The following is a 56,775-nucleotide window of genomic DNA, read 5'->3' on the forward strand; positions in this document are numbered from 1 at the left end:
GCAGCCTCGTTTCACTCGACAGCTCCTACGACCGCATTACCAGCAGATACCTTCAGTCCGGCCACTCACGCTGGTGGCTTGGGACATGAAACCGACCAGGTCGATCACTTGCTTGCCGTGTGGAGCGTTCTGCGCCAGGGCGCGGAATTTCTCGTCACGGTTACCAAGGATGATCACGTCGGAGTTGTTGATCACGTCGTCGAAATCAGCGTTGAGCAAGGACGAGACGTGAGGGATCTTCGACTCGATGTAATCCTTGTTCGCACCGTGGACACGGGCGTATTCAACGTTGGTGTCGTAGATGCTCAGCTCGTAACCCTTGCCGATCAGCATTTCCGCCAGATCAACCAGCGGGCTTTCGCGCAGGTCGTCAGTACCGGCCTTGAAGCTCAGACCCAGCAGGGCGACTTTGCGTTTGCCGTGGCTGGTGACGATGTCGAAAGCGTTCTGCACCTGGGACTCGTTACTGCGCATCAGCGAGTTCAGCAGCGGTGCTTCCACGTCCAGCGAACCGGCGCGGTAGGTCAGGGCGCGAACGTCTTTCGGCAGGCAGGAACCGCCGAACGCGAAACCAGGGCGCATGTAGTACTGGGACAGGTTCAGCGTCTTGTCCTGGCAGACCACTTCCATCACTTCGCGACCATCGACGCCGACAGCCTTGGCGATGTTGCCGATCTCGTTGGCGAAGGTCACCTTGGTGGCGTGCCACACGTTGCAGGTGTACTTGATCATCTCGGCCACTGCGATGTCCTTGCGGATGATCGGAGCGTCGAGTTCTTCGTACAGCGATTGCAGAACGTCGCCGGAAGCCTTGTCGAACTCGCCGATAACGGTCATTGGCGGCAGGTCGTAGTCGGCGATCGCGGTGCTTTCACGCAGGAACTCAGGGTTCACTGCAACGCCGAAGTCGACGCCGGCTTTCTTGCCGGAGCAGTCTTCGAGGATCGGGATCACTACGTTTGCCACAGTGCCTGGCAGTACGGTGCTGCGAACCACGATGGTGTGACGGGTGGTCTTGTCACGCAGGACAAAACCGATCTCGCGGCACACGGCTTCGATGTAGTTCAGTTCCAGGTCGCCGTTCTTCTTGCTCGGCGTGCCGACGCAGATCATCGACAGGTCGGTGTCGCGAATCGCCTCGGCGAAGTTGGTCGTGCCGCGCAATTTGCCCGTCTCGATACCCTTCTGCAGAAGCTCGCCCAGACCCGGTTCAACGATCGGCGATTTACCGGCGTTGATCATATCGATTTTGTCTTTGGCAACATCGACGCCAACGACGTCATGGCCCCGTGCAGACAGGCAACCGGCACATACTGCGCCGACGTAACCCAAACCAAATATGCTGATGCGCATCGCAATTACCTCTGTGTTTATCAAGCCATTACATGGCCGGAGTTAATGGTGTTCAGCGGTCGTAATGCACTCGGAAGTGCGCCTTAAAGGCGCCACAATGCCGCGTGCAGGCATGTAAGTTCCGAGTGTCTAAATAAGTGCACTCAAAATGTGCGCAACTAGGCTTTTATTGTTATGGGTGCCCTGTTATGCAGCTGATCTTCTAATCAGAAGACATTCGTGCAAAGGTCTTGCGCGCTCAATGCCAGGCCAGAAGCCCGTAAATCAAGCGGTTGGGTGCTCAGGTGAGCACGTTTATAGGGGCGCAGCCTTGGCCTTGTAGGTGATATTTATGATGCTTATCTCCTGTCCTTCATGTGTTGCCCAAATCAGGGATCAGTCAGCAGAAGTTAATATGACAACTTTGCTACGTGAATCTCTTCTCTGCGTAAGTTATCTCGTACAAGCTCAAAGAGAATGGTTACCGGTGGTATGAGCGACGCATTTGGACATAGTTCCTGTCCGCCCATCGCGAATTCTGAAATTTCTTGAAATATTGGAAAAGATGGCACTGCTTTCATATTGATAGCAACGCCTGTTTCGCCCTTGATACATAGGGTTATTATCGGATTAGATAGTTATATGCCACTACCGATAAAAAAATTCAGTGCCACTACTGAAAAAAATCAGCAAAGTCGAGTGAAACTAAAGTTAGAAAGTCGAGTGATTGATTTTTGACGCCAGTAAAATGGCGAATGAGGCGGGGAATTGTTGGACGATTGGACGTGGCGCATGCCCCCTTAATGAGGCGTGCGCCAACCCGGGTGTTTACTCGGGGGCGTGATCGCGCAGGAACACCAGATTGTCCGGTTTAGACTGCTCGGCGCTGTAGCGATAGCCTTGTACGTCGAACTGCTTGAGGGCTGCCGGGTCGTTGATGCGTTCTTCAATGACGAAGCGACTCATCATGCCGCGGGCCTTTTTCGCGTAGAAGCTGATGATCTTGTACTGGCCGTTCTTCAGGTCCTTGAACTCGGTATTGATGATGCGCGCGTTCAAGGCGTTGCGTTTGACCGCCGAGAAGTACTCATTGGAGGCCAGGTTCAGCAGCACGTCATCGCCTTGATCGGCCAGGGCTTCGTTCAGCCATTCGCTGATCCGTGTGCCCCAGAAGGCATACAAGTCCTTGCCACGGGCATTCGCCAGTTTGGTGCCCATCTCCAGTCGATACGGCTGCATCAGGTCCAGCGGGCGCAGCAGGCCGTACAGGCCGGACAACATGCACAAGTGCTGTTGGGCGTAATCGAAATCGGCTTCGCTGAAGGTTTGAGCATTCAACCCGGTGTAGACGTCGCCCTTGAATGCCAGCAGTGCTTGCTTGGCGTTTTTCAGGGTGAACGCGGGCGTCCAGCTGCCGAAACGTGCGGCGTTGAGCCCGCCGATCTTGTCGGATACGTGCATCAACTCGCTGATCTGCGCGGGGCTCAGCTCGCGTAATTGCAGGATCAGCTCCTGGGAATGGTCGAGGTATTGTGGCTGGGTGAAGCGCTGGGTCGCCGGCGGTGTTTCGTAATCGAGGGTCTTGGCGGGGGAAATCACCATCAGCATGAAGTCGTCTCCTTTAATCGTGGGGGCGATTCTAGGGGGTTGTCTGTGTTGACTCCAGCTATGAGCGTCATAGGTGATCGGTGGCGTCATGGAACAAGATCGCAGCCTCGCTTCGCTCGACAGCTCCTACAGTGCGCGTACATCTGTAGGAGCTGTCGAGCGAAGCGAGGCTGCGATCTTTTGATCTTCCCGCGATATAGTGCCGCGCGGGTTTTGTTATGGAGACATCCCATTGCGTATCGTTTTTCTAATCACGGCCTGGCTCTTGAGTTTCGGCGCCATGGCGGCGCCGGGCGATGTGGCGACGCTTGATCGCAGCACCTGGCCCGAACAGCTCAACAGCCCGACCCTGTTTGATGTGGCGTCACGGGCCGAGATCCTCATGTTCGCTCGCGTCCTGTTGGCCAGCGAATCCCTGGACGAAGTGAGCCTGGCCCAGCGCCTGGGGTTGCGCACGGTCAATCTGGAATCGATCAACAACCTGCGTCAGCGCATGTGGCAGCGTCTGCTGGCCAACTACAACTTCGCCCAGCAGAGCTGCGATCAGGATGCCTCCTTCTGTTTTCTGGTGGAGGACATGGACACCCTGCGCCAGCAAGCCGCCAAGTTTCAGGTCAGCGATGAGAGCTACTACATAAAGTGGGCGGAGCCGAGCCGGCTGTTCCACGCCCAGTACCTGGACGAGCAATTGCGCAAGGCGGCGCTGTTTCCGCAAACCAGCAGTGAAGTTGATCGTTTTGGCGACTATGAGCGCAACGGCGATGAGATGCATGACCGGCTGTTTCTGCTGACCTTCGACAGCGCCGCCAATGCCGCGCCGGATAACACCGCGTGGGCCACGGAATACCTGCGCAAGTCGAACATGAGCGGCACATTCTTCGTCCTCGGCAAGGACATTCAGGCCCGTCTGGCCGATCGCTCGGTGGCCAGCCTGCAAGCGACGTACTCAAAGCAGTGCATTGGCGTGCAAGGTTGGGAATTTCGCTCCCACAGCCACTGGCAGGACTGGCAGGATTCGGTGCGACACAGCGCCGAACTGGTCAAAAACAAACTGCCCGAGAACTACGTGCCGTTGTTTCGGCCGCCAGAGGGTCAGCGTCGTTCTGACGCCGAAGGTTTCTTCAATTCCCAGGGTTTGCAAGTGGCGCTGTGGGATATCGATGCCCAGGACGGTGCGGGCAAGCTAAAAGCCAATCAGAGCGCGCAACGGGTGTTGAGCCTGATGCTGTTGTGGCGACACGGGGTGATCACCTTCAACGTGAAGCAGGATGCGCTGAAAACGGCGATGCCCTGGCTCATCACGCAAACGGCGCAAAGCGGAATCGGTTGGGAGGACTGTCAGGACGCGTTTCGCTGAAAACGGCGAAAGGCCGTAAACATTGGGCGAGGGGTGATTTTAGGCGAGGATTCGGTGCAGGCGGACTTCCGACTTTAACGGGGTGATGGCAATCCGCCTAGTGCTATTGGTCACTCTGAAAAATAAACTTCAAAAAAACGTCAAAGTACTTTTTTCTGTCACAGGTTTTGGAGTATTACGAAGACAGACCGCCGAAACCTGCAGACAGGTGGCGTCTTCCAAGACCCCCATTGTGTGCAGTTCACTTGCATTTCGCTTTTTGTAGGTAGTGCGGGGTGAATTCGGTGGCCACTTCGAGGCGCAGCACTGTCACGGTATTGCGTCGACTGGCTCCCACAAAGGTGACCGAGTATGGATGATCACGGACGTAGTTCTTCCTCCAACCAGCCAATCCTTTATGTACTCGATACCAACGTATTGATTCACGATCCAAACGCCCTGCTTAACTTCGAAGAACACCACGTCGCGATCCCGATGACCGTGCTTGAAGAGCTCGACAAGCTCAAGAGCGGGCATCACAGCGTGGCTGCGGAATGCCGTCAGGCGATTCGCCTGATCGACAAGACCCTGGGCGATGCCAGTCCTGAAGACGTCGAGCTCGGCGTACCGATCCAGCGCGGCAAGAGTGGGCCCAAGGGTTTGCTGTCAATTCTGATGAGCAAGCGTGCAGAACCGAACATCATTCTGCCCGAGCACCTGAACGACAACATCATCATCAACCAGTTGATCGACCTGCACGCGCGCGAACCAGAGCTGCCCGTGGTGCTGGTCACCAAAGACATCAACATGCGCCTCAAGGCCCGGGCTTGTGGGATCGCGGCCGAGGACTACAGCACCGACCAACTGGTTGACGACGTGTCGCTGCTGCCCAACGGTTATCACAACATGACCGGCTCCTTCTGGGACCGTGTGAGGAATGTCGACACCCGTCAGGACCATGGCCGCACCTGGCATCAGGTGCAACTGATCGACAACCTACCGGCGGTGCACATCAACGAGTTCATCATCGACGAACAGGGCTTTGTCGGCTGGATCAAGGAGATCGAGGAAGACAAGCTGCTGATTCTCGACCTGCATCAGGAGCCCCTGTTGCACCAGGAGGCCTGGGGCCTGAAACCACGGGACATCTATCAAAGCCTGGCGCTGTACGCCTTGCTCGATCCGGATATCCACCTGGTCAACCTGACCGGAGCAGCAGGTTCCGGTAAAACCATCCTGGCACTGGCGGCGGCGATCGAGCAGACCATGGTCAGCAAACGCTATCGCCGGATCATCGCGACCCGTAGCGTGCAGGGCCTGGACCAGGAGATCGGTTTCCTTCCCGGCACCGAAGCGGAAAAAATGGAGCCTTGGCTGGGCGCCATCACCGACAACCTCGAAGCCTTGCACATGGATGACGAAAACACCCATGGCAGCGTCGATTACATCCTCAGCAAAGTGCCGTTGCAGTTCAAATCCCTCAACTACATCAGGGGCCGCAGCTTCCAGCAGAGTCTGATCCTGATCGATGAATGCCAGAACCTCACGCCGCACCAGATGAAAACCATCATCACCCGTGCTGGCGCCGGTTCGAAAGTGGTGTGCCTGGGCAACCTGGCACAGATCGACACCCCTTACCTGTCCGCGACCAGTTCCGGGCTGACGTACCTGACAGAGCGCTTCAAGGATTTCCCCAACGGTGTGCACATCACCCTGCAAGGGGTGCCACGTTCGATTCTGGCCGAATACGCCGAATCGCATTTGTAACCTCCACCGAAACCGGGCGACCCAACGCCGCCCGGTTTTTTTGTGCCCAGCACCTGGCCCCTGTGGGAGCGAGCCTGCTCGCGAAGGCGTTGTGTCAGCCAATATCAATGATGACTGATGCACCGCTTTCGCGAGCAGGCTCGCTCCCACATTGGTTTGTGGTGAACGCATAATCAAACGTGCGGAATTTTGACCCACAGGTTTACAATCGGGGCTCCTGATCAGGAGTATCTCTGTGCTGACCCATCTCGATTCCCAAGGTCGCGCCAATATGGTCGACGTCACTGAAAAAGCCGTGACGTTCCGTGAAGCAACGGCCCAAGCGCTGGTGCGCATGCTGCCCGAAACCCTGCAGATGATCGTCAGTGGCGGTCACCCCAAGGGTGATGTGTTCGCCGTGGCGCGTATCGCCGGCATTCAGGCTGCGAAGAAAACCAGCGATCTGATCCCTCTCTGCCATCCGCTGCTGCTCACCGGCGTCAAGGTCGAACTCAGTGCCGAAGGCGACGACACCGTGCGCATCGTGGCGCGCTGCAAGTTGTCCGGGCAGACCGGCGTAGAGATGGAAGCCCTGACCGCCGCCAGCGTTGCGGCGCTGACTATCTACGACATGTGCAAAGCCGTGGATCGCGGCATGACTATTGAAAGCGTGCGGCTGCTGGAGAAGCTCGGCGGCAAGAGCGGCCATTTCCAGGCGGACCAGCCATGAACCTCACCGTGAAGTTTTTTGCCCGTTACCGTGAAGCGATAGGCGTGGACTCGGTGAAGGTTGAAGGTGATTTCGCCACCGTCGACGATGTGCGCGCGCTGCTGGCCCAGCGTGACGGTGCCGATGTGCTGAGCGAACAGAACCTGATGTGCGCCCGCAATGAAGACCTGTGCCAGCTCGATGAGCCGGTGAGCGATGGCGATGAAGTGGCCTTTTTCCCGACCGTGACCGGAGGCTGAGCCATGGCGATTCGCGTGCAATCCACGGCGTTCGATCCGGGTGCTGAAGTCAACGCCATGCACGCCGCCAATGTGGGCGTCGGTGCGGTGGTGAGTTTTGTCGGCTATGTTCGCGACTTCAATGACGGACTCGACGTCGCCGGGATGTTCCTTGAACACTACCCGGGCATGACCGAAAAAGCCCTCGCCAAGATCGCCACAGAGGCCGAGCAGCGCTGGCCGCTGCTCAAACTTGAAGTGCTGCATCGCATTGGGGCCCTGGAACCGGGTGAGCCGATTGTCTTCGTCGGCGCTGCCAGCGCCCATCGCCAGGCCGCGTTCGATGCCTGCGCCTTTGTCATGGACTACCTGAAAACCCGCGCACCGTTCTGGAAGAAAGAAAACACCCGTGATGGGGCGCGTTGGGTTGAAGGGCGTGACAGTGATCATGCGGCAGCGGATCGCTGGAAGCAGTAGGTAGCCTGTAATTCCATTGTTGGCTGTTCTGGCGCCTTCGCGAGCAGGCTCGCTCCCACATTTGATCTCCATGTACACAAATGCTGTGTACGACATAGATTCCCTGTGGGAGCGAGCCTGCTCGCGAAGAGGCCATCTGCAACACCCGCTTCCCCCTCTGATTCCCTCCCGACCATCGGCCGCCGAAACCCTGCCCGCCCCGATTGACGACCAATACATAAAAGTCCAGTATGGATTTATAAGTACAAAAAAGTGCTTCCCTGTTTCTGCTCTTTCTTCTGTCTTGCCAAACCAACAACAACCCGCGAGAGAACGAACATGAAGAAATTCCCCCTCATCACCGGTCTGGCTCTGAGCCTGTTGGCGTGCAGCAGCCTGTTCGCCGCCGATAAAACCCTGCGCATCGGCATCGAAGCGGCTTATCCACCGTTCGCGTCCAAAACCGATAAAGGTGAGATTGTCGGGTTCGACTACGACATCGGCAATGCCCTCTGCGCGCAGATGAAGGTCAAGTGCGTATGGGTCGAAGGTGAGTTCGACGGTCTGATTCCTTCCCTTAAAGTGAAGAAAATCGACATGGCGCTGTCGTCCATGACCATCAACGAAGACCGCAAGAAGTCGGTGGATTTCACCCACAAGTACTACTTCACCTCATCGCGTCTGGTGATGAAGGATGGCGCGGTCGTGGATGACCAGTACGCCAGCCTCAAGGGCAAGACCGTCGGCGTGCAGCGCGCAACCACCACCGACCGTTTCGCCACCGAGGTTTTTGAACCGAAGGGTATCAACGTCAAGCGTTACGGCAACAACGAAGAGATCTACATGGATCTGGCGGCCGGTCGTCTCGATGCCATTTTTGCCGACACCATTCCGCTGAATGACTTCCTGACGATGCCTCGTGGCAAGGGTTATGCCTTTGTCGGGCCGGAGCTCAAAGATCCGAAATACGTGGGCGAGGGCGCCGGGATTGCGGTGCGCAAGGGCAACACGGAGTTGGTCTCCGAGCTGAACACTGCCATCGACGGCATTCGCTCCAGTGGCGAATACCAGAAGATTTCAGAGAAGTACTTCAAGTCTGATATCTACGGCGACTGATCAATCGCTTGCAGGGGCTTTCTCGTGAAAGCCTCTGCGCGGTTCCGATTCCTGAAAAACGCTAGAAGTTAATCCCTTCTTAACCGGCTTGTCGTTTATTCCCCGATACCCCGCTGTGCGCGCCGGACTCTCAAAGGTCAGGGCCAGCGTGTAGACTTCTGGGCAATCGATATTTAGAAGGGAAACGCAATGAGCGAGGAAACGATGCGGTTGGGCCGTGAACGGCGCTATCTGGTGTTGCTGGGCATCATCTGCCTGGCGCTGATCGGTGGCGCGCTGTACATGCAAATTGTTCTGGGCGAGGCGCCATGCCCGCTGTGCATCCTGCAACGTTATGCGTTGCTGCTGATCGCGCTCTTCGCGTTCATCGGCGCGGCCATGCGCACCCGCCGCAGCATCACGTTGTTTGAAACCCTGGTGGTGATCTGCGCCCTTGCAGGCGTCGGGGTGGCCGGGCATCACGTCTATACCCAGTTCTACCCGGCGGTCAGCTGCGGCATCGATGTGCTGCAACCGATTGTCGACGGTTTGCCACTGGCGAAGATCTTCCCGCTGGGCTTCCAGGTCGACGGCTTCTGCTCCACGCCGTACCCGCCGATCCTCGGTCTGTCGCTTGCTCAATGGGCCCTGCTGGCCTTTGTGCTGGTCGTGGTGCTGGTGCCGCTGCTCACGTCGCGTAACCGCAAAGCGCTGCGCTGAAGTCATCCGTCGCATCATTGCGTCACACCCAAAAACGCCCCGGCCCTCGTTGAGAGGGCCGGGGCGTTTTGCATTTCAGGGCGCAGGTAAAATGACCTTGATGCGCGACAAGTCTGGGTGCGGCACGTGTGCGACATGTTGTCACAGCAGGGGTGCCGCAAGGCATTTCAAGGCGCCGAATTGGTACCGTGTCACGCAACAAAATTGGTCTTTTTCAGCGCCTGGCAGCTTCAGTCCAAAAAAACCGTAACAGGCAGTTTTAACAGGCCTTGGTGAATTGCCTGAGCCCTTGTCACATGGGGGCTTGGGCAGGGTCGAAGGAGGGCGCAGAGCCTTCGATACTGTCTGAACTACCTGAGGTAGACCTACAATTTTTGGTGTTTTTGTTGAGAATGAATTTCGATACCATGGCGCACTTTTGCAAATACCGTTAATGATTGTTGCTGGAATGGATAAAAATTATTTCGGGATGAGACATGGTTTATAAAACGTTACATATCTACAATCGCCCGCACTGAATTCCCGGCACTGCTCATCCCTGAGCAGGAATAGGGCGTCGAGAGGCCGGTTGGCTTCATGCGACTCCCAGGTGTCGGTGCCTTCCCATTATCCGCACCAAATGGAATTGGTCTGTAACAAGGCCTTTGACCACGAATTCGAATAAGAACTCAACGCTGGCCCAGGATTTGTCGAACAGCGTCTGACGCGCGACGGGCAGCCACTTATTCAATCCAAGAAAAATGCCAACCCTTGGCAGGGTGAAGTGTTGGCGATCAAAACCCAACTGCATTGCGCAAGCTGCTTTAGAGGTCGTGAGATGAGTAAAAACAGGTACCCCAGACTACTAGGCTTATTGCCGCTGATCGGCACGTTGTTGCTGTCAGGCTGCAACATGACCTTGCTCGATCCCAAGGGCCAGGTCGGCCTGGACGAGCGAAACCTGATCATCACCGCAACGCTGCTGATGCTGTTGGTCGTGGTTCCGGTCATCGTCATGACCTTCCTGTTCGCCTGGAAATACCGCGCTTCCAACACCAACGCCGTCTACACGCCGAAGTGGTCGCACTCCACCAAGATCGAAATCGCGGTGTGGGCTGTACCGGTGCTCATCATCATTGCCCTGGGTTATGTCACCTACAAGTCGACCCACGCCCTGGACCCGTATCGTCCGCTGGAATCCGACGTCAAGCCGATCACCATTGAAGTAGTCGCGCTGGACTGGAAGTGGATGTTCATCTATCCGGAGCAAGGCATCGCCACCGTCAACAAGATCGTGTTCCCGGCGCACACGCCGATCAACTTCAAGGTGACTTCGGACTCCGTGATGAACTCGTTCTTCATCCCGGCCCTGGGCGGCCAGATCTACGCGATGGCCGGCATGCAGACCAAGCTGCACCTGATCGCCAACCAGAACGCTGAAATGGACGGTATCTCCGCCAACTACAGCGGCGCTGGTTTCACCGGTATGAAGTTCAAAGCTATCGCCACCTCTCAGGAAGATTTCGACGCCTGGGTAAGCGAAGTCAAAAAGGCACCTAAACAGCTTGAAAAAGCTGAATACGAAGCCCTTTCCAAGCCAAGCCAGAACAATCCAGTAGAGCTCTACTCCTCGTTCACGCCGAACCTGTTCCAGACCATCCTCGACAAGTACGAAGGCATGAATCCGGGCAAGCCGATGCACCACGAGAAGAAAGAGCACGAAATGGCCGCCATGGAAGGGATGGACATGAGTTCGCATTCAGCTGCCGGGGCAGAGGAGTAAACGATGTTTGGTAAATTAAGTTGGGAAGCGGTCCCGTTCCACGAACCGATCGTGATGATAACCATCGCCATGATCGCGCTCGGTGGTCTGGCGCTGTTCGCTGCAATCACCTATTTCAAGAAGTGGACCTACCTGTGGTCCGAGTGGCTGACCTCGGTCGACCACAAGAAAATTGGCGTGATGTACATCATCGTTGCCATGGTCATGCTGCTGCGCGGTTTTGCCGACGCCATCATGATGCGTACCCAGTTGGCCATGGCCACCGAGGGTTCGCCTGGCTACCTGCCGCCTGAACACTATGACCAGATCTTCACCGCTCACGGTGTGATCATGATCATATTCATGGCGATGCCATTCTTCACCGGCCTGATGAACCTTGCAGTGCCGCTGCAGATCGGCGCGCGTGACGTTGCCTTCCCGTTCCTGAACTCCCTGAGCTTCTGGCTGCTGGTGTCGGGCGTGGTGCTGATCAACCTGTCCCTGGGCGTTGGCGAATTCGCCAAGACCGGCTGGGTTGCCTATCCACCGCTGTCGGGTCTGCAATACAGCCCTGGCGTGGGGATGGACTACTACATCTGGGCGCTACAGCTATCCGGGTTAGGTACGACGCTGACCGGGGTCAACTTCCTGGCCACCGTGCTGAAAATGCGTACCCCGGGCATGAAGCTGATGGACATGCCGATCTTCACCTGGACCTGCACCTGGGCCAACGTTCTGATCGTCGCTTCCTTCCCGATCCTGACCGCTACCCTGGCGTTGCTGACGCTTGACCGTTACATGGATTTCCACATTTTCACCAATGAACTTGGTGGCAATCCGATGATGTACGTCAACCTGTTCTGGGCCTGGGGTCACCCCGAGGTTTACATCCTGATTCTGCCGGCGTTCGGGATCTTCTCCGAAGTCATCTCGACCTTCACCGGCAAGCGTCTGTTCGGCCACCACTCGATGGTCTACGCCAGCGGCGCGATCTCGATCCTGGGCTTCATGGTCTGGCTGCACCACTTCTTCACCATGGGTTCGGGTGCCAGCGTCAACGCCTTCTTCGGTCTGGCGACGATGCTGATTTCGATCCCGACGGGGGTGAAGCTGTTCAACTGGCTGTTCACCATTTACCAGGGCCGTCTGCGTTTCACCAGCCAGGTTCTCTGGACCCTGGGCTTCATGGTGACCTTCGCCATCGGTGGTATGACCGGCGTGCTGCTGGCCATCCCGGGTGCTGACTTCGTCCTGCACAACAGCCTGTTCGTGATTGCTCACTTCCACAACGTGATCATCGGCGGCGCGGTATTCGGCTACATCGCAGGCTTCGGCTTCTACTTCCCTAAAGCGTTCGGCTTCAAGCTGCACGAAGGTTGGGGCAAGGCAGCGTTCTGGTTCTGGATCACCGGCTTCTTCGTCGCGTTCATGCCGCTCTATGTACTGGGCTTCATGGGCATGACCCGTCGTCTGAACGCCACCACCAACCCTGAGTGGGTGCCGTACCTGTACGTCGCCATGTTCGGTGCGGTGATGATCGCGGTCGGTATCGCCTGCCAGCTGATCCAGCTGTATGTCAGCGTGCGTGATCGCAACAAGCCGGAAAACATGTGCGAACACGGCGACCCGTGGAATGCGCACACCCTGGAATGGTCGACCTCGTCGCCACCACCGTTCTACAACTTTGCCGTGCTGCCAAAAGCGCAAACCATCGACCCGTTCACCGAAGCCAAGGAAAACGGTACCGCGTACCAGGCTCCGGCCCGTTACGAGCCGATCCACATGCCAAACAACACCGCGACCGGTGTGGTCATGGGCGCCCTGTTGACCGTGTTCGGTTTCGCGATGATCTGGCACATCTGGTGGCTGGCCATCGTTGGCCTGGTCGGCACCGTGGGCTACTTCGTGATCCACGCTGCACGTGATGACCAAGGCTACATGGTGCCGGTCGAGACAATCGAGCGCATCGAAGCCGAGCAGCACAAGCGTCTGGTAGCGGCCGGGAAAGTTCCAGCCACCGCCACCCGTGTTGAAACCTCGTTGGAACAGGCTTAAACCATGTCGAACTTAGTGACCAATGCTGGACACACCCATGTCGATGGACATGGGCACGATGACCATCACCACGACTCGGGCGAGATGACCGTATTCGGTTTCTGGCTCTACCTGATGACCGACTGCATTCTGTTTGCGTCGATCTTCGCGGCGTACGCGGTACTGGTTAACAACGTAGCGGGTGGCCCGTCGGGCCACGACATCTTCGAGCTGCCATACGTACTGGGCGAAACCGCTCTGCTGCTGTTCAGTTCGATCACCTACGGCTTCGCCATGCTGGCGTTGTTCAAGGGCAAGAAGACTCAGGTGCTGGGCTGGCTGGCCATGACCTTCCTGTTTGGTGCCGGCTTCATCGGCATGGAGATCAACGAGTTCCACAAGCTGATCTCCGAAGGCTTCGGTCCTAGCCGCAGCGGCTTCCTGTCCGGGTTCTTCACCCTGGTCGGCACCCACGGTCTGCACGTGACCAGCGGTCTGATCTGGATGGCGATCATGATGTACCAGGTGCAGAAAAACGGCCTGACGGCGACCAACAAGACCCGTCTGAGCTGTCTGAGCCTGTTCTGGCACTTCCTGGACGTTGTGTGGATCTGCGTATTCACCGTTGTTTATCTGATGGGGACTATGTAAATGGCTAACGCTCATTCCCACGACAGCCACGACGCCAGCCACGGCAGCGTCAAGTCTTACGCTATCGGTTTCATTCTGTCGGTGATCCTGACGGTCATTCCTTTCGGCCTGGTGATGTACCCGTCGCTGCCGAAAGCGTTGACCCTGTGGATCGTACTGGCCTTCGCAGTGATCCAGGTGCTCGTGCACCTGGTGTACTTCCTCCACCTGGACCGCTCCGCTGCCCAGCGTAACAACGTGATCGCGTTTGTCTTCGCTGCACTGGTCATTGTCCTGTTGGTAGGCCTGTCGCTGTGGATCATGTTCAGCATCCACACCAACATGATGGCGCACTGAGGAAAGTCCGGATGTCCTTTAAGCACTTTATCCAAATCACCAAACCGGGGATCATTTTCGGTAACGTGCTTTCTGTGGCGGGCGGATTTTTCCTGGCCTCGAAAGGGCATGTCGATCTGGCCATTTTCCTGGCCGCCATGATCGGCACGTCGCTGGTGGTGGCTTCCGGTTGCGTGTTCAACAACTGCATCGACCGCGACATCGACCTGAAGATGGAACGCACCAAGAACCGGGCGCTGGTCCAGGGCTTGATCTCCCTGAAACTGGCCCTGGCTTTTGCGACCGTCCTGGGTGTTTTCGGCGTTGCACTGTTGTACAAAGTGGCCAACCCGTTGGCCGCGTTGTTCGCGGTGATCGGCTTTGTCATCTACGTCGGCTTCTACAGCCTGTACCTCAAACGCAAGTCGGTTCACGGTACGCTGGTGGGCAGTCTGTCGGGCGCCATGCCGCCGGTGATTGGCTACGTGGCGGTGACGAACAGCTTCGACATGGCCGCACTGACATTGCTGGTGATGTTCAGCCTGTGGCAGATGCCGCATTCCTACGCCATCGCGATCTTCCGCTTCAACGATTACCTGGCCGCATCGATTCCGGTGTTGCCCGTGAAGCGTGGGATCGAAGTGGCCAAGAAGCACATCCTGATCTACATCTTGGCGTTCCTCGTAGCGACCTTGATGCTGACCTTCAGCGGCTACGCCGGCATGAGCTACCTCGCCGTCGCCGCGGCTATGGGCATGTACTGGTTGTACATGGCCTGGACCGGTTACAAGGCAGTGGATGACACGGTCTGGGCACGCAAGCTGTTCGTGTTCTCGATCTTCACCATTACCGCGTTGAGCGTGATGATGTCCCTGGATTTCAAGGTGCCGAGTGAGCTGTTGCTGACTTACGCGCCTTAAGATTCAGAGGCTGCACAAAAAGCCCCGCCTTCGAGAGAAGCGCGGGGTTTTTTATTGGGTGATTCTGGGGAACCGGGTCGTCCCATTCGCGAGCAGGCTCGCTCCCACACTAAATCGGCAGCTAATGTGGGAGCGGGCTTGCTCGCGAAGACCGCACCGCGGTGTAACAGGAAATCACACCCCTGTAGCAGCTGCCGAAGGCTGCGTTCGGCTGCGCAGCAGTCGTAAAACCAGACACTGCGGTCTTTCAGTTAAACCGTATCGCCCGGATTGGCGACTGCTGCGCAGCCGAACGCAGCCTTCGGCAGCTGCTACAGGGGATAGGGTGCAGGCCTGTTTGAGGAGGTGCTCAGCTGTCAAGCAACCGGAAAAACCGTTCCCGCACCTGGGTGTTATCGCTGTGCGCCACGTTGAAACGCAGGAAGTGGCTAGCGTCCGGCGCTTTGCTGAGCAGGGTGCCGGGCGCCAGCACGAGGTCGTTTTCCAGGCCTTTCCTTGCCAGCGTTTCGGCATGCAGTCCTTCGGGCAATCGCGTCCAGATGAACAAGCCTTCCCCCGGCAGCGACGACGCCGAGCACCCGGCCTCTTCCAGCCAACCCGCCACCCTGCTGTTGGACTCGTACAGCCTATCCACCGTACGCCGCGCGTGTTTGGCGTAGCTGCCGTCACTGAGCATGGTGCAGGTGATATGTTCGGCCAGTTCCGAGGTCACGCCGCCGCAGGCCATTTTCAGCGCGACCAGGCGCGCCGCCAGTTGTGGCGATAGCACGGCATAGCTGACGCGGCTGTTGGCGGTTAGGGTTTTGGAGAAGCCGGAGATATAGCTGACATTGTCCAGCCCGCTCGCGGCCAGTCTTGGCGTGCGGCGTTGCTGAATGTCGGCGTACAAATCGTCTTCCAGAATGTGGAAGTTGTGGCGATGGCTCAGTTCCAGCAAGCGGTACACCTGCGCCGGGGTGAACGAGTGCCCGGTGGGGTTATGCAGGGTGCTATTGGTCATGTAGAGCACCGGTTTGTGGGCGATCACCAATTGTTCGAAGGCTTCAAGGTCCATGCCGTCGCAATCCCGGGCGATGGTGATGACCTTGGCGCCATGCAGCGCGAGGTTGGTGTGCATGTTGAAGTAGCAAGGGTCGTCGAGCAGCACCGTGTCGCCGGGTTTGATCAGCAGGCGCATCAGCAGGTCGATGGCCTGCATGGTGTTGGCGGTGGTGATGATCTGATCCACCGGGACTTCGATGCCGAAGGTCGACAGCTTGACCCGCAACGCCTGGCGCAGCGGCAGGTAACCGCCGGCAACGCCATATTCGCCCATGCGCAGGCTGGTGGCGCGCAAGGTGCCGCGCACGGCTTTGAGCAATTCGTCGGCAGGCAGCCACGAGGTCGGCAGGAATCCGCAGCCGGGGCGCAGGGCGCCGTTGTCCAGCAGCAATGCGCGGCGGACCACGCTGAGGGTGTCTTGAGGTTGCAGATCCGGGCCGGTGCCGGTGTGCAGCGTGGTGCTGGTGCGGTGCACGTAATGCCCGGAACCCTGGCGTGAAACCACCAGGCCCTTGGCCCGCAAGCGGTCCAGCGCATCGACTACCGTGGATTTGCCCACGTTCATCAAGTCGGAGAGTTCGCGAATCGGCGGCAGCTTGGCCCCGTGAGGCAACCCGCCCTGGGCGATCGCCAGCGACAGCTGATCGACGATCTGCTGGACCAGCGGCACGCCGGGCTGGAATTCGATAGCGGCAATCACTGCACGTTGAACCTGCATTTTACTGGTCTCTCCGGCAGTAAAGTTCGTTTGATTCTATACGAACTTGCTCTGATCAGAACACGTGTCTCTCTCTACCATCGCCTTAAAGACTTTTCTGATTGTCGGCGTCCTGTGGCCCCCGCAATCGCTCGGTTCAGAGGTGTTGCATGAGTGTTCAAACAACGGTCGCCATCGCCAAACCGGTGATCAACATCCGCCTGTTCACAATCCGGATCATCACCGCCGTGTCGCTGTTCGCCGTGCTGGGCAAGGCCAACGTCTGGCTCGACACCGCTACCAACAGTATTCTCGCCCTCGGTTATCGTGCCTTGTTGTTGCTTTTGCCGCTGACTTTGCTGGTGCTGGGCCGCCGCTCCCTGAGCGTCACGCTGCTGTGTGCAGCCCTCGGGCTGGTATTGCTCGCGGTCACCAGCAACCAGGGCATGGTGATGTTTGCTGCGGCATTGTTTGCCTACGGAATCGCGATTGCCGGGTACCTGATCAAGAGCGAAGCAGCCCAGACCAAAGAGGGCGCGGCGTACAACCGGGTGGCGATGAACATGGGTAGCCTGCTGGCGGGCCTGATCCTGCTGTCGCCGCTGCTGACCCCAACGATGTTCTTCCTCGGCGCGGCGAGTTTCGTCCTGCTGTGCCTGCCCATCGCCATGGGCGCCACCTTCACCACTGATGCAGTGGTTGCCCGCCCGGCGAGCCAGGATGGCAGCGGCTGGCGCAACAAACTGCCGTGGGTGATCGCCGGCATCATCATGGGGATCAAACTGTTTGGCGTGTTCTCGATCCTGCCACAAGCCATCCTGCTTGAAACCGGTGAATTACCGGCCTGGTATGGCCTGATGCTGATCCTCAACAGCGCGGTGGTGGTGTTCGCTCAGGTGCCGGTGATGAAACTGATCGAGCGCACCGGGCGCTTTAAGGTGGTGGCCGTGATCGGGATCATTGTTGGCGGCTTTGCGGTGCTTTCGTCTCCTGCCGCTTTCCACGTCGAAACCCTCGCCGGCGCGCTGATCTGGGTGGCGCTGCTGTCCCTCGCCGAATGTGCGTTCAGTTACCTCGATTACTTCTCCGTCAAACAAAACAACATGTTCGTCAAGGAAGTGTCCCTCGGCGTTGGCGCCGGGCTGACGGTGCTGATCATGCGGGTCGTACCGGCGCCGTACAACGCGCTGGTGCTGGCTGCTATTGGCGCGGGCGGGATCCTGGCCTGGTACTACCTCAACCGTAAATCCAATGCGTCGTTGCACGACTGACTCATCGCGGTTGCGCTATTCACTTCACAGGTCGGAGGCTTCATGAATACGACATCATGCGTAGTCGTGGTCGGGTACAACGGCAATCGGGTTCACGACATCCAGAAACTGCGCTTGCTCTGCAAGACGCTCTATAACGCCCGGCTCATCCTGCTGGTCGATGAGATTCAGCCCGATGACGAGCAAGTGGCCGATCACGTCTGCAGCACTTCACTGGCGGCGGAAGAGGTGGCGGCCTCCCTCGAACTGGTGGTGGGCTGCCTGAATGCCGATCGATGGAAGCTGATCGGGGTTCTGCCTTTTTCTGATCGTGGTGTGCTGCTCGGCGCCGCGCTGGCCACCCATTTCGGCCTGCCCGGCATCACTCCGGGTGAGGCGCGGGCGGGGCTGGATAAACAGATTTTTCGCAAGCTGGAAGCGGCTGCCGACACGTCACCGCAGGATTACCGCCCGGTGTTTTCCGCACGCATCGAGAGCCTGCCCGAATTGCGTCAGAAGGTCGTCGAACTGGGCGGCAAAGCATTCATCAAACCGGCCTGCGAAGGCGCGAGCAGAGGTTGTCGGGTCATCCATCATCCGTCCGAATGCGACGAGGCCTGGCACGCACTCAAGCCGTATCGCGAAGGCGGCATCGTCCTCGAAGAGCTGATCCAGAACGCCCGGGAATACAGCTGGGATTACGTGGCTGGCAGCACTTGGGTCACCGAGAAAACCACCACTGAAGGTGCCTATCGCGCGGAAATTCAGCAGGTGGTGCCCGCGCCGTTGGCGGCCGACGTGCAGGTTCGATTGGCGGCTGCGGGTCGGCACATGTCCGGGTTGGTTTCGCTGGATAATGGCGCTTATCACAACGAAGTGTTCCTGCGCAGCGACGGCCTGACGTCGGCGGTGGAAACCAACATGCGCCCCGGCGGCATGCACATCTGGGACCTGGCCCGTCTGGCGTTCGTGGATTTCGATCCGTGGGAACGCTGGGTCAGATGGGCGGTGGAACGCAAGACCGAACACCAGGATCCCGTCGCCCGGGGTTATTGCGGCATCCGACTGCTCAGAGCACCGGCCGACGGTCTTTTGCGCGCCACGCCAGACATCGAGTCGCTGGCCCGGAAACTGAACATCGAACTGGTGGAAGCGCTGTATGCCAAGCGCGTCGGTGATTCGGTCACGGCATTGGTGAAAGACAACACCTCATTCATCGGCCACATCGTGTTGTTCAGCAAGGACTACGGGCAACTCAGCGACAACCTGTTGCGGCTGGCAGAAGCGATCGAGTCACGCGTCGAGGTCACCTGCCTGGCACCGGCGACGAGGGCTTTTGGCTGAGCCGGTGGGACCTGCGTTTTTTGCATTATTGATTCAGAGGGTTTGGTAAATGATTGAGCAAAAAAGCTGTGATGAGCGTTTCATCGACCTGGCAAAAGAGCTCGGCTATGACATCTACGGCGAGAACACCGCCGGCGGGCATTATGCCCCGCTGATTCGGCATCACGACGAACTGTACGTCAGTGGTCTGGTGCCGCGCATGAACGGCAAAATTCAGTACCCCGGAAGAGTCGGCCTGGAATTGAACATGGCGGATGCTCAAACGGCAGCCAGTATCAGCGCGATGCGCGGGCTGGCGCTGATCGTCGATGCCATTGGTTCGCTGGATAAAATAAAGTCGCTGATACGGATAACGGTCTATGTGAAATCCACGGCAGATTTTGTTGACCTCAGCGAAGTGGCCAACGGCGCATCGGATGTATTCAGTCATGTGTTGGGGGACGCCGGTAAACATACTCGAACGACCGTGGGTGTTTATCAGTTGCCGAAAAACGCTGCGATAGAAGTGGATATGATTGTCGCGCTGCGGCCCTCACTTTTATAAGTATTAGTTGTTCGGCTTTACAGTGCTGAATTGTTCATCTAAGGTTCGGTCACTCAAGTCGGAAGAATAAGTTGGAACTCGCGGATGAATAATGTTCAGGGTGCGTTTTTTTCATACAAGGACTTTCGTCAGAGTTTGCGTCATCAACCGGTAAGTCCGCGAGTTTGGAAAGGTGCGCAGCTAACGGATTTGCGTCAGACGCTGGAGGCCAGTGACGTCGATATCGTCGCATTGGCCCACGACAAGAGCATCGAAGGGTGTGAAGTGACGCCCGGCATGGCGGTTGCCATGCAGTGGTTGAAACCCGGCGTGGTGCTTAACGGGCACTCCCATTCCTGGTGGCACCTGTTCATCATTCAGTCCGGCAGCGGCGCGTTAACCCTGGGCAACGCCGATGAGGTGAACGTCAACACCGGCGATGTCTTGCTGGTGCCGGCCTGGACAAGACACGGCTTCGTCAACACTAGCACCACCGAGCCGCTGGCCATGCTGAACATGAGCAACATGCCGCAAATGGCGCTGCTCTCCAATTTTGCCGACAGCCACGGGCTGATCACCCTCCAGCCGTAATCGCCCTTGCGTTTTACTTCAGGGAGTCAGCGTTCGCTGACTCCCTTTTTTTCTGACCCCCTCCAAAATCCGCCTGACGAATTGCGTTTTTCAACTTTCTGTATCGATAAAATCAGATAATTTCTGTATCTGTTCAGCGCTTAATCAACTAACTACGATCGCTTCCAATGCAAAGGATTTATGGGGTTAATGCAAAGGGAGTGTTCTATGGAAAGTACGAAACTTAAACTGTATGTTGGCGCGGATTTTGTCAGTGCCTTTGCAATGTCGGCATTCGTGGCGCTAAAAGAAAAGCAACTTTCTTTTGGTGTGGTGACTGTGGATTTGAAAGCTCGCGAGAACTATTTGCAGCCTTATCATGGTTTGTCGCTTACATGCAAAATTCCAACGCTAGTGCATGAAGAATTTGCGTTGTCGGAATCTTCGGCCATTGCCGAATACCTGGAAGAAGTAGCGCCGGGGCATAACAGACTATTGCCGCTGGACATCAAGCAGCGAGCACGCGCCCGTCAACTCCAGGCCTGGTTGCGCAGCGATTTATTGGTCATTCGTAAAGAACGCCCGGCGGACCTTATTTATTTCGGCAAAAAAGATACTCCGTTGTCCGACGATGCCCTGGCCGCCGTCGACAGGTTGTTCTTTGTCGCCGATCGATTGCTGGAGGGGGGCGCTGATCATCTGTTCGGTGACTGGAGCATTGCCGACACCGACCTGGCAATCATGCTCAACCGACTGGTCGCCAATGGTGATCAGGTTCCCGCCCGACTCGCCGCGTATGTCCGCCGCCAGTGGGATCGCGACAGTGTTCGGGCATGGATGGACATAGAGCGCGTAGCGCCAGCCATCCAGTAAGAACCGCCAGCCAATCATCAGGAGCGCTGCCATGCAGGGAATGTCGGAGCAGGAACGATACAAGCCCTATAACTCACGCACCATTCGAGACACGCCGTACTGGCGGAAACTGACGCCAGCGTTGCAGGAAGCCATGACCATCGTGGCCCGGGTCATGCCATTTCGCACCAATGAATACGTACTGGGCACGTTGATCGACTGGAACAACATCCCGGACGATCCGATTTTCCGCATGACCTTTCCCCACAAGGACATGCTGCTGCCGGACGAGTACGCGTCGCTCAAGCAACTGATCGAACGGGATGACACCGACGCCATCAAGCGGCGGATCGAGGCGATCTGGCTGCGGATGAACCCGCATCCGGCCGGGCAACTTACGCACAACGGCGTGACCCTCGACGGAAAAGTCCTGCCGGGCATACAGCACAAGTACCGCGAAACCGTGCTGTTTTTCCCCGGTGCCGGTCAGACCTGTCACGCCTACTGCACGTTCTGTTTCCGCTGGGCGCAGTTCATCGGCGAAGAAGAACTCAAGTTCAATGCGCGCGAATCCCAGGAGTTGGTGAGTTACCTGCGGGTGCACACCGAAGTCACCGACGTGCTGATCACCGGGGGCGATCCAATGATCATGAACACCCGCTCGTTGGCCGGGTACATCGAGCCGTTGCTGGCATTGCCTCACCTGAAAAGTATCCGCATCGGCACCAAGTCCGTGGCGTATTGGCCGCAACGATTTGTCAGCGACAAGGACGCGCCCGAGCTGCTGGAGCTGTTTAAGCGGATCGTCGCGGCGGGGAAAAATCTCTCGATCATGGGTCACTACAACCACCCGGTAGAGATCCGCCAGGACATCGCCCGCCAAGCCATCGAACGCATTCGCTCCAGCGGCGCGACGTTGCGCATGCAGGCGCCGGTGATTCGGCACATCAACGAGAACCCCGCTGATTGGGCCGCGCTCTGGACCGAAGGCGTGCGGCTCGGCGCGGTGCCTTATTACATGTTTGTCGAGCGTGATACCGGCCCCAGCCATTACTTCGCGATGCCGCTGGCCCGGGCGTTCGAGATCTTTCAGGCGGCGTACCGCACGGTGTCCGGGTTGGCGCGCACGGTTCGCGGTCCGTCCATGAGCACCTTCTACGGCAAGGTGTTGATCAACGGCATCGAAACCGTGGCCGGGGAAAAAGTCTTCGTGCTGCAGTTCCTCCAGGCGCGCAATCCGCAATGGGTGTTGCGCACGTTCTATGCGCGATTCGATTCGCAAGCGACCTGGTTCGATGAGCTGCGGCCGGCATTTGGCGAGCGCTCGTTCTTCTTTCAGACCGAGCCTGTGGCGGCGCCCGAATTGATACCGGTCCTGCTTGAGACCGCGTAGGACCTTTCATAAATAGTGGGGAGATATGGATATGAGCGGTATCCCGTTTGATCAGCGAGAAGGATTTATCTGGCTCGACGGCGAGTTCGTCGAGTGGTCCCAGGCGCGGCTGCATGTGCTGACCCACGGCCTGCATTACGCGAGCACGGTGTATGAAGGGGAACGTGTCTACAACGGCAAGATCTTCAAACTGCGCGAACACAGCGAGCGGTTGTATCGCTCGGCGACGTTGATGGATTTCGTCATTCCCTATGAGCTTGACGAACTGGAAGCGGCCAGCCATGAACTGCTGCAACGCAACAAGGTGGTCGACGGTTATCTGCGGCCGGTGGCCTGGCGTGGCAGTGAAATGATTTCCACCTCGGCCCGCTTCAATAGCGTCCATGTGGCGATTGCCTGTTGGCAATGGCCGAGCTATTTCGACCCGGCCGGGCACATGGCCGGCATTCGTTTGAAGACCGCCGAGTGGCGTCGTCCGCCACCGAGCTGTAGCCCGTTTGAAGCCAAGGCATCCGGCCATTATCAGATCGCCACGCTGAGCAAGCACGATGCTGAAAACAGCGGTTATCACGACGCCTTGATGCTCGACTGGCGCGGCAATGTTGCCGAAGCCACCAGTGCCAACGTGTTCTTCGTCAAAGGTCGGACGTTGCACACCCCGGTGCCGGATTGTTTCCTCAATGGCATTACCCGTCAGACCGTCATTGAACTGGCCAAGGCGCTGGATTACCAGGTGGTCGAGCGAACCATCGTTCCTACGGAGCTGGGTGACTTCGACGAGTGTTTTCTCACCGGTACCGCTGCCGAAATCACACCCGTGCAGCGCATCGATGAACAGCACTATCGACCGGACAACGCCTGCCGCGAATTCATTGCCGCCTACACCTCAATCGTCAACGCCTGATAAACCGCCAGGAATCTCACCATGTCAGATCAAGGGATTGTCGCGTCTAAACCTTACGTTTCACTGGGCCATCGTCACGAAGAGTTGTCGGCGCGAGGCTGGACGGTGCTGACGCCGGACGAGTTCGCCGACGATGTGCTCGGCACGCTGCATGAGTTCGGCCCGGTCATTCCACAATTCAACGGGCAGACCGCGTTCGCCATCACCCGCAAGCCGGGATATGAAGACTTGCCGTATTCCCAGAGCATGAACGGTATCGGCCCGCACACCGAGGCGCCGGTTTACGGACCGCCGCCGCGCTACCTGGCGCTGCATTGTCATCAACAGGCAACCTGCGGTGGTGGGCATACGGGGTTGGTGGATGGTTATGAATTGCTGGCGTTCCTCGAACGCACCGATCCCGAGCTGCGTGAATGGATCGACGACACGCCTGTGGAGTTCGTCGCTACCGCCAAGCCTGGCGAAGCGGCTCAGCGCCGGGTCAAGGAATACATCCTGACGCCTACGGAAGAAGGGGACATTTTCCGCTTCAGCTACAACCAGTTTCACTACGGCGATGTGAATCCTTCCAAGGAAGATCTGCTTCACTCCCAAGTCGCCAATAGCTCGTCGCCCCTGGCCAGGTTTGCAGTCCTGGGCGAAGCGTATTTCGTGCAGCACAACACACCCGTGCTGATTCCCGACGGATGCATGCTGATTTGGAACAACTGGCGAATGATCCACGCCCGCAGTCGATACACTGACCCGGCGCGAAACCTGACCCGCTACTGGCTGGCCTGATTCATCCGTCGCCCTTAATTCTATTGGCGTACCCGTCATCGGGTACGCGTCCTACAGGTATCGCGTCATGCAAACAGCAATCGAGATCGCCAAGGTCGATCATCAACTGGTCGTGCGACTGAATCAGGCGTGGACCAAAAGAGCCACGGTGTGTGCACCGGACAAGGCCGAGGCCAGCGAAGTGTTCGACCCGGCGCGCCCGGATTACCCGGAGTGCATGGTGCCGTTTTTCCATCATCCGAAATTCCAGGCCCTGAGCGATGAACTCAAAAGCGCCGTGGTGACCTGGGGCTGGATCGGCTACAACCTGCGCACGGTGACCGCCGAAGAACACGTGGTGAACCCGGCGTTGAGTGTCATCGCCAATCAATACCTGGGCAAGGACGACTGGCATTTTCGCGAGGCCATGCAGCAGACCCTGATCGACGAGCACTACCACACGCTTATGCACCTGCGGGCCATTGAGCGAACCAAGGAGGAGCGCGCACTCGATCAGGACCTGGATTTGCCTCCGTCGGTCACCTACTTACGCCTGATCGCCCTGCGCGAGGAACTGCCGGAGCAGTGGCAGCGCGACCTGGCAGCGATCACCTTTGCCGTGGTGGCCGAGATCAGCGTCAACGCCTATCTGGATTTGCTGGCCGACGATCAGAGCATTCAACCGCAAAACCGCCGCGTGGCCGAACTGCATAACCGCGACGAATATGCCCATAGCAAAATTCTCGCCGAAGTAGCGAAGGTCATGTACGCGAACATGCAGCCACCCCAACGGGCATTTTTCGCCCGCACGTTGTCGGTAGCGCTGAGTGCCTTTGTCGCCCAGGACTACTCGATGTGGGAGGCGATTCTGACGCAACTCGGGGTCGAGGACGCCGCGCTGATCATCGCCGACACCCGGGAGAGCAACAAGAACGCCACGATCATGCGGGACTACAGTGGCTTGCATCGTCTGGCCCAGGATCTGGGAATTAGCGCCGAGATCGATTTCGACTTCCGTCCGACCCTCAAAACCACCGCAGCGGCCTGAACCAGGAGGTGAATATGTCCGTTCCTGTGTACGAAGTGTTCGCGATCCGTGTCGGCGCCAATGCCCAGCGCACCGCCCGGGAGAACTTTCTCTACGACGCTTGCTGTGGTGATCCGAATGCGTCGATGCCGTTGGATTATTACTTCTGGGTCATTCGTAACGAGCAGCAGGTGATCGTGGTCGATACCTGTTTCCAACCGGCCACAGCAGACCGGCGCAACCGTCAGATGTATCGCCTGCCGGAAGAATCCCTGCGCCAACTGGATATTGATCCGGCACAGGTCGACAACCTGATCCTCACCCATTTGCACTGGGATCACGCCGGCAACCTGGGGCTTTTCCCGAAGGCCACGGTGCATCTGCAAGAAGCGGAACTGCGCTTCTGCACCGGGCCGAAAATGGCCCATCACACGGTGAACAAAACCTACGAGGTCGATGACGTGATGTCGGCGCTTCCACCGCTTTTCGAGGGGCGGATGCGTTTGCACACCGGCACCGTCGAGGTGATACCCGGTGTGACGTTGCACCCGGTGGGCGGGCATACACCGGGGAGCCAAGTGGTGCGGGTGAACACCGAGCGAGGGTGGATTGTTCTGGCCTCGGATGCCGCGCACTTGTGGGCCAACATCCGTCAGCGCAGTCCGTTTCCGATTCTTGATGATCTGGCGCAGACGCTTGAGGCGTTCAGTCTCATCGACAGCCTGGCTGACGGCGAAGACCATGTCATTCCCGGTCATGACCCGCTGATTGCTGAGCGCTTCCCGCATTGGAATGACGATCCGCACATCATTTGCCTGCACCAAAACCCTCTCTGAACCCAACATGAACCCTGTAGCAGCTGCCGAGCCTGCGAGGCTGCGTTCGGGCTGCGGAGCAGTCGTAAACCATCCATCGCGGTGTTTCAGGTAGACCGAAGTGGCAGGATTGACGACTGCTCCGCAGCCGAACGCAGCCTCGCAGGCTCGGCAGCTGCTACAGGGGGGGAGAGCCTTGGTTTTTGAGAAGTTGGCCGAGGGTCGCCAGCGCTTCATCTATGCGGGGTGAATACGGCGCGCCGCAACCAATGCGCACAAAGTGATTGAAACGCTGGCCGTTTGAAAAGATATCCCCAGGCGAAATCTGGATGCCGGCCTTCAATGCCTCGTGGAAAAACGCCATGGATGAATGGTGACGCGGCAGTTCCACCCACAGCAACGTACCGCCTTGGGGGTTGGTCACGCAGGTGCCGGCGGGAAAGTAGCGAATGATCGCCGCGCTCATTTGCTGGCGTTGGTGAGTCAGGGTTTTCCTCAAGCGGCGCAGGTAACGTTCGTAGGACGGTGTCTTCATGAACGCACTGACCGCCAGTTGCGACAACGCCTCACATCCCCGGGACTGAGTGTGTTTGAGCATTTCCACGCGGTCGTGCCATTTTCCCGCGCTGATCCAGCCCAGGCGTATGCCCGGTGCCAGGGTTTTGTTCAGGGATGCGCAATAGATCACGTTATCGGTGCGGTCCCAGTGCTTGAGTGTGGACAGCGGCTGCTCGGTATCCACCAGATCGCCATAGGTGTCGTCTTCAATCAGCACCGTGTCGTGCTCGGCGCACAGCTGTACCAGCCGCGCCTTGTTGGCGTCGGGCATGATGCTGCCCAGCGGATTTTGCAGGTTGGGGATGACGATCAGCGCCCGAATCCGCTCGGGGCCTTGTAGGAGTTGTTCGAGGGCGAACAGATTGATTCCCGCGTGCGAAGTCGCCGGGACCTCCAGCACCCGCAGATTCAGGCTTTCGAGAATTTGCAGCAAACCGTAAAAGGTCGGCGACTCCACAGCCACGGTGTCGCCGGGTTGGGTGACCGCGCGCAAGGCCAGGTTGATCGCTTCGGTCGCGCCATTGGTAATTACAATCTTCTCCGCTGGCAGGTTGGCCTTTGCGGTCAGCGCCCGCCGGGCAAGGATGTTTCGCAATGTGCTGTTGCCGCAGGTGGAGCCCGCCGCGCCGAGCAGGTGCGGATCGTGACGCAGCGCCTTGATCATATGGTCTTGCAGGATCTTCAACGGATAGAGTTCCGGCGCGCAGAAGGCACTGGCGAAATTGACCTTGATCGTCGCGCGCTGACTGGCCTTGAGGACCGATGACACCTGCTCGTGAATGCCGACGTAGACACCGGTGTCCAGAGGCGGGGGAGACGCGATCGGGACGGGTTTGGGCAACGTATCGGGCTGGCGAATGTAGTTGCCGGAGCGCGGACGGGCTTCCAGCACCCCACAGCCCTCGAGTTCCCGGCAAACCTGCACCGCGGTCGACAGGCTGACGGCGTGTTTTTCCATCATTAGCCGAATGGAGGGAAACCGTTCACCGGTTTTCAGGGTGCCGCTGCGGATCGCGTCGAGGTAGTGGTTGGCTAACTGACGGTAAAGGGGCGTCGTGTTCATGATGACCTCAGCAATCGCACCACTGAAGTCTTGGGCTGGAAAGTGAGATGACGCTCCCTGCAGGCTGACCCGTGGTGCTGAAGGGTTAAGGGAAAGAGTTTTTTTCTGCCGCTGATACGTGAAGAGTAATCGCGGTTTTGAGAAATCACGGGCAATAAAAAGCCCCGCTCTAGGGCGGGGCTCTTAGGTCAGTGGCGCCCGAAGCGCCGCTAATGGAACGTGTTACTGCGCGGCGATGCTGTAGCCATCGAACGCGGTTTGCTGCTGAAGCGCGGTGATGATGTTCTTGCGGTTAACCGCTTGTTCGGCCCCGTCATTGTCCAGGAAGGTCTCGCTTTCGAGCTCCGCTTCTTCGCCTTCGCCGACGAAGGTGAAGCCCAGGAACTCCAGCGCTTCACGGTCAACATTCAGACGCGAACGCGGGGTGCGCAGCGGCAACGTCACGCTGATGCCGTCTTTGCTGATGGTGAACACTTCGACATCTTTCTTGGCGCGAGCTGTTTTGCTTTTGCCACTGCTTGGGTTGCTGATGGCCTGGTGGGTCTGGTTCAGTACCTTCAGTGCGAGGCCATAGACCAATTCCTGAAATGCCGGATCGTCCTTGAAGCTGGAGAGAATCCGGCTGATCGGGAATTTGCTGCTCAAGTCTTCCAGGGCTGCAATGTCGGCAGCCTCGGCGTCCTTGAGTTGCTTGAGTTCGCCCATCAATTCGTAGGCTTTATCGTCGTCGAAGCTGTCGTGAGCCTGGCGAATCGCGGCGCGCAGCTCGCGGATCTGGTCGCTTTCCCGGGTGGACTGGAAAGCGTCCAGGACCATCTCGCTGATGGTCTTGGCCTGGGGCACGTGCTGTGAAAGATTGATGGAGTTTTCGTATTCCGCTTTGGACGACAAGGTGACTACGGATTCAGCGGTATTGGAATCGGACATTGAAATTTCACTACTTCTTTTAACTTGGATTTAGGCGAGAAAGCACGGGGCCTTTTCAGGCCGCCTAATCTATTGGACCGAGGCGACGTTGTCACGGATGAACAGGCGGCTGGTCATCATTTTTGGCACAGCGGCTTTTAACCGGCGGCTATCTGGGGATGTTTTGCCTGAAGTGTCAGCAGCCGCCGATAAAACTTCAACGCCCGGCCGCTGATCAGTCCACAGACAAAACCCGAAGCCGACGCCTTGAGCAGCAACATCTCAAGGGTGGCGGCCAGCGCCGGGTGAACATCATCCTGGTAGCCGAAGTAATAGTTCACCGCAAAAAATAGCAGGTAGAGCATGAGGGTTTTTGCTGTGCCCGGCACGATCAGACCGGTTTTCGGATCATCCAGCTCAATGCCCTTGCGTGGGAAAATCAGCAGCGCCGCGAGGCTGCCCAGAATGACGGCAGCCAACCAGCAGCTAACCGATAGCTGCGGATTCAGCGTCAGATTCAGCGAATACAGGGACCAGCCCAGCAAGATCGGCGCTGTGACGAGCAATGAAGTTTTGCTTTCACGGGTCGGGGACAGGGCTTTGACGCCGTAGTAGCACAGCAGCAGAAATATCGCGTAAACCCACAATGGGGTGTTTTGCAGGGTGTTGAGCATCGTGCAGCGTCCTTGCCGAAATGGGTGCCAGGATATTAGCCGTTGCCGTAGCCCAGGCAGTCGACTATTTCCCCAGCGTATTCAGATTCATCGACCGAACCGCCAATTGCTCGGCCGTTTGCTGATCCACCGGCAACGAAAAGCGGAAGGTCGCGCCGCGTCCGGGAACGTCAATCAGCTGGATTTCACGGCCGTGCAATTGCAGGATCCGGTGCACGATCCGCAACCCCAGTCCACCATCACGCCGTGCGCCGCCAATGTTGAACGGGCGCAGGAACAGACCTTCGCGCAGTTCGGCAGCGATGCCGGTGCCGGTGTCGCTGACGGTGACTTCGATAAAAGGTCCTTGAGGGCGTAGCCCAAGTTCGATTTCTCCACCTTGAGGGGTATGGCGCAGGGCGTTGTCGACCAGGTTGGTCAACACCCGCTCGATCAACCCCAGGTCGGCGCAGGCCGCCGAAACATTGGGTGCGAAGGCGGCCTTCAGTTCGACCTGGCGCGCCTCGGCCGTCAGTTCGAATTTCTGGAAAATGTCCTGCACCAGATCGGTCAGCGAGAAGCGTTCCAGCACCGGTTGCACGAAACCATGTTCCAGGCGCACCAGTTCCAGCAGCGATTGCGCCAGCCCACCCACCTTGCGGCTTTGATCCAGGGCAATGCCCAAGTAGCGGCGGCGGTCGGCGGGTGACAACGTGGCGTCCTTGAGCGACAAGGTTTCCAGGTAACCGTGCAGCGAGGCCAGAGGTGTGCGCAGGTCATGGGAGATGTTGGCCACCAGTTCGCGGCGTTCCTGATCCTGGCGGGTCAATGAACGCCATTGCTCGCCGAGGCGTGCCTGCATCTGCCGGAAGGCGGCGTCGAGTATGGCAATTTCATCGTGGCTGGCGGCTTGTTCCACCGGGACGGATGCCGGCGGCGTTACCGGAGCGCCATCAATGTCGAACTGGCTGACGGTTTCGGTCAAACGGCGCAAAGGTCGTGTGATGAGGGCGAATGCCGTGAGACCGGCAATCAGGCACAGCAACGCCACCAGCCCGATGGACAACAGCGCGGTATTCAGGGCAGCGCTGGTGGCGCCGCGTTCAGCGAAGCGGTCGTGCTCTTCGCTGAGCAGCACCACATAGAGATAGCCCGCCGGTTTGCCGTTGACCTGCAATGGCGCGGCGCTGAACACTTTGCGTCCATCGACGCTGCGCGGATCGTCGCCGAGAATCGGCAGGGCATCGCCCTTGAGCAGGCGCTGGATCGGCGCCAGATCGACCCGCTCCCGGTGTATCCGACCTTCGGGCGCGGCACTGCCGACAATCTTGCCCTCGGTGTCGAGCAGATAGACCTCGACACTGGGATTGACCAGCATCAGTTGGCTGAACAGGTCGCGCACGGCGTCGGGCATCAGGCCTTTGGTGTCCATCAGCACGGTGTCATGGGCGATGTGCCGGGCCAGATCCCGCGACAACCCTTGCACCACTTCCAGCTCATGCATCTGGTTGGACCGCACCTGCATCCATGCCGACGTGCCGCAGCACACCAGCAGCAACACGGCGAACACCAGAGACAGGCGTTGAGTCAGGGTCAGTCTCACGGCTGCTCCTCCTTGGCCGCGAATTTGTAGCCGCGTCCCCACACCGTGAGGATGCGCACCGGTTGTGCCGGATCGGCCTCGATTTTTGCCCGCAGGCGGTTGATGTGTGTGTTGACGGTGTGCTCGTAGCCTTCATGGCTGTAACCCCAGACGGCATTGAGCAGGTCCATGCGCGAGAACACTTTGCCGGGCTGACGGGCGAAGAAATACAACAGGTCGAACTCCCGTGGCGTGAGGTCGAGGCGGCGACCGTCAAGGGACACATCGCGTGTGATCGGGTCGATGGAGAGGCCGTCGGTGATCAGGCTGCCGGCGTCCATTTTCAGATTGCGGGCCATGGCGTCGACCCGTCGCAACAGCGCTTTGACCCGGGCCACCAGTTCGAGCATGGAAAAGGGTTTGGCCAGGTAATCGTCGGCGCCGAGTTCGAGCCCGAGAATCCGGTGCACTTCGCTGGAGCGCGCGCTGGTAATGATGATCGGTGTGTAGCGGGCCATGGCGCGGGCCCGGCGGCAGATTTCCAGGCCGTCGACGCCGGGCAGCATCAGGTCGAGGATCAGTGCGTCCCAGCTTCCTTGCTGCAGCAGTCGCATGCCTTCATCGCCATCGGCGCAGTGCACCACCTCGAACTGCTCATCGCGTAGATGCAGGCAGATAAGGTCGGCGATATGCAGGTCGTCCTCGACCACGAGGACGCGTTTGGTCTGTTCCATCAAGCTCAATCCTTCGGCGCAATGAGCGCATTGTGCGGGTTTTCCGGGGCCTGAGTTATCACGAATTGTTTAACTTCTCGTGAGGATTTGGCGATCAACCCAAGCCTAGGCTGTGTTCCATGACAGGCACCTGGATTTTTCGGAGACGACCATGTTTTCACGGCGACAGTTTCTCGTAGCAAGCGGCGGGCTAGGCGCTGCAGCCCTGGTCATCGGTGTATTGCCAAAATTTGCCGCGAGTTCTGCACTGGTCAGTAATGCCAGCGCGGCGGAGGTATTCGAGGTGACTCACAGCGACAGCGAATGGCGCGCCATGCTCAGCGCCGAGCAGTACGAAATCCTGCGCGAAGAGGGCACCGAACGGGCCTATAGCAGCCCGCTGAACAACGAGCACCGTGAAGGTACGTTTGCCTGTGCCGGTTGCGACCTGCCGCTGTTTTCTTCCGCGACCAAGTTCGACAGCCGCACCGGTTGGCCGAGCTTCTGGGCACCGTTGGACAAGGCTGTGGCCACTCGTCAGGACCGCTCCTTCGGGGTGCTGCGCGAAGAAGTCCACTGTCGGCGTTGTGGCGGTCATTTGGGCCACGTCTTCGACGATGGGCCCAAACCCACCGGCTTGCGTTACTGCATGAACGGCCTGGCGATGACTTTTGTGCCGCAGGCGACTTGATCCGCAGGTACTCCCTTTCACTCAATTTATGCAGGTCGACGTTATGTGGCTTCTGGTCCTCGCTTATCTCGGTGGTGTGCTGACGATTGTCAGCCCGTGCATCCTGCCGGTACTGCCCTTTGTCTTCGCTCGCACCGGGCAGCCGTTTATGAAGAGTGGGTTGCCGTTATTGGCAGGAATGGCGCTGACCTTTGCGCTCGTCGCTTCGTTGGCGGCGGTGGGCGGCGGTTGGGTGGTGCAAGTCAATCAGTACGGTCGCTGGCTCGCGTTGCTGTTCGTTGCACTGTTCGGGCTGACGCTGTTGCTGCCTCGATTGGCCGAGCGTCTGACCCGGCCACTGGTGGCGGCGGGTAGTCGGTTGTCGGAAGCTGCGGGCGCCGATGCCCGACCGCGTCCCGGCGCTTCGTTCCTGATCGGCGTTGCCACGGGCCTGCTCTGGGCTCCCTGCGCCGGGCCGATTCTGGGTCTGTTGCTGACAGGGGCCGCGCTGCAAGGGGCAAGCATTGCAACCACCTTGTTGTTGCTGGCCTACGCCGCGGGTGCCGCAACTTCCCTCGCCGTGGCGCTGCTGCTGGGCGGTAAAGTCTTCGCGGCAATGAAGCGTTCCATCGGCGCTGGCGAGTGGCTGCGTCGAGGTCTGGGCGCCGCGATGCTAGCGGGTGTCGCAGCGATTGCCCTGGGGCTCGACACCGGGATTCTGGCGCGGGTTTCGACGGCGTCCACCGGCGGTATCGAACAGGCGTTGGTGGGACGGCTGGCCGGCAAATCACCGACCTCTAGCGGGGCGATGATGGCGCAGGTCCCGGCCTCGGGAAGTGCAATGAAGGCGGCTGACAAAGCGCCGGGCGCATTGCCGATTGAAGGCAACCTTCCACCGCTGGATGGCGCGGTGCAATGGCTCAACTCGCCACCCCTCACAGCGCAGGCCTTGAAAGGCAAAGTCGTGCTGGTGGATTTCTGGACTTACTCCTGCATCAACTGCCTGCGCACTCTGCCTTATGTGAAGGCTTGGACCGAGAAGTACCGCGATCAGGGATTGGTGGTGATTGGCGTGCATGCGCCCGAGTTTGCTTTCGAACGAGACGTAGGCAATGTCACCAAAGCGATGAAGGACCTGGGCATCAACTACCCGGTGGCCATCGATAATGACTTCAAGGTCTGGCGAGCTTTCAACAACGAATACTGGCCGGCCCACTATTTTGCCGACGCTCAAGGTCGCATTCGTTATCACCACTTTGGTGAGGGCGAGTACGCCGAATCGGAACGGGTGATCCAGCAACTGCTGCGCGAAGCAGGCGCCGCGAAAGTCGCGGACGGTTTGATCAATGCCAGCGCCGAGGGAGTTCAACTGGCCCCGGACATGAACGAAGTGCAATCGCCGGAAACCTATGTCGGCTACCAGCGTGCCGAGCATTTCGTGCCTGAAACCAGCCTGGTGCCGAACAAGGTGTCGGCCTATAGCGTTCCATCGCAATTAGCACTCAACGACTGGAGCCTGGACGGTCAATGGAATGTCGGCTCAGAGCGAGCGACTTCAAGCGCGCCGGCCAGTCGCATCGTCTACCGCTTCCATGCCCGCGATCTGCATCTGGTGCTGGGGCCTGGCACTGACGGTAAACCGGTGCGTTTCAAAGTGTTGATTGACGGAAAAGCACCCGGCGATGCCCACGGTACCGACGTGGCGCCCGACGGCAGCGGCAGCGTGACTGAACAACGCTTGTACCAATTGGTGCGCCAAACCGGTGGCGTGACGGATCGGACCTTCAGCATCGAGTTTCTCGATCCCGGAGTGTCGGCATATGCGTTTACGTTCGGTTGATCGTCATTCCATTTATGCAGGAATCAGCCTCATGAAAATCCTATTCACCTGGCGCCGCACCCTGTTGGGCCTGGCCGCTGCCGGCGTCATCGGCCAATGCCTGGCGTTCTCTTTCGGTGCGTCGCAAGACGCGGTCATCATTGCGCCACCCACCCTCGACGAAACCACCCAGGCCCACAGCGAAACCGCGGTCTTTGCCGGCGGTTGCTTCTGGGGCGTCCAAGGCGTGTTCCAGCATGTCAAAGGAGTGAAGAAAGCGGTCTCGGGTTACGCTGGCGGTGCAGCCAACACTGCTCAGTACGAGCGGGTCAGCAATGGCGATACCGGTCATGCGGAATCCGTCGAAGTCACCTTCGACCCCCGTCAGGTCAGCTACGGCACCTTGCTGCAAATCTACTTCTCGGTGGCTCACAACCCTACCGAACTCAACCGTCAGGGACCTGACAGCGGCACTCAGTATCGCTCGGCGCTTTTCCCGGAAAACAGTGAGCAGCAACGTGTCGCTCAGGCCTACATCGCCCAGCTCGATGCCGCCCATTCGTTCAACAAACCCATTGTCACCAAGCTGGAAACCTACAACGGTTTCTACCCGGCGGAGGAGGAACATCAGGACTTTCTGACCGAGCACCCGACCTATCCCTACATCGTGATCAACGATCTACCGAAGGTCGCGCAGTTGAAGCAGCTGTATCCGGATCGGTATCAGGAGAAACCGGTATTGGTGAAGGCGGGGATGTGAATGGCGGGCTGGCTATTTACGACGCGGGCGCTCCATCGCAATGGTCGACGTTTCAAAACCCAGGCTTGAAAAGAAATCCGAAGCGCCTTCCCGGCCTGCTCGCAGAACCCAGGTCATGTCGGGGTTCTCGCCCATGACATGCTCAACCAGAGCGCGCCCGACACCTTCACGACGATGTTGTCCACAGACAACGACCATCGACAGATAACCGTTTGATAGGCCGTCAGTGATGCCTCGGGCAAAACCGATAATTTGGGAGTCCTTCATAGCAAGGGCTGTGCGTTGGGAGTTAGCGATCAACTGCGCAAAATGTTCAGCGGAACCTGTGCGGTGAGCCCATTCGTTCTGGTCCAGAAAAAGGCGCACGGACTCTACTTCCGAGGGCAGTACATCGCGGACACGCATGACATTGTTCATCCAGAAATCACATTCTTGCCCGCGATCTTCGACCGATACAGTGCTTGATCGGCCCTGGCCAGCAACCCGGTCTGTTGTTCTTCTTCAAAGCGCTGAACCACGCCAAAACTCATGGTCACTTGAAAGTCCCCGATCGGCAGCAAGGCTGCAAGCCCGTGGCGGATTTTCTCGGCGAGGGTCCGGGCGTCGGCGAGTGGTGTATTGGGAAGGATCATGATGAACTCGTCGCCGCCCCAACGCGCGAGCAGATCGCCCTCGCGTACGCAGTGCTTCACGCTATCGATCACCTGCACCAATGCCGCATCACCCAACGCGTGGCCATAGTGATCATTGATATTCTTGAAGTCGTCGATGTCCATGGCGATCAGCGACAGCGGTTGTCGAAAGCGTTGGGCGCGGTCGCATTCCTGGGGCAGGGCTTTTTCCAGAAGATAGCGATTGGCGATTGAGGTCAGTGTGTCGGTTTCCGCCAGTTTTCGGTTTTCTTCGAGTTGGATTTGCAGTTGCTGATTGACGCGAGACAACTCTCGGGTGCGTTCTTCAACGATCGCTTCAAGGGATTGGTTGCGTCGTTCAAGCGCTTCGAACAGGCGCTTTTTGTCTTCGATGCTGCGGTGTGCGCCGACCATCCGCGCCACTGAACCGTCGGCATTGCGTGCCAGTACGTAGCCACGGTCTTCGATCCAGGTATAGCTGCCATCCCGCATGCGGCAGCGATACTCGGCCTGATAGCCGGGGGCTCGTTGATTCAGGTAGTCGTCGAAGAGTGCCATGACCTGCGGGTAATCTTCGGGATGGATCACGTTTTCCCAGGTCAACACGTTGTTATCCAGGGAATGAGGTGGGTAGCCGAGCATCTCGTACCACCCGGGGTTGCGATAGACGAACCCGGTGTTGGCGTTCCAGTCCCAGATGCCGTCGCTGACCAGTTCCAGAATGGTGTGCAGCATGTCTTCGTTCAAATCCGACAGATTGAACTTCAACGGCTCGATATTCGACGCTTCACCCATCACCGCTCTCCCTGCCGCCCTGATTTCAAAGTGACCCGCCAGTCGAGGAGATTAGTGCATGGCGTGTTCGGCCGGCTAGTGCTTGCCCCATCTCTGCAAGGCAAAGTCGACGAAATTACGCAGTTTTGGCAAACGGTAGCGATCCTGGGCATACATCAGGTTCATCGGTCGGCTCGGCGGCAGGTAATTCTGCATCAATGCCACCAGTTTTCCGTTCTTGAGATCTTGCTCCATCAACGCATCAGGCAACACCACGATGCCCATACCGGTTCGCGCCGCTTGATGCAGTCCTGCCGAACTGTTGATCAACATCGGTCCATTGACCGCTACCGCCACTTCGCCTTCGGGACCGGTCAGGCGCCAATGTTTTTCCACCGACCGCCAGTCATCCCCGGCTGGATAGGCAAAGGACAGACAGTCGTGGTGTTGCAGCTCATCAGGTTTCTGCGGTGTGCCTTTGCGCGCCAGGTACTCCGGTGATGCACACATGGTCAGGGTGTAGTCGAGGAGTGGACGGGCGATCAAGTTGGTCTCCTCGGTGTTGCCCAGGCGAAACGCCACGTCGAAACCGTTTTCGAGCAGGTCCGGGCGGCGATTGGTGAGGACCACATCCAATTTGACGCGTGGACACAGCAGGGCGAATTCACTCAGGGCGGGTGCCAGTTTTTCGCTGCCGAACGTCAGCGGTGCGGTGATGCGCAAGGTGCCGCTCGGCTCGTCGAGGGCCTGCTCGGCCAACCGTTCGGAATCGGCCACCAGCCCTAGCACTTCGAGGCAACGCTGGTAATAAGCAGTGCCGAATTCCGTTAACCGTTGGCGTCGCGTCGTACGGTTGAGCAAGCGCACGCCCAGACGTAGTTCCAGCGCCCGTAGGTGATTGCCGACCATGGTCGTGGACATTTCGCACTGCAAAGCGGCGGCGGTCATGCTGCCGGTTTCCACCACCCTGACGTAAACGGTCATTGCCTGGAACAAATCCATTATCAAGCCCAGCTTTAAAATGATTGAAGTGTTGCAGCGTTTATCTAGCTCAGGTGGCTAACCATACTGCAAAAACACCGACAATTGATGGAGCTTGATGTCATGACCGCCGCCTGCCTGATGACCACTTACCAACCTTTGGCCTTGAGTTTCAGCAAGGGCCTGGGCACACGCCTGTGGGATCAGGCCGGTCGTGAATACCTGGACGCGGTGGCAGGCGTGGCGGTGACCAACGTCGGTCACTCCCACCCGAAAATCGTCTCGGCCATCAGCGAACAGGCCGGGTTGCTGTTGCACACTTCCAACCTCTACAGCATCGATTGGCAACAGCGGCTGGCGCAGAAACTGACGCAATTGGCAGGCATGGAGCGAGCCTTCTTCAACAACTCCGGTGCCGAAGCCAACGAGACCGCGCTGAAACTTGCACGGTTGTACGGTTGGCACAAAGGCATCGAACAACCGCTGGTGGTGGTCATGGAAAACGCCTTTCATGGCCGGACCCTGGGCACTTTGTCCGCCAGTGATGGCCCGGCCGTGCGCCTGGGTTTCAACGAGTTGCCGGGGGATTTCGTCAAAGTGCCATTCGGCGACCTCAAGGCGCTCGACAAGGTGCAGCAAGCCCACGGCCCGCGCATCGTGGCAATCCTGATGGAGCCGATTCAGGGTGAAAGCGGTGTCCAAATGGCCCCGCCCGGTTACTTGAAAGCCATTCGCGAACGCTGCAATCGGCACGCGTGGCTGCTGATGCTCGACGAAATCCAGACTGGCATCGGCCGCACCGGCCAGTGGTTTGCCTTTCAGCACGAAGGCATCGTTCCAGACGTCATGACCTTGGCCAAAGGCCTGGGTAACGGCATTCCCATCGGCGCCTGCCTGGCCCGGGGCAAAGCCGCCGACCTCTTCACCCCCGGCAGTCACGGCAGTACCTTCGGCGGCAATCCACTGGCCTGCCGCGTGGGTTGCACGGTGCTGGAGATCATCGAAGAACAAGGGCTGCTGGACAACGCCAAACTTCAGGGCGAGCGTTTGCTGGCGAGGTTGCGCATCGAATTGGCGGACGACCCGAACGTATTGGCGATCCGTGGACAGGGATTAATGATTGGCATCGAACTCAAACAGCCGATTCGCGACCTGACCCTGATCGCCGCACGGGATCACGGCTTGCTGATCAACGTGACACGGGGCAAGACCATTCGCTTGCTGCCGCCGCTGACGATTGATGAGCGGGAAGTTGAGATGATTGTGAGAGGGGTTTGCCGGGCGGTGAGCGCGGCCTGATACACAATTGATCGTTCCCGCGCGAGCATGGGAACGATCGAATCCGATTTACTCAACATCCTCACTCAATCGACGATCCCTTGGAGAACAACCATGAAACTGCACAACAAAGTAGCTCTGATCACTGGCGGGGCGTCCGGTATCGGCCTGGCGCCATAGTGCTCTTAAATGCTCCGGGTGTGGGGTGGGGAGTTGGTGAAATCGGTTATTTGCGCCCGGTTCATCAGTTGCAGTTTCGAACCGCTAAACCCTTCGAACAGACGCTGATGCGCGGCAAATCCACTGGACTCTTCGCGCGTACGATAGCTGCCGGCCCAGTCCAGCAATGCAATCAACAACTCGTCATGCTCGTCCCGCTGCGCCTCTCGCTGACGAATATTGGCAACACATTCCTCATCTTCAACACACAGCCAGATCAGCGCTGTTGCCCGGGGCAAGAGTTCGTTGACGATCCCGCCGTAAACGCCTTCGATCACCCAGCGTTCTTCACTGGCCAGCACCCGTGCCATGCCCAACGCCTCGGCACGGGGGCGGGGGATGCTGTGTTCGTCGGACAACCAGTGAATCGAATCGAGATCGACCCATGGTATGTGCAGGTGCTCGGCCAGCCGTTTGGCCAGCCAGCTTTTGCCGGAACCGGAGTTACCGATGATCAGGGTTCGGGTGAGGTTCATGAGCGACACCGATCAGTGTGAGCAAATGCCTTCAGTCGTCATTCTCAGGCGCAACCATCCGCGTCTTCGGCGAACCGTTTGAGTTGTGCTGATAGATCTCTTGCGGCTGTCCTTTTTCATTAAAGAACACCTGACCGATCCCCGCCGAATTCCACAGCCGTTCACCCGCTTCAGCATGTTCCGGGACATGCGGAACAATGCGCATGCGTCGGCGTTTGGTCAGCCAGTTCAGCGGTGAGCGGGGCGAGTAGAGCCAGCGGTTGAGGCGGTCGAACCACTCGAGCAGTGCGGGCGGGAATTCGTTTTTGATGCCGCTGCTGGTGATCTGCCAGATGCGCGGGCCCGCCTTGCGGTGTCGGATCAGTACTTCGTAGACGAAGGAATAATGCACATCGCCCGACAGAACCACGTAGTTACCCGGTGTGCGCGAGTGTCGGAAAATGTTCAGGATCACCTGGGCCGCGCCGCGATGGGCCATCCAGTTTTCGGCGTCCACCAGCAGGGGATAACCGCACCAGCTGAAGACGCGCTGCACGGTTTCGATCAGTTTGACGCCGAAGATAGGTGCCGGCGAAACGATGATTGCCGAGGGGTGATCGAGCAGTTCCTGTTGCAGTTCGCTGAGGGCTTCCCAGTCCAGCAAACCCGATGGTTGTTTGAGGTTCATCTCGCTGCGCCAGCGCCGGGTGCGGGTGTCGAGCACGACGATGGCCGGGCGGGTGGGCAGCACGTAATGCCAGTTCTGAAACTTCAGCAACTCATCGATCAAGCCGTCCTGGAGGTCACTGTCGAGGTAGCGATCATGCCCGGTCGCGCTCAATTCACCGGCCTTCTCCAGCACAGTGCCGAACGCATCCGGGTTGTTGCCCCAGCCCTGGCACAGCATGTAAGCAATCAGTGCGTTGCCGATGATGCGCCTGGAGAACGGATGGCCGTAGGCCGTTTCCTCCCATTGCGCGGAAAGATTCCAGTCATCGGTAATATCGTGGTCGTCGAAAATCATCAGGCACGGCAGGTGCGCGAGAACTCGGGCGACGCCTCCAAGGCCGGCCTTGAAGCCATCGATGCGCGTCTGCTCAAGGGCATAACGCTCGCGTCTTTCAGGTGTCAGTGCCGGTGGTTGCGGGGCGATCAATGTCCAGGGTGTCGGCGACCAGACCAGCAGGTACATGGCCATGACTTCGGCGAACGTCACCAGATGGTTGTCGGCACTGCTGCTGGTGAAAATCGGCTTACGCACCCCGCCGAAAAATCGCTCGCGCAGGGTTTCGTTGCTCTCCAGCGCCGGTAACAAATCCGCACGATGGTAGTAGCTGACGGGGTGCTCGTAGAGGTTGGCGCTGTCGCTGACCACCGCGCCTTCGAGGTGCTCTTCGAACAGCCCAAGCCGCTTGATCAAGGCATGGATGGCTCGCAGCATCGGGCCTGCGACATCGTCGGCGTACACCTGATCGCCGCTCATCATCAACAGCGCCGGACGTTTGTGTGCGTCCGGCTCGGCCTCCAGCAAACGATCGACGCACAGCAAACCGTCCGGGGCCGGATGGTGAGGTTTGCGGCAAGAACCGTGCAGCAGATGATCGACCCGCGATCGCAGAACGAAGTTTGGGCAACGTGCCTCGCCGTACAGCAAGTGCGGGGCCCAATCGGCGATGCCTGCGTCGTCAATCAGCAGGTCGTATTCGATTAACGTGTCGCAGGGCAGTGCGGCGTCCAGCGACACATCGATCAAATGAACAAAGGCCTGGGTGCCCACCGCAATGACCGTGCACCGACTCGCATCGAGGTGGATAGCGTCGCGATTTTGCAGATGCAACGTCAGCGATAAGGCCCGCGACCCCACCAGCCACATCACCAGCCGCGTGGGCTCCAGACGCCGCAACAGCGGCCCGACCAGGACAGGTGGCAGGGAATGGTGATCGTCAGGCAGCGGCAAAGACATGGACATCCGTTTTTTTGGAACAGAGAAGCGCGGGATGATAACGCAGCTGATGCCAATGAAACGCAACTGGCTCGAATCCGACCGTCAAGGCAACGGCTGGCTGCCCGTCCTCTTTATATCCGTCTCGCCATTGGCCACGAGCCAGCGAAACAGCTCTGTCACGGACACCGTGTGGCTACGCTCGATCCATCGCACCAGCGCCGGGCCATAGTGTTCGGTGTAGCGGCTGAGCACCAGATGGCGACAGTCCGCTGACAGGCGCAGGGTAATTTCCCGACAGTGCAGAGTGGCCGGGTCGTGCTGGTTTACCCGTTGCTGCAGAGTCAGGCTATTGCCTTCAGAAACCATCGGCCGGCGCTCCTGTGCATTGATGTTTGGTTGTCTGCGCCGAGCCTTGTTTGCCATCGGCCACGTAAGCGGCACGATGCTCGGCGACCACGTTGCGTAACGCGCTGTAGTAGTCAGGCAGTTTTTGCAGGCTGTCGGTCAGCGGTAACGCTTCTGCTCGACCATCGACGACGCCGCCGACCGTGTTGATCGTGGACAGCGTGTCCACGGTGTCGCTGTTGCTGCCGAACGGATCGACCACAAAACCGAGTACGCGGCCGGCGGCGTCGCGGCTGTTGGAGGTGCCGAACAAAGGCAGTTCGACGATCGGACCGTTGCCGATGCCCCACACGCCAAACGTCTGGCCGAAGTCCGCGTCGTGACGCGGGATGCCGGCCATGCCGGAGACATCGATCAAGCCCACCACGCCCACCGTGGTGTTCAGTACGAAACGCCCCAGTGTATTAGCCGAGCGCATCGGGTTGCCTTGGAGTAGGTCATTGATGAAAACCTTGGGCTCGCCGAAGTTCGCCACAAAGTTATGCACACCGGTCTGGAAAAAGTCCGGCGAGTAGCGATAGCCGCGAGCGACCGGCGCCAAGGCGTAGTCATCGACCACCCGGTTAAAGGCGAAGATGCCGCGATTGAGCGGTTCCGCCGGGTCGTACACCGAATAGGTAATGTCGGCGCAACTCACATCGGTGGTGGACGGCGGCTGGCTACTGCAACCCGCCAAACCGGCTGCCAGCACGGCAATCGAGGTGTTGCGGGCCAGCCAGGGAGCACAGTTGAAAGGCAACATGGACACGATTCTCGGGAGGAATTCGCCGAGATGTTGAGCTTCAAGCCTTGCGCAAAGATGTCTGGTTTATTGCGGCGATGACGTTTTATTGCAGGATTGAAATATATGACGCGCTGCCGTGAATGGTTTTAGATGGCGGTTCCATTCGCCCCCTTAAGTGACCTTCGGTGAACAGCCTTTTAATTGTGGACGACGACCTTGAGGTCCTTGATCTACTGAAAAAATTCTTCGTGCGGCACGGCTACAGCGTCGAGGTCGCCACCGACGGCCCGTCGCTGTGGGTGGCCATCGAGCGCCAGCCGCCAGACCTGATCATTCTTGACGTGATGTTGCCCGGGGACAGCGGGCTGATCTTGTGTCAGCAACTGCGGATTCGCTACGCAATACCGGTGATCATGCTCACGGCCATGGGTGAGCTCAGTGATCGGGTGGTCGGCCTGGAACTGGGTGCCGATGACTACCTGACCAAACCCTTCGACGCCCGTGAACTGCTGGCCAGAGTGCGCGCCGTGCTGCGCCGCGTGGACGAGCGCCGTCCGGTATTGCAGGAACGGCCTCGTCCACTGATCGACTTCGCCGACTGGCACCTGGACGTGACTCGCCGCGAACTACGCTCGCCGGACAACGTGATGATCCCGCTGTCGGCCGGTGAGTTTGACTTGCTGCTGGTCTTTGTCGAACACCCGCAGCGCATCCTCACCCGCGAGCAATTGCTGGACCTGGCGCGCGGGCATTGCCATGACGCCTTTGATCGCAGCATCGACGTTCAAGTCAGCCGCCTGCGGCGCAAACTCGAGTCCGACACCAAACGGCCGGCGATGATTCGCACCGTGCGCAATGGCGGTTACCTGTTTACCCCCAGCGTGACACGGCGATGAGCTGGCTGAAGCGGATTCGCGCCCGAGACTGGCCGCAAGATACGGTCGCGCGCTGGATCGCGTTGACGATCATCCTGGCCATGCTCATTTCACTGGCGCTCAACGGGCTGTTTATCCAACTGGCCGGCGTCTGGGCGCGTCCGCCGCTGACCGAAACCGGCCTGCTGGAAAAAGCCGCGGCCATCAGCCGCGTCATCGAGGCCGCCCCTGCGCCCCTGCGCCACTCATTGGCGCAAGCCGCCAACGAGAGCGGCTTCACTATCACTTGGCACCCTGATCGGCACGATCTCAATCTGCCGACCGTGGACGATCCGAAGTCTGACATCGGCTCGTCCATCCTGCAGCCGATGCTCAGAGCCCCTGACCGACGCATCGAAGCCTATGAACCGGCCGATTGGACGGAGCACACGGCGGACGCGCATTACGCGCTGCTAATTGAGCTGTCCGACTCATCATGGCTGATGTTCTCCGCACCCTCGCGCAGTTGGGGGCTCGATGAAGCGCCACGCTACCTGATCGTGATCCTGCTGGTGCTGATCTCCACCGCCCTGGTCGCGCTTATCGCCACCCGGCGCCTCGCCACACCTTTGCAGCATTTCGCCGAAGGCGCCCGTCGCTTCGGCGTGGACTTCCGCGCACCGCCGATCGAACCGCTCGGCCCCCACGAAATTCGCCAGGCCATTCTTGCGTTCAATGCCATGCAGGCGCAGTTGCAACACTTCATCCGCGATCGCACGCAAATGCTCGCCGCCATCTCCCACGACCTGCGCGCGCCTCTGACGCGGATGCGCTTGCGAGGCGAATTCATCGAAGACAGCGAGCAACAGCAGCGGTTGTTTCGTGACGTGGATGAAATGCAGGCAATGATCAACTCGGCGCTGGAGTTCTTTCGTGATGATGCGCGGCTTGAACCGGCGACCCAGTTTGATCTGGCGGAACTGCTGCAAACGCTGCTGGATGATTACCGCGATCAGGGAATCGACATTACGTTCAGCGGGCCGCTGCGGTGGGTGTATTTCGGGCGTCCGTTGGGGCTTAAACGGGTGATTACCAACTTGCTCGACAACGCTATCAAGTACGGCAGTGAGCCGGGGATTGAACTGATCCCGAGCGCTGGCCAGGTGCGGATCAAAATACTGGATCGTGGACCGGGCATTCCTGAATCCAGTCTTGAGCAGGTGTTTGTGCCGTTCTTTCGGATGGAGGGCTCGCGGAACAAAAGCACGGGCGGCGTTGGTTTGGGGTTATCGGCGGCGCGGGCGATTGTGCTGGAACACGGAGGCGAGCTGACACTGCGTAATCGGTCGACGGGCGGATTGGAGGCGTTGGTGGTGTTGCCGGTGCATCCAACGCCCAGACAGTTAAGCAATTTCTGCAATGACGCAATCTTGTAGCAGCTGGCGGAGCCTGCGTTCGGTTCGGGCCGCGATCGGACGTAGCAGTCGTAAAACCTGAGCTTGCGGTCTTCCTGAAACACTGCATCCCCTGATTTTACGACTGCTACGCAGCCGAACGCAGGCTGCGCCAGCTGCTACAAAAAATTGCGTGACGGCTTAGCGGATCATCTGAACCTAGGCCTCCCAGCCCGCTCCACTGACCGCCGCCTGCGCCAGTGGGTGCAAGTCTGCCCCCTGATGCTCTGTCTGCCAGGCCAGCAACTCCTTGCGCATGCCGGGCGTCCAGTACATCTGCAGGTGATTACGCACGCCGAGCACAGCCTGTTGCTGGTCCGGTTCGCTGGCGAAGTACTGGGCGATCTGATTGACCATTTTGATCAGATTTTCAGTGCTCATCGGCGTACCTCCGCTTTTGTTCCGGCGGTACGTGCCTGGCGGCGTTCGTCGAGCAGGCGTTGTTGGTTATCACTGAATTCCTGGTAGCGTTTTTGCCACTCGGAAGGGTGGTAGACGCGGCTGACTTCCACGGCGGTGACCTTGTACTCCGGACAGTTGGTGGCCCAGTCGGAGTTGTCTGTGGTGATGACGTTGGCCCCCGATTCAGGGAAGTGGAACGTGGTGTACACCACGCCCGGGGCGACCCGTTCGGTGACTCGCGCACGCAGTACGGTCTGTCCGGCGCGGCTGCCGATGCCAACCCAGTCACCTTCGTTGATGCCACGACTCTCGGCGTCGGTCGGGTGGATTTCCAGGCGGTCTTCATCGTGCCAAGCGACGTTTTCGGTACGCCGGGTCTGCGCGCCGACGTTGTACTGGCTGAGGATGCGCCCGGTGGTCAGCAGAAGAGGGTAGCGATTGTTGACCTTTTCCTCGGTGGGCACGTAGCCGGTGAGCATGAAGCGCCCCTTGCCGCGCACGAATTCCTCGATGTGCATGGTCGGCGTGCCGTCCGGCGCCGCGGCGTTGCATGGCCATTGCAGGCTGCCGTGGCGATCCAGTTCGGTGTAGCTGACGTTGGTGAAAGTCGGCGTCAGGCTGGCGATTTCATCCATGATTTCTGACGGGTGCTGGTAGTTCATGGGGTAACCCAAGGCGTTGGCCAGGGCCACGGTGCCTTCCCAGTCGGCCTTGCCGCCCAGGGGCTCCATGACTTTGCGCACCCGGGAGATGCGTCGTTCGGCGTTGGTGAACGTGCCGTCTTTTTCCAGGAACGAGCTGCCCGGCAGGAACACGTGGGCGAACTTGGCGGTTTCGTTGAGGAAAATATCCTGCACCACTATGCATTCCATGGCCGACAGGGCTGCGGTGACGTGCTGGGTATTGGGGTCGCTCTGGGCGATGTCCTCGCCCTGGCAATACAGGCCTTTGAAACTGCCGCTGAGGGCGGCCTCGAACATGTTGGGAATGCGCAGGCCCGGATCGGGTTGCAGGGTGACGTTCCACGCCTGTTCGAACTGCGCCCGAACGACCTCGTTGGAAATGTGGCGGTAGCCGGGCAGCTCGTGGGGAAAGGAGCCCATGTCGCAAGAGCCCTGAACGTTGTTCTGCCCACGCAGCGGGTTCACGCCCACGCCTTCGCGGCCGATGTTGCCAGTGGCCATGGCCAGGTTTGCGATGCCCATGACCGCGGTGCTGCCCTGGCTGTGTTCGGTGACGCCCAGCCCGTAGTAGATCGCCGCGTTGCCACCGGTGGCATACAGACGGGCGGCGGCGCGGATGTCGGCAGGGTCTACGCCACAGATGGCGCCAAGGACTTCCGGCGAGTTTTCCGCGCGGCTGACGAACTCGCGCCAGTGGGCGAAATCAATGTCCTCGCAACGGGCGTCGATAAAGGCCTGGTTGAGCAAGCCTTCGGTGACAATGACGTGGGCCAGCGCGTTGAGCATGGCGACGTTGGTGCCCGGGCGCAGGGCCAGGTGCACTTCGGCGCGGGCATGCACCGAGTCCACCAGATCAATGCGTCGTGGGTCGATGACGATCAGTCGCGCGCCTTCACGCAGGCGGCGTTTGAGCTGGGAGGCGAATACCGGGTGGGCGTCACTGGGGTTGGCGCCCATCACCAGGATCACGTCGGCCTGCATCACCGAGTCGAAACTCTGGGTGCCGGCGGACTCGCCAAGGGTTTGTTTCAGGCCATAGCCGGTCGGCGAGTGGCAGACCCGCGCACAGGTGTCGACGTTGTTGTTGCCGAAGGCGGCACGCACCAGTTTTTGCACCAGGTAGGTTTCTTCGTTGGTGCAACGGCTGGAGGTGATGCCACCAATGGAGTCGTGGCCGTATTTTTGCTGAAGACGGCGGAATTCGCTGGCGGCGTAGGTCACCGCTTCATCCCAACTGACTTCTTGCCAAGGGTCGTTGATGTGCTGGCGGATCATCGGTTTGGTGATGCGATCCGGGTGGGTGGCGTAGCCCCAGGCAAAGCGCCCTTTGACGCAAGAGTGGCCGTGGTTGGCCTGGCCGTTCTTGTCTGGAACCATGCGCACCAGTTGGTCGCCTTTCATCTCGGCGCGGAACGAGCAGCCCACGCCGCAATAGGCACAGGTGGTGATCACGCTGCGTTCGGGCTGACCCAGTTCGACCACGCTTTTTTCCATCAAGGTCGCGGTCGGGCAAGCCTGGACACAGGCGCCGCAGGACACGCATTCCGAGTCGAGGAAGTTCTCGCCCCCGGCGGCCGCGACCCGGGATTCGAAACCGCGCCCGGTAATGGTCAGGGCAAAGGTGCCCTGGGTTTCTTCGCAGGCGCGCACGCAGCGGTTGCAGACGATGCACTTGCTCGGGTCGTAGTCGAAGTAAGGGTTGGAGGTGTCCTTCACATCGGCCAGATGGTTGTCGCCTTCATAGCCGTAACGCACCTCCCGCAGGCCGACCTGGCCAGCGACGGTTTGCAGTTCGCAGTTGCCATTGGCCGAGCAGGTCAGACAGTCCAGCGGGTGATCGGAGATGTACAGCTCCATGACGTTGCGACGCAAGGTCGCGAGCTTCGGCGTCTGGGTGTGCACGCTCATGCCTTCAGTGACCGGCGTGGTGCAGGACGCCGGGTAGCCGCGCATGCCGTCGATCTCCACCAGGCACATGCGGCAGGAGCCGAAGGCTTCCAGGCTGTCGGTGGCACACAGTTTAGGAATGGTGGTGCCCAGCAGTGCGGCGGCGCGCATTACCGAGGTGCCTTCGGGCACGCTGATGCTACGGCCGTCGATGTTCAAGGTGACTTGCACGTCGCTGTCGCGGGCGGGTGTGCCCAGGTCGATATCGGTTTTCGGGTCGAAGAGGGTGATCATTGGTCGGCCTCCGAAGATTGCAGACCGAAGTCGGCGGGGAAGTACTTGAGGGCGCTGGCCACCGGAAATGGGGCCATGCCGCCCAACGCACACAGCGAACCGTATTGCATCGTGTCGCACAGGTCCTTGAGGATGATCACCTGCTCTTCGCGACCGCTCTGGTCAGGCGCGGCGAGCAGGCGGTCGATCACCTCCACGCCCCGGGTCGAGCCGATGCGGCACGGCGTGCATTTGCCGCAGGATTCCTCGGCGCAAAACTGCATGGCAAAACGCGCCATTTGGGCCATGTCCAGCGTGTCATCCGCCACCACCACACCACCGTGACCGAGCATCGCGCCCATGGCAGCAAACGCTTCGTAATCCAGCGGCGTGTCGAATTGCGACGGCGGCACCCACGTGCCGAGCGGGCCGCCTACCTGCGCGGCCTTCAGCGGCCGGCCACTGGCGGTGCCGCCGCCGTAGTCTTCTACCAGTTCGCGCAGGGTCAGGCCAAACGCCCGTTCCACCAGGCCGCCGTGACGAATATTGCCCGCCAGCTGGAAGGGCATGGTGCCCAGGGAGCGGCCCATGCCGTAATCGCGATAGAACTGCGCGCCCTTGGCCAGGATCAGCGGCACCGAGGCCAGGGTCAGCACGTTGTGCACCAGGGTCGGCAGGCCGAATAGCCCCTGCAAGGCGGGGATCGGCGGCTTGGCGCGGACGATCCCGCGCTTGCCTTCGAGAGAGTCCAGCAGCGCGGTTTCCTCACCGCAGATGTAAGCACCGGCACCGACGCGCACTTCCATATCGAAGGCTTGACCGCTGCCGCCGACATTGGCGCCGAGGTAACCGGCGGAGCGGGCGATGTCCAGCGCCTCGCGCAGTGTGGCCACGGCTTGTGGATATTCCGAGCGCACATAGATGTAGCCGTAGCTGGCGCCGACGGTGATGCCGGCAATGGCCATGCCTTCGATCAGCAGGAAGGGGTCGCCTTCCATCAACATACGGTCGGCAAAGGTGCCGGAGTCGCCTTCGTCGGCGTTGCACACAATGTATTTTTGCGCAGCCTGGGTGGCGCGCACCGTGCGCCATTTGATCCCGGCCGGGAAGGCTGCGCCGCCACGGCCACGCAGGCCCGAATCGAACACAGCGGTCGCGGTCTGCTCGCCACCCAGGGCGATGGCCTGGGTCAAGCCCTCGAAGCCGCCGTGGGCCCGGTAATCCTCCAGCGACAGCGGCCGGGTAATGCCGGCGCGGGCGAACAGCAGGCGTTGCTGAGTCTTCAGATACGGCAACTCCTCCACCAGACCCAAGGCCAGAGGATGAGCGGACGGCTCGCCTTGCAACGCATCGAGCACGGACGGCACGTCGGCAGCGGTCAGCGGGCCGAAGCCGATACGGCCTTGCGGGCTGTCCACTTCCAGCAGCGGTTCCAGCCAGTACAGGCCGCGCGAGCTGGTGCGTTGCAGGTCCAGCGGCAGATTGCGTTCCCGGGCCTGAGTGGAAAGGGCCACAGCCACATCATCGGCACCTACGGCGCGGGCAAGAGAATCACAGGGCAAATAGAGGCGCGGCATCATGCGTCCTCCTGGCAAGCATCAAGCAGGGCATCCAGACGCTCGGCGCTGAGTCGCGCATGCACCTGACCATCCAGCTCAAGGGCGGGCGAGCAAGCGCAGGCACCGAGGCAATACACCGGGCGCAGACTGATATTGCCGTCAGCGCTGCTGCCGTGGTCGTCCAGTTGCAGGCGTTCACGCAACTGCGCAGCGAGCTGCTCGGCGCCGCGACTCTGGCAGGACTCGGCCCGGCACAGACGCAGGATATGCCGGGCCGGAGGCGCGGTGCGGAAGTCATGGTAAAAGCTGATCACCCCGCGAACCTCGGCCTGACTCAGGTTTAGCGCGTGGGCAATCTCGGGGATGGCGGCATCGGGGATGTAACCGATGCCCTCCTGAATCTCATGAAGAATCGGCAACAGTGCGCCCGCAGAGCCCTTGTGGCGCTCCAGCACGCTGTTGACCATAGGCAATTGCAACATCTCATCAGGCATTCAGCATTCCTCACGGTCACGGACAAACCAGGCGGTTGTCGGTCGTCCGAAAGTGTCGGCTGCGGCATTCACACCACGTCACGGTATCGTGGCATTGTCAGGCCGTTGGCCAGGGCACCCTGAGCGGGCATCTTGTTGTGCCCGGCGCGGTCTTTGCCGCACCTCTAAAAGGGCATTAAGGCAGCTTGCCACGCTGCCTTTGATTCATCAGCACCAAAGCGACGTGTTCGGTTCTGCCTACGACTATCCATTAAGTCTAGAAGAGCCCAGCACGAGGCGTCGTCACTGAATGTCGTTATGCACTTTCGCTCAAGGGTTTAGGCATAACGGATTGCTCGCCGAAGGTTTTTTTGGAGCGGTTCTTCTCAACTCAAGAAAAAACCGGGGGCGGTCCATGCTTTCTCAGCCCCCATTTATGAGTGTTCCCCTCTGTTGTGGTCAGATTTTTTTACTGATACGGACGGTGAGCGCTATGATGGCGAGATGGTGGCGCCCTCCGTGGTCCCCCTAATGTTGTTTCAACGCGCCACAGGCCTCCGCTTTCATTCCCGTTAAGTAAGGCGTGACGAACCCGGCGCTGCTCCACGTCGTTCACCTCTACTCCGATCCACGTCAGCCACATTTCAAGGATGATCTATGACAAGTAAGTCTCCGCACTCATTTACCGATTCGATTCAGGTCACTCTGGAGTCATCAATGCGTAACCTCTGTGCCAGCCTGTTGATCGGTGCGACCGCCCTAATATCCGGCTGCAATACCACCCCGCTCGACAAGGCCACCATCTACTACGATCGAGGGCAGTTTCCGGCTCAAGTTGCCAAAGACTTTCCGGATATCATCGAGCCTATCCTTCAGCACGGACGGTGCTCGCTGCTGATCTCCACCCCCGGCTCCACCACAGGTACCTACCACTTCTGCACGTTCGCTCTGACCCGTGACGAACTCTATGTGCAGGGTTGGGATGCCAGCGCGTTAAAGTACAAGGAAATCGTTCGGATCGATTTGTCGACACTTAGCAAGGTCGCCCTGGATTCGTACTTCCGAACCAATCAAGTGCAGTTGATTGAGCAACGACGTCAGAGTGCGTTAAGCGTGATGATTGATGACGGCGGCTATCACGACACTGCTTCAACGGAGCGGGTGTTCGAGACCATCAAGGACAGAGGAGTAAATGTGGTGAAAAGCGAAGGGATGATGATGCCACCGGCACCGCCTACTCCGATGGTTATTCCAATTATTGTTCCGCGGTGAAGGAACGGATCTGACTTCTGTTTTTTCATGCCCATAATTTTGGTTTACCCCGTGTTCCCCTAGCGCTCAATACCGTCACTGGGTAGTTGAAAGCTTCGCTTTTTGTTGGCTATAAGCTTAATCGTTATACATAAGGACAATCGAATGACTACAGATCAGCAATTTATAATCTTAAAGCTTCAGTTTTTTGCGGCGTTACTCATGGGGCTTGATTATTTCATGCCTGACTCATGGCGCGCAAAAATGAACGAATACGTTGCGAGTTATTTTTCAGGCGTTCAAGGGAGAGTTGATGAAGATCTGATAACCTCATGGCAATATGTTAAAAACAATATGGTAAAGATTTTTGTTGCGATCTTTTCGTTGGTTGCTTGCTACTTGATTGCCGTGCTTACAAAAACCCCATTGCTACAAGAGTATCAGGTCTTAAATTCTCTTTTGGTAATAGCTGTGACGCTATTGTTTGCAGTTGGCTTTATTACGCTTTTCAAAATAATCGTAGATCTTCTTGTGCCGGTAGGCTTTGGTGGTTCGCTGAGAATATTTACATCTTTTGTTTTAGGGTCGCCCAAAGGCCCGCTAGCAGCTATTGGGTTTACTGTTTTAATGGTGTCCTTTCTATTTAGGTCCTCATATCTTAGTGGTGTGTAATAAAGGTTAAAAATTGTTAGCTGTTTAATTTTTGCGTTGGTCTAGAATAAGTGGTTCGATATGAGTGGGGCTCAAGGGGAGCGGTTGAGAACAATGGGGTAGATCACATTTCAGAACTAGGCGTCGACATTAAAACAGTGGAACTATCACTAAGTCGAGATCTAGTCGCTTTCGGAAAACTCGCGAAGCTTGGCAAACACGCGAAACCCGACATAGTCGGATGGGTGTTTGTACAGGCATCGGTAGTAGCAATCCCCGTAACCGATCATGCGTGCTTGCGACGTTTGAAAGTACGCCTGATTGTCTCGAATGAAACGACCGTAAACCGCCGGATCGAACTTGGGCAGGTGTGCTTCAACGGTTTCAAGAATCTGGATGACGTACTCGCCCGTCAGCTGGAACACGAACGGGATAATCCAGGGTTCCTGAACTGAGAGAATCTGTTCCAGTTGACGTTGGCGCACATGACCATCGTGGTGCCGTGTCAGAAGACACGAGTACAAAATGCTCTGGGTTTCAGTCAAGTGGTCAAAGGCTCACTCATAATCCAGGTGATAAATCCGGTAGGGAATGATCAATTCCTCCTCACCGATTCTTACCTCTATGAATCGATGCATTGCCACGCGCGCCTGGCGGAGCTGGCCCATAACCTGGTCGAGAGCCTTTGCCTCTTGTTCAAGACAAGACGGAAACACCCGGTGTGCACGCTGCATCATTCACTGAATGTCTTTCAGATAGTCCTTAAGCGCAATGAGCGGCGCTTCAAGCTGCCCCATCGTCCGTGCATTGCTGAAATCAGCTGACAATCGATGCAGCTCGCGCCCAAGCGGCGTATCAACACCACCTATAGCCTCCAGAGCCAAACCCACGCAGTGCGCCACTCTAAACTGAATCCCCTCAACATCCCCTCTGCGCACCAGCAACCCAAACACCTCCCTCTCATAGTCACTCATGATCGGATCATCCCGCAAAATCGGACTGTGATCCTCCGTCTCATAAGCCAGCTTGAGGGCGAAAAGGGCAACGGTTTCCAGTGGCAATTCCATTGTGTGAATCCTTGATTCGTTAGCCGAGCGGTTTTGGGTTGTGGCATTGAAAAGCAAGATCAAAAGCTCGCAGCCTTCAGCAGTTCCTACAGCGGCGGGGTTGGCTTTTCTACAGACGAAAAAAAAGGCCTTGCAAAGCAAGACCTTTCTTAATTTTGGTGCCCGAGGGAGACTCGAATAATAGCATAACTGTATAATTAACATAGTTTTATGCATGTGTACACTTCCACGTTGTACCGTGAAGTGTACACCCTGCCTGCCTCCAATAAGGACTGGTGTGGATGGAAGCTTGATCGGATTTCTCCATCCAGTTTCCGACGAGCCGTAGATAAGATCTACAAAAAACTGGTTACGGATAGACTCCCTAGTCTGCCAAAAAGGGCCGAAACCGACACATGGCGAGTTTTGCGATCACTCGGGCGTCATGAGCACAGCAAGCGTTATCTTGATGAACTCCTCGTTCCGATCGATCGTGTCCAGGGCGCCCCGAACATTGTCGGCGACGTCCGCGGATCCGCGCATCTCTACCCAGTTCGAAAGCTCCATGATGGCGGCCTCCAGGGCGAGCTGGTTTTCGTTGATCTTGAATAGCAGGGAAGGGAGTAAGTCTGAGTTTGGCATTGTGCAATCCTCCGTGAAATTTTCAGCGTAGCAGGGGGATTACTGACCTAGGTAGGGAGTTGCGCATGGTCGGCAGGACGCCGGGAGGAAGGTGCATCCACAGCCGATTGCTGCCAGTCACGAAGGGCCGCAGTCGACCCAGGCTGTGTGAAAACGCATGCACCGTTTTGAAGTCTGCGTTGCTACGTAAAATCTGTCGGTGCTTGGATAGTCAGCAGACCTGAAATTTACGTAGGAGCGCGATTTAGGTTGACTGACTTCCTCAGGGCGTGAAGCTGCCTGTCATATAAGGCATCAACCGGCCAAAAACAGTCACTCCCTTGTAGTAACACGCCAATCTGTTACAGATATCAAGATTGGCGATTGGGCTGCTCGGCCTTTTTACCGAAGGTCCCGAGTTCAACCGGATCCTTTGTAGAACAAGCAGATAGACATGCTGGGTGAGGTTCGACCTCGCCTGTACCTATAAACTATGAATTTTCGCTGGCTGACCACGTCGAGGGTAAACATGCGGAGCCTCGATTCTCTCCTTGAGCTTGGCAGCATAATCCTGAGCACTTTTTTCATGCCGAAACTGCACTCGTCGGATGCCAAAACATACAGACCAAAGAGCTTCGCTTTGACTGGATAGATACTCGACCTTCACTGACATGATCATGTCTCCAGGGTGTGATCCAAGGGTTAAAAATGGATTTCAGCGGTCTTGAGTCCCAAGTCTCGAAGTTCGGCGATCAAGTCATCCAGATGCCCGAAAGATTCGACCTCCTCGTTGTCATCAACCAAGAAGTAACTTCTCCCGGCGTCCTTCTTGAAGAACACAATCCACTCCTTGGGGTTGGTCGGGTTTGCGATCACATGGGTGTCAAAGGTCACGCCTTCGGCATGTTTGCTTTTTACAGCTTTACGATTCATGTCAGTCACCACGCTACACGCGCTCTCGAATTTTCTATTTGCAGTGCGCCCGTTCAGCCCCATGCGAGTCTTCACTATAAACATCTCCAGCCGCACGACGCAGTGGATCAAAGGCTTTTCAATTATCACTGCATGTTAATATTATGCACATACACCCACTGAGGAGCTAGCCATGATTGCGATAGGGGAGGCATGGAAGGCGGGCCTGTTGGGTCGAGAACACTGGCTCCGCAATATGGTGTCTGGTGTGATAGTCGGAGTCGTGGCGCTCCCCCTGGCAATGGCTTTTGCCATTGCATCTGGCGTCAAGCCTGAGCAAGGCATCTACACCGCGATCATCGGCGGCCTGCTGGTTTCGCTCTTTGGGGGAAGCCGCTTGCAGATTGCCGGACCGACAGGTGCGTTCATCGTGATTCTGGCGGGAGTCACGGCCAAGCATGGTGTTGACGGTCTGCAAATCGCCACGATGATGGCGGGTGCCATGTTGTTATTACTGGGGATGGCCCGGCTCGGTGCAATTATTAAGTTTATCCCCGATCCGGTGATCGTCGGATTCACCGCTGGTATCGGCGTGATCATCTGGGTCGGACAATGGAGAGACTTTTTCGGTTTACCGACGATCAGTGGAGAGCACTTCCACGAAAAGCTCTGGCATTTGCTACAGGCGCTCCCGGATCTTCATATGGCCACCACCCTGCTGGCCGTACTTAGTCTTTTCTTGGTAATCACCGCTTCCAAAATTCCCGGACTCAAACGGGTACCAGGGCCGTTAGTCGCGATGGCGGTAGCTACGGCGATACAGTCAACCTTTCATTTCGAGGGGGTAGCCACGATTGGCAGCGCATTTGGTGGCATACCTCAAGGTCTTCCAGCGTTTAGCCTGCCTGAAATCACGCTGTCGCGCGTCATCGATTTGATTGGTCCGGCTTTCACTATCGCCATGCTTGGAGCTATCGAATCGCTGCTGTCCGCAATGGTGGCCGATGGCATGGCGGGCACTAAGCATGATTCCAATCAGGAACTGATCGGTCAGGGGGTGGCTAATCTGGTCACGCCATTGTTTGGCGGCTTCGCAGCTACCGGAGCCATTGCCCGTACTGCAACCAATATCCGTAACGGCGGCACAAGCCCGCTGGCCGGCATTACGCACGCGGTCACCTTGGTGCTTATTATTATGTTTCTGGCACCTCTAGCCTCAAACATCCCACTGTGCGCCCTGGCCGCCATTCTTTTCGTGGTCGCGTACAACATGAGCGAGTTGAAACACTTCAAGCGCATGGTCCAGCGAGCCCCACGCGCAGACGTGTCTATCCTGCTCATCACCTTCAGCCTCACAGTGTTCAGTGACTTGGTGATCGCCGTGAATATCGGCGTCATTCTCGCGATGCTGCACTTCATGCGCCGCATGGCCTCATCTGTGGAGGTGCAGCAGATAGTCGAGCACGAACTTGAAGAAGAGTTGAGGGCCAATGGCCATGCTCACTTGCCGCCAGGGATACTGATTTATACGATTGAAGGGCCACTGTTCTTTGGTGCGGCTGAGACCTTCGAGCGTGTGTTAGCACAGACCCATACCGACCCACGTCTGTTGATTATCCGTCTGAAGCGCGTACCGTTTATGGATATCACGGGCTTGCAAGCGTTGGAGGAGGTCATTCAGCAGCTGCACAAGCGGAATATCGTGGTGAAACTCTGCGAAGCGAACACGAAGGTGCTCAACAAGCTCGATAGGGTGGGTATCCTGCAAGAAATTGGCCCGGAGCATTACCACGCAGTCTTCAACACCGCGCTGGCTAAAGCTGTCAGTCACGTAGAGGGTACGTCGACCCTCTAGAGACTAACTGCCAGTGTTGGGTTATGACTTGGTACTGGCGGCATGCTTGCTCTTGGTCGAATAGCTGGCGCCGTGAGTGTCCAGGTAGTCACGAATCAGTTGGCGGACAACCTGCGAAGACGTCAGGTCTTGTGCTGCACAGAGTTCCTCGAAAGCTTTTTTCTTGACGGGATCAATGAGCACAGTGAGGCGCGCAGTCTTACTTTCCATGGGGTATTCAATCGCTCAAGTCGCTGGATGTTAATCAAATTGTAATTGCCTTGTTCTGTGCTGTCACTGTACAGGCGGCTTGCTGCTCGGTACCTCGACTTTACTCACAAGAAAAGATTTGGTTCTCACGGTGGGTGATGAGCCGGATCTGCTTCGACTCAGCATGGATAATCCCCACCCGCGAGGAAGGGAGCAGATTCATTCTAAGCTGGCCGCCTGCCTGCAACGGGTCGACTGTGATCAGTCATGAGCGACCGGAAATGGCCGATTACTGCCTGTCGCAGAAGGGCTGCAATTCAACTGTGGATTCAATTGGCCGATGCAACAGATTGGCTAAATCGTTCAGCGACCCTCCACGCATGCGTGTTTGGAGCCGGATGGCTCGGCGCCCGCCGATGCCGGCATATTCCCAAAAAGGTGGTTCACTCCG

Annotated in this window: 56 protein-coding genes; 31 read left to right on the plus strand and 25 right to left on the minus strand. The window is 58.2% G+C overall.

What is annotated here, in order from left to right:
• Positions 1–36: 36 nt before the first annotated feature.
• Entirely contained in the window at positions 37–1,353 is a 1,317-nt protein-coding gene (locus ACYZTW_RS05755; protein WP_462004094.1) for a nucleotide sugar dehydrogenase, read from the minus strand.
• A gap of 807 nt (positions 1,354–2,160) precedes the next feature.
• Positions 2,161–2,940, minus strand: a complete 780-nt coding sequence (gene yaaA / locus ACYZTW_RS05760) for a peroxide stress protein YaaA (RefSeq protein WP_462004095.1) — start codon at positions 2,938–2,940, stop codon at positions 2,161–2,163.
• Between the two features lie 232 nt (positions 2,941–3,172).
• On the opposite strand from yaaA, the gene ACYZTW_RS05765 reads away from it, so the two are divergent.
• From ACYZTW_RS05765 to cyoE, 12 genes are all read left to right on the plus strand, one after another.
• Positions 3,173–4,297 carry a polysaccharide deacetylase family protein gene (locus ACYZTW_RS05765; RefSeq protein WP_462004096.1) on the plus strand — a complete coding sequence of 375 codons (1,125 nt, stop codon included), beginning with the start codon at positions 3,173–3,175 and terminating at the stop codon, positions 4,295–4,297.
• A gap of 351 nt (positions 4,298–4,648) precedes the next feature.
• A complete protein-coding gene (locus ACYZTW_RS05770; RefSeq protein ID WP_462004097.1) occupies positions 4,649–6,043 on the plus strand; it encodes a PhoH family protein in 1,395 nt (464 codons plus the stop codon).
• Between the two features lie 235 nt (positions 6,044–6,278).
• A complete protein-coding gene (moaC, locus tag ACYZTW_RS05775; RefSeq protein ID WP_033061025.1) occupies positions 6,279–6,752 on the plus strand; it encodes a cyclic pyranopterin monophosphate synthase MoaC in 474 nt (157 codons plus the stop codon).
• The gene (gene moaD / locus ACYZTW_RS05780) at positions 6,749–6,991 is read left to right on the plus strand and encodes a molybdopterin converting factor subunit 1 (RefSeq protein WP_415766581.1); all 243 of its coding nucleotides are present in this window, start codon (positions 6,749–6,751) and stop codon (positions 6,989–6,991) included. Before moaC ends, moaD begins: the two co-directional genes overlap by 4 nt.
• Positions 6,992–6,994: 3 nt before the next feature.
• The gene (gene moaE, locus ACYZTW_RS05785) at positions 6,995–7,447 is read left to right on the plus strand and encodes a molybdopterin synthase catalytic subunit MoaE (RefSeq protein ID WP_282479891.1); all 453 of its coding nucleotides are present in this window, start codon (positions 6,995–6,997) and stop codon (positions 7,445–7,447) included.
• Between the two features lie 318 nt (positions 7,448–7,765).
• Positions 7,766–8,542: an ABC transporter substrate-binding protein gene (locus ACYZTW_RS05790; protein ID WP_462004098.1), complete on the plus strand. Its 777-nt coding sequence runs from the start codon at positions 7,766–7,768 to the stop codon at positions 8,540–8,542.
• Between the two features lie 189 nt (positions 8,543–8,731).
• A complete protein-coding gene (locus tag ACYZTW_RS05795) occupies positions 8,732–9,241 on the plus strand; it encodes a disulfide bond formation protein B (RefSeq protein WP_462004099.1) in 510 nt (169 codons plus the stop codon).
• Positions 9,242–10,058: 817 nt separating this feature from the next.
• A complete protein-coding gene (cyoA, locus tag ACYZTW_RS05800; RefSeq protein ID WP_462004100.1) occupies positions 10,059–11,003 on the plus strand; it encodes a ubiquinol oxidase subunit II in 945 nt (314 codons plus the stop codon).
• 3 nt (positions 11,004–11,006) lie between these two features.
• A complete protein-coding gene (gene cyoB, locus ACYZTW_RS05805) occupies positions 11,007–13,037 on the plus strand; it encodes a cytochrome o ubiquinol oxidase subunit I (protein ID WP_462004101.1) in 2,031 nt (676 codons plus the stop codon).
• Positions 13,038–13,040: 3 nt separating this feature from the next.
• Complete coding sequence (locus ACYZTW_RS05810; RefSeq protein ID WP_462004102.1) at positions 13,041–13,667, plus strand: cytochrome o ubiquinol oxidase subunit III; 627 nt, start codon at positions 13,041–13,043, stop codon at positions 13,665–13,667.
• Positions 13,668–14,003: a cytochrome o ubiquinol oxidase subunit IV gene (cyoD, locus tag ACYZTW_RS05815; RefSeq protein WP_462004103.1), complete on the plus strand. Its 336-nt coding sequence runs from the start codon at positions 13,668–13,670 to the stop codon at positions 14,001–14,003.
• Between the two features lie 11 nt (positions 14,004–14,014).
• A complete protein-coding gene (gene cyoE, locus ACYZTW_RS05820) occupies positions 14,015–14,902 on the plus strand; it encodes a heme o synthase (protein ID WP_462004104.1) in 888 nt (295 codons plus the stop codon).
• 349 nt (positions 14,903–15,251) lie between these two features.
• On the opposite strand, the gene ACYZTW_RS05825 is transcribed toward cyoE, so the two are convergent.
• Positions 15,252–16,661, minus strand: a complete 1,410-nt coding sequence (locus tag ACYZTW_RS05825; protein ID WP_462004105.1) for an aminotransferase-like domain-containing protein — start codon at positions 16,659–16,661, stop codon at positions 15,252–15,254.
• Positions 16,662–16,810: 149 nt separating this feature from the next.
• Between ACYZTW_RS05825 and ACYZTW_RS05830 the strand changes: the two genes are divergently transcribed.
• From ACYZTW_RS05830 to ACYZTW_RS05875, 10 genes are all read left to right on the plus strand, one after another.
• Complete coding sequence (locus tag ACYZTW_RS05830; protein WP_462004106.1) at positions 16,811–17,911, plus strand: hypothetical protein; 1,101 nt, start codon at positions 16,811–16,813, stop codon at positions 17,909–17,911.
• 42 nt (positions 17,912–17,953) lie between these two features.
• Positions 17,954–19,234, plus strand: coding sequence for a biotin carboxylase (locus ACYZTW_RS05835; RefSeq protein ID WP_462004107.1), 1,281 nt, complete (start codon positions 17,954–17,956; stop codon positions 19,232–19,234).
• A gap of 49 nt (positions 19,235–19,283) precedes the next feature.
• A complete protein-coding gene (locus tag ACYZTW_RS05840) occupies positions 19,284–19,778 on the plus strand; it encodes a RidA family protein (RefSeq protein WP_462004108.1) in 495 nt (164 codons plus the stop codon).
• 84 nt (positions 19,779–19,862) lie between these two features.
• Positions 19,863–20,348, plus strand: a complete 486-nt coding sequence (locus ACYZTW_RS05845) for a cupin domain-containing protein (protein WP_462004109.1) — start codon at positions 19,863–19,865, stop codon at positions 20,346–20,348.
• Positions 20,349–20,555: 207 nt separating this feature from the next.
• The gene (gene yfcF, locus ACYZTW_RS05850; protein WP_462004110.1) at positions 20,556–21,200 is read left to right on the plus strand and encodes a glutathione transferase; all 645 of its coding nucleotides are present in this window, start codon (positions 20,556–20,558) and stop codon (positions 21,198–21,200) included.
• A gap of 31 nt (positions 21,201–21,231) precedes the next feature.
• Positions 21,232–22,572: a KamA family radical SAM protein gene (locus tag ACYZTW_RS05855; protein ID WP_462004111.1), complete on the plus strand. Its 1,341-nt coding sequence runs from the start codon at positions 21,232–21,234 to the stop codon at positions 22,570–22,572.
• A 31-nt stretch (positions 22,573–22,603) separates the two neighbouring features.
• Entirely contained in the window at positions 22,604–23,476 is an 873-nt protein-coding gene (locus tag ACYZTW_RS05860; RefSeq protein ID WP_462004112.1) for a branched-chain amino acid aminotransferase, read from the plus strand.
• Positions 23,477–23,497: 21 nt separating this feature from the next.
• Complete coding sequence (locus ACYZTW_RS05865; protein WP_462004113.1) at positions 23,498–24,256, plus strand: TauD/TfdA family dioxygenase; 759 nt, start codon at positions 23,498–23,500, stop codon at positions 24,254–24,256.
• A 67-nt stretch (positions 24,257–24,323) separates the two neighbouring features.
• A complete protein-coding gene (locus ACYZTW_RS05870; protein ID WP_462004114.1) occupies positions 24,324–25,283 on the plus strand; it encodes a diiron oxygenase in 960 nt (319 codons plus the stop codon).
• A gap of 14 nt (positions 25,284–25,297) precedes the next feature.
• The gene (locus ACYZTW_RS05875) at positions 25,298–26,098 is read left to right on the plus strand and encodes an N-acyl homoserine lactonase family protein (protein ID WP_461961248.1); all 801 of its coding nucleotides are present in this window, start codon (positions 25,298–25,300) and stop codon (positions 26,096–26,098) included.
• 157 nt (positions 26,099–26,255) lie between these two features.
• On the opposite strand, the gene ACYZTW_RS05880 is transcribed toward ACYZTW_RS05875, so the two are convergent.
• From ACYZTW_RS05880 to ACYZTW_RS05900, 5 genes are all read right to left on the minus strand, one after another.
• Positions 26,256–27,698, minus strand: a complete 1,443-nt coding sequence (locus tag ACYZTW_RS05880; protein ID WP_462004115.1) for an aminotransferase-like domain-containing protein — start codon at positions 27,696–27,698, stop codon at positions 26,256–26,258.
• Positions 27,699–27,920: 222 nt separating this feature from the next.
• Positions 27,921–28,625, minus strand: coding sequence for a hypothetical protein (locus ACYZTW_RS05885; RefSeq protein ID WP_462004116.1), 705 nt, complete (start codon positions 28,623–28,625; stop codon positions 27,921–27,923).
• A 137-nt stretch (positions 28,626–28,762) separates the two neighbouring features.
• Entirely contained in the window at positions 28,763–29,278 is a 516-nt protein-coding gene (locus ACYZTW_RS05890; RefSeq protein ID WP_462004117.1) for a hypothetical protein, read from the minus strand.
• Between the two features lie 64 nt (positions 29,279–29,342).
• On the minus strand, positions 29,343–30,860 hold the full coding sequence (locus ACYZTW_RS05895; protein ID WP_462004118.1) for a sensor histidine kinase: 1,518 nt from the start codon (positions 30,858–30,860) through the stop codon (positions 29,343–29,345).
• Positions 30,857–31,573, minus strand: coding sequence for a response regulator transcription factor (locus tag ACYZTW_RS05900; protein ID WP_461997053.1), 717 nt, complete (start codon positions 31,571–31,573; stop codon positions 30,857–30,859). The genes ACYZTW_RS05895 and ACYZTW_RS05900 overlap by 4 nt, the downstream gene beginning before the upstream one ends.
• Positions 31,574–31,724: 151 nt before the next feature.
• Here ACYZTW_RS05900 and msrB point away from each other — a divergent pair, with 151 nt between their 5' ends.
• The 3 genes from msrB to msrA are packed head-to-tail and all read left to right on the plus strand — an operon-like array spanning position 31,725 to position 34,801.
• The gene (gene msrB, locus ACYZTW_RS05905) at positions 31,725–32,243 is read left to right on the plus strand and encodes a peptide-methionine (R)-S-oxide reductase MsrB (RefSeq protein WP_462004119.1); all 519 of its coding nucleotides are present in this window, start codon (positions 31,725–31,727) and stop codon (positions 32,241–32,243) included.
• 43 nt (positions 32,244–32,286) lie between these two features.
• On the plus strand, positions 32,287–34,062 hold the full coding sequence (locus ACYZTW_RS05910) for a cytochrome c biogenesis protein DipZ (protein ID WP_462004120.1): 1,776 nt from the start codon (positions 32,287–32,289) through the stop codon (positions 34,060–34,062).
• A gap of 31 nt (positions 34,063–34,093) precedes the next feature.
• Positions 34,094–34,801, plus strand: a complete 708-nt coding sequence (gene msrA, locus ACYZTW_RS05915) for a peptide-methionine (S)-S-oxide reductase MsrA (RefSeq protein ID WP_462004121.1) — start codon at positions 34,094–34,096, stop codon at positions 34,799–34,801.
• A 12-nt stretch (positions 34,802–34,813) separates the two neighbouring features.
• Here the strand turns inward: msrA and ACYZTW_RS05920 are convergent, their stop codons facing one another.
• The 3 genes from ACYZTW_RS05920 to ACYZTW_RS05930 form a co-directional block, all read right to left on the minus strand.
• Positions 34,814–35,218, minus strand: a complete 405-nt coding sequence (locus ACYZTW_RS05920) for a GNAT family N-acetyltransferase (protein ID WP_462004122.1) — start codon at positions 35,216–35,218, stop codon at positions 34,814–34,816.
• Complete coding sequence (locus ACYZTW_RS05925; RefSeq protein ID WP_462004123.1) at positions 35,215–36,228, minus strand: sensor domain-containing diguanylate cyclase; 1,014 nt, start codon at positions 36,226–36,228, stop codon at positions 35,215–35,217. Before ACYZTW_RS05925 ends, ACYZTW_RS05920 begins: the two co-directional genes overlap by 4 nt.
• A gap of 75 nt (positions 36,229–36,303) precedes the next feature.
• Entirely contained in the window at positions 36,304–37,209 is a 906-nt protein-coding gene (locus ACYZTW_RS05930; RefSeq protein ID WP_462004124.1) for a LysR family transcriptional regulator, read from the minus strand.
• Between the two features lie 102 nt (positions 37,210–37,311).
• Between ACYZTW_RS05930 and ACYZTW_RS05935 the strand changes: the two genes are divergently transcribed.
• A complete protein-coding gene (locus tag ACYZTW_RS05935; protein WP_462004125.1) occupies positions 37,312–38,487 on the plus strand; it encodes an acetylornithine/succinylornithine family transaminase in 1,176 nt (391 codons plus the stop codon).
• Positions 38,488–38,651: 164 nt separating this feature from the next.
• On the opposite strand, the gene ACYZTW_RS05940 is transcribed toward ACYZTW_RS05935, so the two are convergent.
• The 4 genes from ACYZTW_RS05940 to ACYZTW_RS05955 form a co-directional block, all read right to left on the minus strand.
• Positions 38,652–39,161 (minus strand): P-loop NTPase family protein, encoded by a 510-nt coding sequence (locus ACYZTW_RS05940; RefSeq protein WP_462004126.1) that lies wholly within the window; start codon positions 39,159–39,161, stop codon positions 38,652–38,654.
• Positions 39,162–39,192: 31 nt separating this feature from the next.
• On the minus strand, positions 39,193–41,109 hold the full coding sequence (locus ACYZTW_RS05945) for an alkaline phosphatase D family protein (protein WP_462004127.1): 1,917 nt from the start codon (positions 41,107–41,109) through the stop codon (positions 39,193–39,195).
• A gap of 78 nt (positions 41,110–41,187) precedes the next feature.
• Positions 41,188–41,451, minus strand: a complete 264-nt coding sequence (locus ACYZTW_RS05950; protein WP_462004128.1) for a hypothetical protein — start codon at positions 41,449–41,451, stop codon at positions 41,188–41,190.
• Positions 41,441–42,232, minus strand: coding sequence for an MlaA family lipoprotein (locus tag ACYZTW_RS05955; RefSeq protein ID WP_462004129.1), 792 nt, complete (start codon positions 42,230–42,232; stop codon positions 41,441–41,443). The genes ACYZTW_RS05950 and ACYZTW_RS05955 overlap by 11 nt, the downstream gene beginning before the upstream one ends.
• Before the next feature lie 167 nt (positions 42,233–42,399).
• On the opposite strand from ACYZTW_RS05955, the gene ACYZTW_RS05960 reads away from it, so the two are divergent.
• Positions 42,400–43,110, plus strand: a complete 711-nt coding sequence (locus tag ACYZTW_RS05960) for a response regulator (protein WP_462004130.1) — start codon at positions 42,400–42,402, stop codon at positions 43,108–43,110.
• A complete protein-coding gene (locus ACYZTW_RS05965) occupies positions 43,107–44,504 on the plus strand; it encodes a sensor histidine kinase (protein WP_462004131.1) in 1,398 nt (465 codons plus the stop codon). The genes ACYZTW_RS05960 and ACYZTW_RS05965 overlap by 4 nt, the downstream gene beginning before the upstream one ends.
• 177 nt (positions 44,505–44,681) lie before the next feature.
• Here ACYZTW_RS05965 and ACYZTW_RS05970 read toward each other — a convergent pair whose 3' ends face one another.
• Genes ACYZTW_RS05970 through ACYZTW_RS05985 form a run of 4 tightly spaced genes read right to left on the minus strand, consistent with a single transcriptional unit; the run spans position 44,682 to position 49,820 of the window.
• Positions 44,682–44,903: a formate dehydrogenase subunit delta gene (locus ACYZTW_RS05970; RefSeq protein ID WP_046045986.1), complete on the minus strand. Its 222-nt coding sequence runs from the start codon at positions 44,901–44,903 to the stop codon at positions 44,682–44,684.
• Positions 44,900–47,788, minus strand: coding sequence for a formate dehydrogenase subunit alpha (fdhF, locus tag ACYZTW_RS05975; RefSeq protein ID WP_462004132.1), 2,889 nt, complete (start codon positions 47,786–47,788; stop codon positions 44,900–44,902). The genes ACYZTW_RS05970 and fdhF overlap by 4 nt, the downstream gene beginning before the upstream one ends.
• A complete protein-coding gene (locus ACYZTW_RS05980) occupies positions 47,785–49,347 on the minus strand; it encodes a formate dehydrogenase beta subunit (protein ID WP_462004133.1) in 1,563 nt (520 codons plus the stop codon). Before ACYZTW_RS05980 ends, fdhF begins: the two co-directional genes overlap by 4 nt.
• Positions 49,344–49,820 (minus strand): formate dehydrogenase subunit gamma, encoded by a 477-nt coding sequence (locus tag ACYZTW_RS05985; protein ID WP_462004134.1) that lies wholly within the window; start codon positions 49,818–49,820, stop codon positions 49,344–49,346. Before ACYZTW_RS05985 ends, ACYZTW_RS05980 begins: the two co-directional genes overlap by 4 nt.
• Before the next feature lie 636 nt (positions 49,821–50,456).
• On the opposite strand from ACYZTW_RS05985, the gene ACYZTW_RS05990 reads away from it, so the two are divergent.
• Together ACYZTW_RS05990 and ACYZTW_RS05995 are read left to right on the plus strand one after the other, a co-directional pair.
• Positions 50,457–51,071, plus strand: coding sequence for a hypothetical protein (locus tag ACYZTW_RS05990; protein ID WP_462004135.1), 615 nt, complete (start codon positions 50,457–50,459; stop codon positions 51,069–51,071).
• 144 nt (positions 51,072–51,215) lie between these two features.
• A complete protein-coding gene (locus ACYZTW_RS05995) occupies positions 51,216–51,722 on the plus strand; it encodes a hypothetical protein (RefSeq protein WP_462004136.1) in 507 nt (168 codons plus the stop codon).
• Positions 51,723–51,883: 161 nt separating this feature from the next.
• Here ACYZTW_RS05995 and ACYZTW_RS06000 read toward each other — a convergent pair whose 3' ends face one another.
• The 5 genes from ACYZTW_RS06000 to ACYZTW_RS06020 all read right to left on the minus strand — a co-directional run bounded on the left by ACYZTW_RS06000 (position 51,884) and on the right by ACYZTW_RS06020 (position 54,301).
• Entirely contained in the window at positions 51,884–52,186 is a 303-nt protein-coding gene (locus ACYZTW_RS06000) for a hypothetical protein (protein WP_462004137.1), read from the minus strand.
• 72 nt (positions 52,187–52,258) lie between these two features.
• Positions 52,259–52,438, minus strand: a complete 180-nt coding sequence (locus ACYZTW_RS06005; RefSeq protein WP_462004138.1) for a hypothetical protein — start codon at positions 52,436–52,438, stop codon at positions 52,259–52,261.
• Positions 52,439–52,768 (minus strand): hypothetical protein, encoded by a 330-nt coding sequence (locus ACYZTW_RS06010; RefSeq protein ID WP_462004139.1) that lies wholly within the window; start codon positions 52,766–52,768, stop codon positions 52,439–52,441. It abuts the gene before it with no gap.
• 411 nt (positions 52,769–53,179) lie between these two features.
• The gene (locus ACYZTW_RS06015) at positions 53,180–53,389 is read right to left on the minus strand and encodes a hypothetical protein (protein WP_034100465.1); all 210 of its coding nucleotides are present in this window, start codon (positions 53,387–53,389) and stop codon (positions 53,180–53,182) included.
• 681 nt (positions 53,390–54,070) lie between these two features.
• Positions 54,071–54,301 (minus strand): hypothetical protein, encoded by a 231-nt coding sequence (locus ACYZTW_RS06020; RefSeq protein ID WP_032828974.1) that lies wholly within the window; start codon positions 54,299–54,301, stop codon positions 54,071–54,073.
• A 172-nt stretch (positions 54,302–54,473) separates the two neighbouring features.
• On the opposite strand from ACYZTW_RS06020, the gene ACYZTW_RS06025 reads away from it, so the two are divergent.
• Positions 54,474–56,135, plus strand: coding sequence for a SulP family inorganic anion transporter (locus ACYZTW_RS06025; protein WP_462004140.1), 1,662 nt, complete (start codon positions 54,474–54,476; stop codon positions 56,133–56,135).
• 21 nt (positions 56,136–56,156) lie between these two features.
• On the opposite strand, the gene ACYZTW_RS06030 is transcribed toward ACYZTW_RS06025, so the two are convergent.
• Positions 56,157–56,345, minus strand: coding sequence for a ribbon-helix-helix protein, CopG family (locus tag ACYZTW_RS06030; RefSeq protein ID WP_095077032.1), 189 nt, complete (start codon positions 56,343–56,345; stop codon positions 56,157–56,159).
• Positions 56,346–56,775: the final 430 nt, after the last annotated feature.

Source organism: Pseudomonas sp. LB3P25, from assembly GCF_054897985.1.

Coding starts and splice junctions, on each gene's coding strand:
- ACYZTW_RS05755 (WP_462004094.1), bottom strand. CDS start 1,353: ATGCGCATCAGCATATTTGGTTTGGGTTACGTCGGCGCAGTATGTGCC.
- yaaA (WP_462004095.1), bottom strand. CDS start 2,940: ATGCTGATGGTGATTTCCCCCGCCAAGACCCTCGATTACGAAACACCG.
- ACYZTW_RS05770 (WP_462004097.1), top strand. CDS start 4,649: ATGGATGATCACGGACGTAGTTCTTCCTCCAACCAGCCAATCCTTTAT.
- moaD (WP_415766581.1), top strand. CDS start 6,749: ATGAACCTCACCGTGAAGTTTTTTGCCCGTTACCGTGAAGCGATAGGC.
- moaE (WP_282479891.1), top strand. CDS start 6,995: ATGGCGATTCGCGTGCAATCCACGGCGTTCGATCCGGGTGCTGAAGTC.
- ACYZTW_RS05790 (WP_462004098.1), top strand. CDS start 7,766: ATGAAGAAATTCCCCCTCATCACCGGTCTGGCTCTGAGCCTGTTGGCG.
- ACYZTW_RS05795 (WP_462004099.1), top strand. CDS start 8,732: ATGAGCGAGGAAACGATGCGGTTGGGCCGTGAACGGCGCTATCTGGTG.
- cyoA (WP_462004100.1), top strand. CDS start 10,059: ATGAGTAAAAACAGGTACCCCAGACTACTAGGCTTATTGCCGCTGATC.
- cyoB (WP_462004101.1), top strand. CDS start 11,007: ATGTTTGGTAAATTAAGTTGGGAAGCGGTCCCGTTCCACGAACCGATC.
- ACYZTW_RS05810 (WP_462004102.1), top strand. CDS start 13,041: ATGTCGAACTTAGTGACCAATGCTGGACACACCCATGTCGATGGACAT.
- cyoD (WP_462004103.1), top strand. CDS start 13,668: ATGGCTAACGCTCATTCCCACGACAGCCACGACGCCAGCCACGGCAGC.
- cyoE (WP_462004104.1), top strand. CDS start 14,015: ATGTCCTTTAAGCACTTTATCCAAATCACCAAACCGGGGATCATTTTC.
- ACYZTW_RS05825 (WP_462004105.1), bottom strand. CDS start 16,661: ATGCAGGTTCAACGTGCAGTGATTGCCGCTATCGAATTCCAGCCCGGC.
- ACYZTW_RS05830 (WP_462004106.1), top strand. CDS start 16,811: ATGAGTGTTCAAACAACGGTCGCCATCGCCAAACCGGTGATCAACATC.
- ACYZTW_RS05835 (WP_462004107.1), top strand. CDS start 17,954: ATGAATACGACATCATGCGTAGTCGTGGTCGGGTACAACGGCAATCGG.
- ACYZTW_RS05840 (WP_462004108.1), top strand. CDS start 19,284: ATGATTGAGCAAAAAAGCTGTGATGAGCGTTTCATCGACCTGGCAAAA.
- ACYZTW_RS05845 (WP_462004109.1), top strand. CDS start 19,863: ATGAATAATGTTCAGGGTGCGTTTTTTTCATACAAGGACTTTCGTCAG.
- yfcF (WP_462004110.1), top strand. CDS start 20,556: ATGGAAAGTACGAAACTTAAACTGTATGTTGGCGCGGATTTTGTCAGT.
- ACYZTW_RS05855 (WP_462004111.1), top strand. CDS start 21,232: ATGCAGGGAATGTCGGAGCAGGAACGATACAAGCCCTATAACTCACGC.
- ACYZTW_RS05860 (WP_462004112.1), top strand. CDS start 22,604: ATGAGCGGTATCCCGTTTGATCAGCGAGAAGGATTTATCTGGCTCGAC.
- ACYZTW_RS05865 (WP_462004113.1), top strand. CDS start 23,498: ATGTCAGATCAAGGGATTGTCGCGTCTAAACCTTACGTTTCACTGGGC.
- ACYZTW_RS05870 (WP_462004114.1), top strand. CDS start 24,324: ATGCAAACAGCAATCGAGATCGCCAAGGTCGATCATCAACTGGTCGTG.
- ACYZTW_RS05875 (WP_461961248.1), top strand. CDS start 25,298: ATGTCCGTTCCTGTGTACGAAGTGTTCGCGATCCGTGTCGGCGCCAAT.
- ACYZTW_RS05880 (WP_462004115.1), bottom strand. CDS start 27,698: ATGAACACGACGCCCCTTTACCGTCAGTTAGCCAACCACTACCTCGAC.
- ACYZTW_RS05885 (WP_462004116.1), bottom strand. CDS start 28,625: ATGTCCGATTCCAATACCGCTGAATCCGTAGTCACCTTGTCGTCCAAA.
- ACYZTW_RS05890 (WP_462004117.1), bottom strand. CDS start 29,278: ATGCTCAACACCCTGCAAAACACCCCATTGTGGGTTTACGCGATATTT.
- ACYZTW_RS05900 (WP_461997053.1), bottom strand. CDS start 31,573: ATGGAACAGACCAAACGCGTCCTCGTGGTCGAGGACGACCTGCATATC.
- msrB (WP_462004119.1), top strand. CDS start 31,725: ATGTTTTCACGGCGACAGTTTCTCGTAGCAAGCGGCGGGCTAGGCGCT.
- ACYZTW_RS05910 (WP_462004120.1), top strand. CDS start 32,287: ATGTGGCTTCTGGTCCTCGCTTATCTCGGTGGTGTGCTGACGATTGTC.
- msrA (WP_462004121.1), top strand. CDS start 34,094: ATGAAAATCCTATTCACCTGGCGCCGCACCCTGTTGGGCCTGGCCGCT.
- ACYZTW_RS05920 (WP_462004122.1), bottom strand. CDS start 35,218: ATGAACAATGTCATGCGTGTCCGCGATGTACTGCCCTCGGAAGTAGAG.
- ACYZTW_RS05925 (WP_462004123.1), bottom strand. CDS start 36,228: ATGGGTGAAGCGTCGAATATCGAGCCGTTGAAGTTCAATCTGTCGGAT.
- ACYZTW_RS05930 (WP_462004124.1), bottom strand. CDS start 37,209: ATGGATTTGTTCCAGGCAATGACCGTTTACGTCAGGGTGGTGGAAACC.
- ACYZTW_RS05935 (WP_462004125.1), top strand. CDS start 37,312: ATGACCGCCGCCTGCCTGATGACCACTTACCAACCTTTGGCCTTGAGT.
- ACYZTW_RS05940 (WP_462004126.1), bottom strand. CDS start 39,161: ATGAACCTCACCCGAACCCTGATCATCGGTAACTCCGGTTCCGGCAAA.
- ACYZTW_RS05945 (WP_462004127.1), bottom strand. CDS start 41,109: ATGTCCATGTCTTTGCCGCTGCCTGACGATCACCATTCCCTGCCACCT.
- ACYZTW_RS05950 (WP_462004128.1), bottom strand. CDS start 41,451: ATGGTTTCTGAAGGCAATAGCCTGACTCTGCAGCAACGGGTAAACCAG.
- ACYZTW_RS05955 (WP_462004129.1), bottom strand. CDS start 42,232: ATGTTGCCTTTCAACTGTGCTCCCTGGCTGGCCCGCAACACCTCGATT.
- ACYZTW_RS05965 (WP_462004131.1), top strand. CDS start 43,107: ATGAGCTGGCTGAAGCGGATTCGCGCCCGAGACTGGCCGCAAGATACG.
- ACYZTW_RS05970 (WP_046045986.1), bottom strand. CDS start 44,903: ATGAGCACTGAAAATCTGATCAAAATGGTCAATCAGATCGCCCAGTAC.
- fdhF (WP_462004132.1), bottom strand. CDS start 47,788: ATGATCACCCTCTTCGACCCGAAAACCGATATCGACCTGGGCACACCC.
- ACYZTW_RS05980 (WP_462004133.1), bottom strand. CDS start 49,347: ATGATGCCGCGCCTCTATTTGCCCTGTGATTCTCTTGCCCGCGCCGTA.
- ACYZTW_RS05985 (WP_462004134.1), bottom strand. CDS start 49,820: ATGCCTGATGAGATGTTGCAATTGCCTATGGTCAACAGCGTGCTGGAG.
- ACYZTW_RS05990 (WP_462004135.1), top strand. CDS start 50,457: ATGACAAGTAAGTCTCCGCACTCATTTACCGATTCGATTCAGGTCACT.
- ACYZTW_RS05995 (WP_462004136.1), top strand. CDS start 51,216: ATGACTACAGATCAGCAATTTATAATCTTAAAGCTTCAGTTTTTTGCG.
- ACYZTW_RS06005 (WP_462004138.1), bottom strand. CDS start 52,438: ATGATGCAGCGTGCACACCGGGTGTTTCCGTCTTGTCTTGAACAAGAG.
- ACYZTW_RS06010 (WP_462004139.1), bottom strand. CDS start 52,768: ATGGAATTGCCACTGGAAACCGTTGCCCTTTTCGCCCTCAAGCTGGCT.
- ACYZTW_RS06015 (WP_034100465.1), bottom strand. CDS start 53,389: ATGCCAAACTCAGACTTACTCCCTTCCCTGCTATTCAAGATCAACGAA.
- ACYZTW_RS06020 (WP_032828974.1), bottom strand. CDS start 54,301: ATGAATCGTAAAGCTGTAAAAAGCAAACATGCCGAAGGCGTGACCTTT.
- ACYZTW_RS06025 (WP_462004140.1), top strand. CDS start 54,474: ATGATTGCGATAGGGGAGGCATGGAAGGCGGGCCTGTTGGGTCGAGAA.
- ACYZTW_RS06030 (WP_095077032.1), bottom strand. CDS start 56,345: ATGGAAAGTAAGACTGCGCGCCTCACTGTGCTCATTGATCCCGTCAAG.